This window comes from Shewanella sp. VB17 (assembly GCF_013248905.1).
GTDB lineage: Bacteria > Pseudomonadota > Gammaproteobacteria > Enterobacterales > Shewanellaceae > Shewanella.
Window position 1 is genome coordinate 5014879 of record NZ_JABRVS010000001.1, and the last position, 57671, is coordinate 5072549.

48 protein-coding genes, 4 tRNA genes and 1 pseudogene (2 of these 53 only partly in view) are annotated in these 57671 nt (G+C 41.5%); 29 read left to right on the forward strand and 24 right to left on the reverse strand.

What is annotated here, in order from left to right; translation table 11 throughout:
* Nucleotides 1–32 carry the final stretch of a transglutaminase-like cysteine peptidase gene (locus HQQ94_RS21550; RefSeq protein WP_173296338.1) on the forward strand. Its footprint begins 676 nt before the window's first position, so 32 of the gene's 708 nt are visible here — the last part of the coding sequence; its start codon lies off the left edge, out of view; it ends in the stop codon at nt 30–32.
* Between the two features lie 8 nt (nt 33–40).
* Entirely contained in the window at nt 41–1963 is a 1923-nt protein-coding gene (locus HQQ94_RS21555) for an EAL domain-containing protein (RefSeq protein ID WP_173296339.1), read from the forward strand.
* 108 nt (nt 1964–2071) lie between these two features.
* On the opposite strand, the gene HQQ94_RS21560 is transcribed toward HQQ94_RS21555, so the two are convergent.
* The 4 genes from HQQ94_RS21560 to HQQ94_RS21575 form a co-directional block, all read right to left on the reverse strand.
* A tRNA-Pro gene (locus HQQ94_RS21560) sits at nt 2072–2148 on the reverse strand.
* 107 nt (nt 2149–2255) lie between these two features.
* A tRNA-Pro gene (locus HQQ94_RS21565) sits at nt 2256–2332 on the reverse strand.
* A gap of 53 nt (nt 2333–2385) precedes the next feature.
* Nucleotides 2386–2461 (reverse strand) — tRNA-His (locus HQQ94_RS21570).
* 50 nt (nt 2462–2511) lie between these two features.
* A tRNA-Arg gene (locus HQQ94_RS21575) sits at nt 2512–2588 on the reverse strand.
* Between the two features lie 250 nt (nt 2589–2838).
* Here HQQ94_RS21575 and HQQ94_RS21580 point away from each other — a divergent pair.
* Entirely contained in the window at nt 2839–5463 is a 2625-nt protein-coding gene (locus tag HQQ94_RS21580; protein ID WP_173296340.1) for a diguanylate cyclase domain-containing protein, read from the forward strand.
* A gap of 27 nt (nt 5464–5490) precedes the next feature.
* Here the strand turns inward: HQQ94_RS21580 and rep are convergent, their stop codons facing one another.
* Nucleotides 5491–7503 (reverse strand): DNA helicase Rep, encoded by a 2013-nt coding sequence (rep, locus tag HQQ94_RS21585; RefSeq protein ID WP_173296341.1) that lies wholly within the window; start codon nt 7501–7503, stop codon nt 5491–5493.
* 217 nt (nt 7504–7720) lie between these two features.
* Here rep and HQQ94_RS21590 point away from each other — a divergent pair, with 217 nt between their 5' ends.
* The 8 genes from HQQ94_RS21590 (at nt 7721) to HQQ94_RS21625 (ending at nt 17688) form a co-directional block, all read left to right on the forward strand.
* Nucleotides 7721–8296 (forward strand): TetR/AcrR family transcriptional regulator, encoded by a 576-nt coding sequence (locus HQQ94_RS21590; RefSeq protein ID WP_173296342.1) that lies wholly within the window; start codon nt 7721–7723, stop codon nt 8294–8296.
* Between the two features lie 22 nt (nt 8297–8318).
* Nucleotides 8319–9437: an efflux RND transporter periplasmic adaptor subunit gene (locus tag HQQ94_RS21595; protein WP_173296343.1), complete on the forward strand. Its 1119-nt coding sequence runs from the start codon at nt 8319–8321 to the stop codon at nt 9435–9437.
* Between the two features lie 12 nt (nt 9438–9449).
* A complete protein-coding gene (locus HQQ94_RS21600) occupies nt 9450–12530 on the forward strand; it encodes a multidrug efflux RND transporter permease subunit (RefSeq protein ID WP_173296344.1) in 3081 nt (1026 codons plus the stop codon).
* 162 nt (nt 12531–12692) lie between these two features.
* Entirely contained in the window at nt 12693–12959 is a 267-nt protein-coding gene (locus tag HQQ94_RS21605) for an accessory factor UbiK family protein (RefSeq protein WP_173296345.1), read from the forward strand.
* A 197-nt stretch (nt 12960–13156) separates the two neighbouring features.
* On the forward strand, nt 13157–14503 hold the full coding sequence (gene creD / locus HQQ94_RS21610) for a cell envelope integrity protein CreD (RefSeq protein ID WP_173296346.1): 1347 nt from the start codon (nt 13157–13159) through the stop codon (nt 14501–14503).
* Nucleotides 14504–14695: 192 nt separating this feature from the next.
* On the forward strand, nt 14696–15460 hold the full coding sequence (locus HQQ94_RS21615) for a phosphatase PAP2 family protein (RefSeq protein ID WP_173296766.1): 765 nt from the start codon (nt 14696–14698) through the stop codon (nt 15458–15460).
* Between the two features lie 79 nt (nt 15461–15539).
* Entirely contained in the window at nt 15540–16016 is a 477-nt protein-coding gene (locus HQQ94_RS21620; RefSeq protein ID WP_173296347.1) for an Lrp/AsnC family transcriptional regulator, read from the forward strand.
* 313 nt (nt 16017–16329) lie between these two features.
* Complete coding sequence (locus HQQ94_RS21625; protein ID WP_173296348.1) at nt 16330–17688, forward strand: sodium-dependent transporter; 1359 nt, start codon at nt 16330–16332, stop codon at nt 17686–17688.
* A 74-nt stretch (nt 17689–17762) separates the two neighbouring features.
* Here HQQ94_RS21625 and HQQ94_RS21630 read toward each other — a convergent pair whose 3' ends face one another.
* From HQQ94_RS21630 to ilvC, 8 genes are all read right to left on the reverse strand, one after another.
* A complete protein-coding gene (locus HQQ94_RS21630; protein ID WP_254304122.1) occupies nt 17763–18386 on the reverse strand; it encodes a 2OG-Fe(II) oxygenase in 624 nt (207 codons plus the stop codon).
* 309 nt (nt 18387–18695) lie between these two features.
* Nucleotides 18696–19838: an alanine--glyoxylate aminotransferase family protein gene (locus HQQ94_RS21635; protein WP_173296350.1), complete on the reverse strand. Its 1143-nt coding sequence runs from the start codon at nt 19836–19838 to the stop codon at nt 18696–18698.
* Between the two features lie 140 nt (nt 19839–19978).
* The gene (gene ilvA, locus HQQ94_RS21640) at nt 19979–21529 is read right to left on the reverse strand and encodes a threonine ammonia-lyase, biosynthetic (RefSeq protein WP_173296351.1); all 1551 of its coding nucleotides are present in this window, start codon (nt 21527–21529) and stop codon (nt 19979–19981) included.
* A 1-nt stretch (nt 21530) separates the two neighbouring features.
* On the reverse strand, nt 21531–23381 hold the full coding sequence (gene ilvD, locus HQQ94_RS21645) for a dihydroxy-acid dehydratase (protein WP_173296352.1): 1851 nt from the start codon (nt 23379–23381) through the stop codon (nt 21531–21533).
* 160 nt (nt 23382–23541) lie between these two features.
* Nucleotides 23542–24465: a branched-chain amino acid transaminase gene (locus HQQ94_RS21650; RefSeq protein ID WP_173296353.1), complete on the reverse strand. Its 924-nt coding sequence runs from the start codon at nt 24463–24465 to the stop codon at nt 23542–23544.
* A 62-nt stretch (nt 24466–24527) separates the two neighbouring features.
* A complete protein-coding gene (gene ilvM / locus HQQ94_RS21655; RefSeq protein ID WP_173296354.1) occupies nt 24528–24758 on the reverse strand; it encodes an acetolactate synthase 2 small subunit in 231 nt (76 codons plus the stop codon).
* Between the two features lie 50 nt (nt 24759–24808).
* Nucleotides 24809–26464: an acetolactate synthase 2 catalytic subunit gene (gene ilvG / locus HQQ94_RS21660; RefSeq protein ID WP_217274242.1), complete on the reverse strand. Its 1656-nt coding sequence runs from the start codon at nt 26462–26464 to the stop codon at nt 24809–24811.
* Between the two features lie 530 nt (nt 26465–26994).
* A complete protein-coding gene (gene ilvC, locus HQQ94_RS21665; RefSeq protein WP_173296356.1) occupies nt 26995–28476 on the reverse strand; it encodes a ketol-acid reductoisomerase in 1482 nt (493 codons plus the stop codon).
* A 177-nt stretch (nt 28477–28653) separates the two neighbouring features.
* Here ilvC and ilvY point away from each other — a divergent pair, with 177 nt between their 5' ends.
* The 3 genes from ilvY to HQQ94_RS21680 all read left to right on the forward strand — a co-directional run bounded on the left by ilvY (nt 28654) and on the right by HQQ94_RS21680 (nt 30715).
* Nucleotides 28654–29526, forward strand: a complete 873-nt coding sequence (gene ilvY / locus HQQ94_RS21670; RefSeq protein ID WP_173296357.1) for an HTH-type transcriptional activator IlvY — start codon at nt 28654–28656, stop codon at nt 29524–29526.
* Between the two features lie 311 nt (nt 29527–29837).
* Nucleotides 29838–30167: a DUF3332 family protein gene (locus HQQ94_RS21675; protein ID WP_173296358.1), complete on the forward strand. Its 330-nt coding sequence runs from the start codon at nt 29838–29840 to the stop codon at nt 30165–30167.
* A gap of 143 nt (nt 30168–30310) precedes the next feature.
* Nucleotides 30311–30715: a Spy/CpxP family protein refolding chaperone gene (locus HQQ94_RS21680; RefSeq protein ID WP_173296359.1), complete on the forward strand. Its 405-nt coding sequence runs from the start codon at nt 30311–30313 to the stop codon at nt 30713–30715.
* Nucleotides 30716–30845: 130 nt separating this feature from the next.
* Here HQQ94_RS21680 and cysE read toward each other — a convergent pair whose 3' ends face one another.
* The 3 genes from cysE to HQQ94_RS21695 form a co-directional block, all read right to left on the reverse strand.
* On the reverse strand, nt 30846–31622 hold the full coding sequence (gene cysE / locus HQQ94_RS21685) for a serine O-acetyltransferase (RefSeq protein WP_173296360.1): 777 nt from the start codon (nt 31620–31622) through the stop codon (nt 30846–30848).
* 262 nt (nt 31623–31884) lie between these two features.
* Nucleotides 31885–32139 carry a DUF2024 family protein gene (locus HQQ94_RS21690; RefSeq protein WP_173296361.1) on the reverse strand — a complete coding sequence of 85 codons (255 nt, stop codon included), beginning with the start codon at nt 32137–32139 and terminating at the stop codon, nt 31885–31887.
* 87 nt (nt 32140–32226) lie between these two features.
* The gene (locus HQQ94_RS21695; RefSeq protein ID WP_173296362.1) at nt 32227–32763 is read right to left on the reverse strand and encodes a carboxymuconolactone decarboxylase family protein; all 537 of its coding nucleotides are present in this window, start codon (nt 32761–32763) and stop codon (nt 32227–32229) included.
* A gap of 477 nt (nt 32764–33240) precedes the next feature.
* Here HQQ94_RS21695 and HQQ94_RS21700 point away from each other — a divergent pair, with 477 nt between their 5' ends.
* The 6 genes from HQQ94_RS21700 to cyoE all read left to right on the forward strand — a co-directional run bounded on the left by HQQ94_RS21700 (nt 33241) and on the right by cyoE (nt 38540).
* The gene (locus HQQ94_RS21700) at nt 33241–33498 is read left to right on the forward strand and encodes a hypothetical protein (RefSeq protein WP_254304123.1); all 258 of its coding nucleotides are present in this window, start codon (nt 33241–33243) and stop codon (nt 33496–33498) included.
* A gap of 193 nt (nt 33499–33691) precedes the next feature.
* On the forward strand, nt 33692–34648 hold the full coding sequence (cyoA, locus tag HQQ94_RS21705; RefSeq protein WP_173296363.1) for a ubiquinol oxidase subunit II: 957 nt from the start codon (nt 33692–33694) through the stop codon (nt 34646–34648).
* Between the two features lie 2 nt (nt 34649–34650).
* Entirely contained in the window at nt 34651–36636 is a 1986-nt protein-coding gene (gene cyoB / locus HQQ94_RS21710) for a cytochrome o ubiquinol oxidase subunit I (protein ID WP_173296364.1), read from the forward strand.
* Complete coding sequence (gene cyoC, locus HQQ94_RS21715; RefSeq protein ID WP_173296365.1) at nt 36633–37256, forward strand: cytochrome o ubiquinol oxidase subunit III; 624 nt, start codon at nt 36633–36635, stop codon at nt 37254–37256. The genes cyoB and cyoC overlap by 4 nt, the downstream gene beginning before the upstream one ends.
* The gene (gene cyoD, locus HQQ94_RS21720) at nt 37256–37591 is read left to right on the forward strand and encodes a cytochrome o ubiquinol oxidase subunit IV (RefSeq protein ID WP_173296366.1); all 336 of its coding nucleotides are present in this window, start codon (nt 37256–37258) and stop codon (nt 37589–37591) included. Before cyoC ends, cyoD begins: the two co-directional genes overlap by 1 nt.
* A 13-nt stretch (nt 37592–37604) precedes the next feature.
* Nucleotides 37605–38540: a heme o synthase gene (gene cyoE / locus HQQ94_RS21725; protein ID WP_173296367.1), complete on the forward strand. Its 936-nt coding sequence runs from the start codon at nt 37605–37607 to the stop codon at nt 38538–38540.
* Nucleotides 38541–38620: 80 nt separating this feature from the next.
* Here the strand turns inward: cyoE and HQQ94_RS21730 are convergent, their stop codons facing one another.
* A complete protein-coding gene (locus tag HQQ94_RS21730; RefSeq protein ID WP_173296368.1) occupies nt 38621–39673 on the reverse strand; it encodes an AraC family transcriptional regulator in 1053 nt (350 codons plus the stop codon).
* A 249-nt stretch (nt 39674–39922) separates the two neighbouring features.
* On the opposite strand from HQQ94_RS21730, the gene HQQ94_RS21735 reads away from it, so the two are divergent.
* Together HQQ94_RS21735 and HQQ94_RS21740 are read left to right on the forward strand one after the other, a co-directional pair.
* Entirely contained in the window at nt 39923–41590 is a 1668-nt protein-coding gene (locus HQQ94_RS21735) for a PPC domain-containing protein (RefSeq protein ID WP_173296369.1), read from the forward strand.
* A gap of 76 nt (nt 41591–41666) precedes the next feature.
* On the forward strand, nt 41667–43178 hold the full coding sequence (locus HQQ94_RS21740) for a thioredoxin domain-containing protein (RefSeq protein ID WP_173296370.1): 1512 nt from the start codon (nt 41667–41669) through the stop codon (nt 43176–43178).
* A 462-nt stretch (nt 43179–43640) separates the two neighbouring features.
* On the opposite strand, the gene HQQ94_RS21745 is transcribed toward HQQ94_RS21740, so the two are convergent.
* The 3 genes from HQQ94_RS21745 to HQQ94_RS21755 all read right to left on the reverse strand — a co-directional run bounded on the left by HQQ94_RS21745 (nt 43641) and on the right by HQQ94_RS21755 (nt 47959).
* On the reverse strand, nt 43641–44663 hold the full coding sequence (locus HQQ94_RS21745) for a transposase (RefSeq protein ID WP_173295199.1): 1023 nt from the start codon (nt 44661–44663) through the stop codon (nt 43641–43643).
* Between the two features lie 571 nt (nt 44664–45234).
* Nucleotides 45235–45729, reverse strand: a complete 495-nt coding sequence (locus HQQ94_RS21750) for a GNAT family N-acetyltransferase (RefSeq protein WP_173296371.1) — start codon at nt 45727–45729, stop codon at nt 45235–45237.
* Nucleotides 45730–46981: 1252 nt separating this feature from the next.
* Nucleotides 46982–47959: a transposase gene (locus HQQ94_RS21755; protein WP_173296372.1), complete on the reverse strand. Its 978-nt coding sequence runs from the start codon at nt 47957–47959 to the stop codon at nt 46982–46984.
* Nucleotides 47960–48077: 118 nt separating this feature from the next.
* Here HQQ94_RS21755 and HQQ94_RS21760 point away from each other — a divergent pair, with 118 nt between their 5' ends.
* The gene (locus HQQ94_RS21760; protein WP_173296373.1) at nt 48078–48239 is read left to right on the forward strand and encodes a hypothetical protein; all 162 of its coding nucleotides are present in this window, start codon (nt 48078–48080) and stop codon (nt 48237–48239) included.
* Here the strand turns inward: HQQ94_RS21760 and HQQ94_RS21765 are convergent.
* The gene (locus HQQ94_RS21765; RefSeq protein WP_173296374.1) at nt 48236–49123 is read right to left on the reverse strand and encodes a LysR family transcriptional regulator; all 888 of its coding nucleotides are present in this window, start codon (nt 49121–49123) and stop codon (nt 48236–48238) included. The two genes, HQQ94_RS21760 and HQQ94_RS21765, sit on opposite strands and share 4 nt — an antisense overlap.
* A gap of 215 nt (nt 49124–49338) precedes the next feature.
* Between HQQ94_RS21765 and HQQ94_RS21770 the strand changes: the two genes are divergently transcribed.
* The gene (locus tag HQQ94_RS21770; RefSeq protein ID WP_173296375.1) at nt 49339–50253 is read left to right on the forward strand and encodes an MBL fold metallo-hydrolase; all 915 of its coding nucleotides are present in this window, start codon (nt 49339–49341) and stop codon (nt 50251–50253) included.
* A gap of 577 nt (nt 50254–50830) precedes the next feature.
* Here HQQ94_RS21770 and HQQ94_RS21775 read toward each other — a convergent pair.
* Nucleotides 50831–51870: pseudogene (locus tag HQQ94_RS21775) on the reverse strand (IS110 family transposase).
* 211 nt (nt 51871–52081) lie between these two features.
* Here HQQ94_RS21775 and HQQ94_RS21780 point away from each other — a divergent pair.
* Entirely contained in the window at nt 52082–52822 is a 741-nt protein-coding gene (locus tag HQQ94_RS21780) for a hypothetical protein (RefSeq protein ID WP_173296376.1), read from the forward strand.
* A 31-nt stretch (nt 52823–52853) separates the two neighbouring features.
* Here the strand turns inward: HQQ94_RS21780 and HQQ94_RS21785 are convergent, their stop codons facing one another.
* Complete coding sequence (locus HQQ94_RS21785; RefSeq protein ID WP_173296377.1) at nt 52854–53249, reverse strand: DUF1090 domain-containing protein; 396 nt, start codon at nt 53247–53249, stop codon at nt 52854–52856.
* A 402-nt stretch (nt 53250–53651) separates the two neighbouring features.
* On the opposite strand from HQQ94_RS21785, the gene HQQ94_RS21790 reads away from it, so the two are divergent.
* Entirely contained in the window at nt 53652–53993 is a 342-nt protein-coding gene (locus tag HQQ94_RS21790) for a cupin domain-containing protein (protein ID WP_173296378.1), read from the forward strand.
* Between the two features lies 1 nt (nt 53994).
* Nucleotides 53995–55062 (forward strand): Gfo/Idh/MocA family oxidoreductase, encoded by a 1068-nt coding sequence (locus tag HQQ94_RS21795; RefSeq protein ID WP_173296379.1) that lies wholly within the window; start codon nt 53995–53997, stop codon nt 55060–55062.
* A gap of 96 nt (nt 55063–55158) precedes the next feature.
* On the opposite strand, the gene HQQ94_RS21800 is transcribed toward HQQ94_RS21795, so the two are convergent.
* A complete protein-coding gene (locus HQQ94_RS21800) occupies nt 55159–56064 on the reverse strand; it encodes a LysR family transcriptional regulator (RefSeq protein ID WP_254304124.1) in 906 nt (301 codons plus the stop codon).
* Between the two features lie 76 nt (nt 56065–56140).
* Between HQQ94_RS21800 and HQQ94_RS21805 the strand changes: the two genes are divergently transcribed.
* Nucleotides 56141–56830 carry a glutathione S-transferase family protein gene (locus HQQ94_RS21805; RefSeq protein WP_173296380.1) on the forward strand — a complete coding sequence of 230 codons (690 nt, stop codon included), beginning with the start codon at nt 56141–56143 and terminating at the stop codon, nt 56828–56830.
* Nucleotides 56831–57073: 243 nt separating this feature from the next.
* Nucleotides 57074–57671, forward strand: partial view of a transporter substrate-binding domain-containing protein gene (locus HQQ94_RS21810; protein WP_309247267.1) — the 5' portion only. The gene runs 131 nt beyond the window's last position; 598 of the gene's 729 nt are visible here — the first part of the coding sequence; it begins with the start codon at nt 57074–57076; its stop codon lies off the right edge, out of view.

Below are 57671 nucleotides of genomic sequence, written 5' to 3' on the forward strand. Positions count from 1 at the left end.
GACTCAGAAAGCCCAAATTAAAATTGGAGTAGTTAACAAGATGACACTGTTTCGACAGATATACTCACTACTGTTCGGCCTCTTCTTACTGGTGGTAGCTAGTTTAGGCTATATACAATTCATTGAAACCCAGAATTTCTTAACCAAGCAAATGGAATCTGATCTCAACAATACCAGTAATTCACTAGGGATCATGCTAGTTCCAGATCTTGAAGCGGGTGATATTGTCGCTGCCGAAACCCTGATTAATGTCATCTTCGAAGGTGGGTATTATCAACAAGTAAAATTAACCTGGCTCGTCGACGGTAATCAACAAACATGGGATAACCCCCTAAATATTCAAGGCGTACCTCAATGGTTTATCAATCTAGGGTTCTTCCAAACCATTAAAAAAGAGAGCACGATAACTTCAGGTTGGCTTCAGCTCGCTAAATTAGAAATCACCGCCCACCCAGGCTTTGGTTACCATGAGCTATGGCGCACCATGACGAATGCTATCATTGTTTTCTCTATTCTATTTCTTATTGCTATCGTACTGGCAAGAGTAGGATTAACATGGATACTAAAACCACTTAATGAAATAGCACTACACGCAAAAGAAATAGCTCAACGTAAGTTTGGCCCTAGTCTGCGAGTACCCAATACTGCAGAGCTCAAATCTGTCGTGCTAGCCTTTAATAGTATGTCGGAACAGTTGAAACAATTATTTAATTCTATTGATGAAGAAATCGGAGAACTGCGTAAAAAGAACTTAGTCGACCAAGTTTCAGGGTTGCCAAACCGCTTGTATATGATGGGGCGTTTAAATAGTTGGCTTCAGGAACCCGCCAATGGTGCGCTCATAATGGCTAAGTTTGACTGGTTAGAAGAGATCCATAGTAAGTATGGTTATCAAGTTAGGGACGAAACCATTAAATTACTCTCAGAAAAAATGACAGAACATTTAAATGAAGTGACTGGCTCTATCATCGCACGCATAGCAGCCTATGAATTTGCCTTTTTAATCACCAATTCTGAACATGATCAGACCAGTAAATATTTACAGACCTTAATACGAACCATCAATCAGGAAATGTCTAAAGCAGGATGTAAATCTAATGAAAACTTTGCTATTGGTGTCGCAGAACGCATAGGACAAATGTCAGTTTCTGACATATTAGCCCAAACAGACAACGCTCTCCAAAAAGCGGTTAATGAAAATAAAGTCTTCCATTGGTTTGAAACCAATCAAAAGCAATTATTCACACGAGAACAATGGCGTGAACATTTAAGTGTTGCGATTAAAAAACGTCAATTTAATTTTAAGTGGCAACCAGTGCAGCTAAATGACAGTGATCATATTTTACAAAGAGAACTTTATTGCCAACTCAATATGGGGGATAAAATAATACATGCAGGCCAATTTATGCCCTATGTTGAATTACTGTCTTTAGGTTCACTATTGGATCAATGCTTGATTGAAGATATACATGAAAAAAACCTACTCAATAGGCATAAAGAACCCATTGCAATCAACTTAACTTTCCAAAGCTTAAGTGATCCTAAATTCCATGAATGGCTAAATACCTTTTTACGCTCAACTCCACTGTCTGAGCGGATGTGTTTCGATATTCCAGAAGCTGGGATCAATAGTGATCCTGATTCCTGTCATTCCATTTGTAACATCATTCGAGAGAATGGAGCCCATTTTGGTATCGATCACTTCGGTCATCAATTTGGCTCTATGTCCTATTTACAGGAGCTTAGACCTAGTTATGTCAAGCTAGACCAGTCTTTTGCCTATTATGATGAAAGTGAGCATAGCGGTGAACTCTGCCGTGCAATCATCAATGTCGCACGAGGGTTAGACATTGACATTATTGTCACAGGTATTGAAGAAATACCTCAGCTAGAACGTTTTGTCCCAATGAAAACCAATGCCTTTATGGGGTATATTTTTCCTCCAACTGATATTGAAGATTAACGTCTAAGCCGTTTTGGTAAAAAACGGTTTATTAATCTAATAAGCAAATACTTGATTTAATTTTGCCACAAAAAAAGCCTTCTGATTTATCAGAAGGCTTTTAAAATTTGGTCGGTGATAGAGGATTCGAACCTCTGACCCTCTGGTCCCAAACCAGATGCGCTACCGGGCTGCGCTAATCACCGTAATTTTTGATTTATTTTTATGTCAAATCTGAATTCGCTATATCTCTCCGCTTATTACCCAGATTCTTTTCTGTAAAATACTGAATAAAATTCAATATTTTAATATTTGGTCGGTGATAGAGGATTCGAACCTCTGACCCTCTGGTCCCAAACCAGATGCGCTACCGGGCTGCGCTAATCACCGTAATTTGTTACATTAGAACTATATTATCAAAATAAATGCTATATCAATTGAAATGGGGTGACTGATGGGGTTCGAACCCACGACAACCGGAATCACAATCCGGGACTCTACCAACTGAGCTACAATCACCACTGACTATTTCAATAATACTTACTGCTAACTTAGTGTTCTACTCATTCTGGTGCACCCAGAAGGATTCGAACCCTCGGCCTCACCCTCCGGAGGGGTGCGCTCTATCCAGCTGAGCTATGGGTGCCTACCTTGTTAGCGAGGCACATAATATTGATTATTTGCTCCGCCGTCTATAGCTTTATACGAATAATGTGTCTGTTTGCTCAACTTTTAGCTCATTAGGTCAGTTTTCTTCACTGAATATGCTCTGTCCTCAAAATGTATCAAGCAAATGTCTTGGCTATGATTCTTTTTCATGCTATTTATATTTATTACATCAGAAATGAGTCCACATGCTAGATCCATCAAATAAAAAATAGCGATTGGCGAATACTATGTTTAGGGATAAATCAACTCAATATTCACAATATGAATTTGAGCTTCTGCACAAAAGGATGACACGTTTAAAGAATTTAGCTCTTAAATATACACGAACAGAAGTTACACCTAATAGACTGTTAGCATTATCAAAACTGGCGACAACTGCACATTCTTCTTCAGAATTTTATGCCGGGGTCCATCACTCAATCAAAGCATTACTACCTACTAATAATTTCTTTGTCGCTTTACTCAACCTGCAAAGTAACAGGCTTGCAATTCCCTTTTTTCTTGATGAAAAAGACACTAACCCTATTGAAATCGATCACCACAAGCATAGCGCTAAAAAACTCCTTAACGGCCTGACAGGTTATGTACTTAAGACGGGAGAAACTCTACTCTGTGACGAGGACCAATTTGATCAACTCATTTTCAATAAGCAAATAGAAAGTCTAGGAACTAAATGCCACCATTGGCTCGGAGTGCCAATCAAGAGAAATAATAAAACCCTAGGGGTCCTTGTTATTCAAAGCTACGCTAAAAATATTAATTTTACCTATAGGGAAATCGAATTACTCAACTTTGTTAGTCATCAAATTTCCAATGCAATGGAAAGGTTTCAACATCAAGAACAACTCGAACTGGCCATAGTACAACAAACTGAAAAATTGAGCTTAGCCCACCATCAACTCAAACACCAAGCATACGAAAGGCACCGAGCCGAACAGCTGCAAAAATCACTGTTTGAAATCGCAAATTTGGCAAATTCCAGCATTGAAACAACCACCTTATATTTAGAAATGCATCGGATTATTAGCCGTTTAATGCCTGCGAAAAATTGTTATATTGCGTTATTAAACGAACAGGGTTCAATGATCAACTTTCCATTTTATGTCAATCAAAATAACAGTTCATCACCTGCCTGCAGACAAATGGGGGATGGATTAACAGAGTACGCCATTAACAGTAGCAAGCCATTGCTTCTGCAAAATAGTGATATTCAATCCCTCATTGATTCGCATGAAATATACTCAACGATGCCAGAACTCAATAGCGCTAAAAAGATCAATCAATGGATTGGCATTCCTCTATTTATTCATAAAAAAGTGGGTGGTGTATTAACGATTTACAGCACCGACACCACACCACAATATCAGGAAAATGATCTTAATCTACTCACTTTCGTCTCACAACATATCGCCAGTGCTATTGAACGTAAATTATCTGATCTATCATTAATATCCAATGATGAACAACTCGAAGTTAAGGTCATTGAACGCACTCAGACACTGGCCTTACTCAACCAAGATTTAGAACAAGAAATAACTAAAAGACGACAAATAGAACAGCAATTAGTTCATGATGCCAACCATGACACGCTAACAGGTCTGCCTAATCGCGCCATGTTTATGGAAAAGCTATCTCAAGCCGTTAAACATACTCGCAGGCATAAGCACGATCGTTTTGCCCTCATGTTTATCGATTTAGACCGCTTTAAATTAATTAATGATACGTTAGGTCATCTTGAAGGTGATCGATTTCTTATCGAAACCTCAAAACGACTCAAATTATGTATTAGAGAAAATGATACATTAGGTCGAATTGGGGGTGATGAATTTGTCATCTTACTCGACAGAGTAAATGAAATTCAAGACGCTAAAGAAGTCGCAAAACGTGTACTCATCGGTTTAGCTGAACCTTACAAGCTCGCCAATCAACAGTTTAAATCTGGCGCAAGTATTGGCATAGCATTTAGCCATTACAAAGCGGATACTAGCGAATCTTTATTGCGTGATGCAGATGCTGCAATGTATCAGGCTAAATCGAACGGCAAAGGATGCTATGTGATTTTCGATGATAAATCTCATAAGCAATTTAATCATGATATCCAACTAGAACAGGAACTTCGCAATGCGATCTCCAGTCGCTCTTTGTTGATTAGCTATTTGCCCATTCAAGATCTACGCACAGGAAAAACATTAGCGTTAGAACCCCGCATCTACTGGAACCACCCTTACTTAGGTAAAATTAAACAAGTAAAATTGTCGAATATTGCCGAACATTACGGCTTAACCGCTGATCTTGATATATTTTTACTCGAAAGCCTAAATCATGAATATTCTCGATTACAAGAAATATCACTCAATCGCTTACCTATTCATCTTAATATCTCTGGTCAACATTTAAAGCATAAGCACGCATTAAGATTACTCAAAAATAAACTGAAGCAAAGCCGTTTTAAAAGTGAGCAACTCTGGCTTTTTTTCAATGAACAGGATTATATCTTGGATACCGATAATCACATTTATGCTTTTGAACAACTCACTAAATTAAATGTTAATTTAGCACTCAGTGGCTATGGCAGTGCCCATAGCGCATTGAGCAGCCTAACCTTCTTACCTCTACAAGGGTTAAAACTCGATCCAAGTTATGCTACTCACCTTGACAGTGAGCAACATACTAAATTACTCAACGCATATTTTTTAACAGCTCAAGCACTTGAACTAAATGTCTTTGTCGACGGGATCAGTTCAGAGGATCAACAAAAAACTTTTGAAAAGATTGGGTTCAAGCAGGGGCAAGGAAAATATTTGGGCAAAGTACTGCGCCTTAACGAAGCATCTTCACTCATTGATGCATGAAAAGTCAGATCAGCTAAGCTAACTTAGCTACTTCTTAAACATGTCTCTTAAATTTGCAATGTTAGACTTTCCAGTATGTTGGCGTTGTTCCTCACTTTGAACCTGCTTACGATTCTCCCAGATTAAATCATCTTGAGGTAATTCCATCAAGAAGCGACTAGGCTCACAACGCATGGTCTCACCAAACTGCCGCCGTTCACGACACAAAACAAACCACAGCTCTCTTTGAGCTCGAGTGATCCCCACATACGCTAAACGACGCTCTTCTTCCACATTACCTTCATCAATACTACTTTGATGAGGGAGTATTCGTTCTTCAGTACCAACAATAAATACGTATGGAAACTCCAATCCTTTAGAAGCATGCAAGGTCATCAACTGTACTTGATCTCCACCTTCATCTTCGTTATTACGCTCCATCATATCCCGCAATGTCAAACGTGTAACCACTTCCGCTAAGGTCATTCCCTCATCTAACTCATCACCTTGCAGCATCTCTGTTACCCAACGATACAGTTCCGAGATATTTTTCATTCTCATTTCTGCCGCTTTAGCACTCGTGCTGGTCTCATACAAATAATCTTCATAATTAATGCTACGAATAAGGTGCTTAACGGCATCAACGGGATCGCCACGGGTCGCCTTCTCACTGGTATCGATAACGAACTGACCAAATTGATACAAAGCCCCCATCGCCGCAGGGGTTAGATGGTGATTAAGTTCAGCCTCAAAAATCGCTTCAAACATTGAAATATGACGCTCATTGGCATAACTGCCTAAACGCTCAAGTGTAGAGGGACCTATCCCACGTTTTGGTAAATTCACCACACGTAAAAAAGCATTATCATCATCGGGATTCACCACTAGCCTTAAGTAAGCCATAATATCTTTAATCTCGGCTCGCCCGAAAAATGAAGTTCCACCACTTAACTTATAAGGAATACGGTTAGTCATTAATGCACGCTCAAGCAAGCGAGACTGATGATTACCACGATAAAGTATGGCGTAATCACCAAATTGAGTTTTACCCATAAATTTATGACGGATCATTTCGGCAATCACACGCTCAGCCTCCTGACCCTCGTTGGCCGCTATCAATACTCTTAACGGCTCACCATAGGCAAGCTCACTGTATAATGTCTTATCATAAACATGTGGATTGTTAGCAATAAGTATGTTAGCAGCGCGTAAAATTCGTTGGCTGGAACGATAATTCTGTTCCAATTTAATCAATTTAAGCTTAGGAAAATCAGTACCAAGTAACACCAAATTCTGAGGTTTAGCCCCACGCCAGGAATAAATAGATTGGTCATCGTCTCCTACCACAGTAAATCGTGCTCGCTCTCCCACAAGTAACTTAACTAATTCATATTGACTCGTGTTAGTGTCTTGATATTCATCCACCAGCATATATTGAATACGTTGCTGCCACCTATCCCTGACCTCTTTATTGTGCCTAAGCAATAAAGTGGGGATCAAAATAAGATCATCAAAATCTAACGCATTATACGCCTTCAGATGCTTAGCATAGCGTTGATATAAAATAGCAAAATCTTGTGATTGCTTATCTTTCGCTATCTTTAACGCTTTATCTGGCACCACCAAATCGCCTTTCCAATTAGAAATTGCTGACATGAGATTTTTAAGCAAATCTTTGTCACCATCAAATTCATCTTCGGTAAGCTCTTTAAGTAAAGCCAGAGAATCTTGATCGTCGAATAATGAAAAGCCTGGCTTTAACCCTATGACTTTATGCTCACGCTTAATGATTTCCAGTCCTAAAGTATGAAAAGTCGATATCCATAATCCACGCGCCTCTTGACGACCCATAGACTTAGCCACACGCTCCTTCATCTCACGAGCGGCTTTATTGGTAAAAGTCACCGCGGCAATTGTCCGCGCCTGATAGCCACATTTCTGTACTAAATAGGCTATCTTATTAATGATCACCCGTGTTTTGCCACTACCTGCCCCAGCAAGTACTAGGCAAGGACCTGATACATAGTGAACAGCGTCATTTTGTCCGGTGTTTAGCTTCATTGTTTTACTTTTACCAAGTCACTTATGCTCAAAAAAATTTCAACACGAACATGTAAAGTCATGTTAAGGATCACGATATGAATAACTGGCGATCATACCAGAAATTCTCCCTACATCCTCTATATCGAATATCAGTGACCCATTGCTAACGTGTTTTAGGTAGTTTAAAATAATGAATGAACGTTCATTCATTTTCATGGTCCTATAAAAAGACGATATGGATAATAAGCGAGAACGCATATTTAGCGCCACCGAAAAAATCATTGCTGCAGAAGGATTGCAAGGGCTTTCTATGCAAAAAATAGCCACTGAAGCAGAGATTTCTGCTGGGACTATTTACCGTTATTTCACAGACAAAGAAGCACTCATCTTTGAATTAAGAAAAAACGTGCTCTGCAAAGTATCCAGATACATTTTAGCCGATTGCCAGAATGGGGATTTAAAACAAAAATTTCAACGTATCTGGTTCAACATGGTCGACTTTGCGAGTCAACGGACCCCGACAACCCTGAGTTATGAACAATATATTCATCTCCCAGGGATAGATTCAGATCCACACCAAACCTTTGAAAAAACAATTTTTGGAGGGTTACATCAGTTTTTCGAAACAGGAAAAGCTCAGGATAAATTTCATCGTTTATCCAACAAGATCCTGTTTTCTATATCTATGGAGCCAGCAATGGCATTGGCGAGAAGTATACGCCGTGGACAAATAAAATACGATGAAAATGAACTGGAAATTGCCTGCGAAATATGCTGGAAAACCTTACTAAAATCAACACCATCAACCTAATATTAAAGGAGCGTTCAGGACAATGAAAAAATGGACCCTGATAATGCTAATCATTGCACTACTCGTCTTTGGCTCAGTTATTGGTTTTAACCTCATGGTAAAAAACAAAATTGCCGATGCTATTGCCAATATGCCAGAAAAAGAATCACCTGTTACAGTCATGACACTTGCCACTGAAAAATGGCAACCCACGATCAATGCCATCGGTTTTGTAGAGCCTAACCAAGGCGTGACTATCGCCAATGAGCTGGCTGGGACTATCTCTAATATCAACTTCGAAAATGGCACGGAAGTCCAACTTGGACAAAACCTTATCTTGCTCGATTCTGCAGTTGAAAAGGCCAACTTAAAAAGTAAACGAGTACAGCTACCCGCAGCTAAAGCTGACTACAAACGACTCTCTTTGCTCTACAAACAGAACTCAGTGTCAAAACAAGATTTGGATAATAGCGAATCAAAGTACCTCACTTTACAAGCCGATATTGAAAGCCTTGCAGCCACCATAGACCGTAGAGCAATAGATGCACCTTTTGCAGGTTTAGTTGGCATACGCAGTGTCAACTTAGGTGAATATCTTCAAGTCGGTACCGACATTGTGCGCCTTGAAGACATTAGCACCATGAAAATCCGCTTCACAGTGCCACAAAATCAATTACCACGCATCTCAAAAGGGCAAACAATCTACGTCTATGTCGATGCCTACCCTGAGCATCCTTTTGAAGGTCAAATTTCAGCAATCGAACCTGCTGTTTTTTACCAAAGTGGTCTCATTCAGATCCAAGCCACAATCCCTAATATTGACACCAAATTACGCAGTGGCATGTTTGCCCGAGTCGCAGTGCAATTACCTGAAATGACAGAACAATTTATCCTACCTCAGACCGCAATTAACTTCACTCTCTATGGTAATTCCATCTACCGGCTCTATGAAACAGAAGAAAAAGGCGAAACCATAAAACGGGTGCAACAATTGAATATCGAAGTGCTAGAGCGTAATGGTAATAACGCCTTAGTCAGTGGCAAGTTAGCCGCTAATGATATTATTGTAACTTCAGGTCAAATACGACTCAATAACAACAGCAAAGTCAAAGTGACCGAGGATAACGCCATAACTCCTCCAACCACTATGCCACAACTATAACAGGAGTTGGCAATGCGCTTTACAGACATTTTTATTCGTAGGCCGGTTCTCGCCGCCTCGATAAGCTTCTTATTGTTACTTTTAGGTTTCAATTCCCTAAATAGCATGCAGGTACGTGAGTACCCTGAAATGACCAACACGGTTGTCACTGTGACAACCGGTTATTACGGGGCTGATGCAGATTTAATCCAAGGTTTTATCACTCAACCTTTAGAACAAGCACTAGCTCAAGCAGACAATGTTGATTTCATGACATCAGAAAGCTACTTAGGTAGTTCAAAGATCACCGTTTACATGAAGCTTAATACCGATCCTAACGGTGCCTTAGCAGACATACTTGCCAAAGTAAATTCGGTTCGTTCTCAGTTACCAAAAGAAGCCGAAGACTCTACCGTTGATATGTCAACAGGCTCACAGACATCGGTACTTTATATCGCTTTTTCAAGTGATAAAGTTAACTCAAGTCAGATAACTGATTATCTTGAACGAGTGGTTAAACCTCAACTATTTACCATTGATGGTGTGGCTAAAGTCAATCTCTATGGCGGTATCCAATACGCCATGAGAATATGGCTAGACCCAGCTAGAATGGGAGCATTTGGCCTCTCTGCATCAGAGGTAACACAAGTACTACAAGCCAATAACTTCCAATCGGCTGTAGGTCAAGCCAATGGAACATTTACCCTTTTCAATGGCACTGCTGACACCCAAGTTGCCACAGTCAAAGAGCTAGAACGACTGATCATCACCAGTAAAGAAGGACTAGTGGTTCGTCTCGGCGATATTGCTAAAGTCAGTCTAGAGAAAAGTCACGACACCTACCGTGCCCTGGCTGATGGTAAAGAGGCTGTCGTCGTGGCGCTTGATGTCACACCGACCGCAAATCCATTAATAGTCGCAGCCGATGCTCGCGCAATGATGCCTGACATAGAACGTAGCTTACCTGTTTCAATGAAGAGCCATATTTTATATGACTCTTCACTGGCCATTGATGAGTCAATTAATGAGGTCATCCACACCATAGGTGAAGCCGCATTAATTGTGATTATTGTGATCACGCTGTTTCTCGGTTCGCTACGCGCCGTTGTTATTCCTATCGTGACAATTCCCCTTTCTTTGATAGGGGTCGCCGTCATCATGCAGGTATTCGGTTTTAGTTTAAACTTGATGACACTGCTCGCCATGGTGCTCGCTATCGGCTTAGTGGTCGATGATGCGATTGTGGTGGTAGAAAACGTTGACCGCCATATAAAATTAGGTGAGCCTCCTTTTAGAGCGGCCATTATTGCCACTCGTGAAATAGCGGTTCCAGTTATTTCTATGACCATCACTTTGGCCGCCGTTTATGCACCCATAGCACTCATGGGCGGGATCACCGGTTCACTGTTTAAAGAGTTCGCACTAACCCTAGCTGGAGCAGTATTCATCTCTGGGATTGTGGCGTTAACCTTGTCACCAATGATGTGTTCCAAAATCTTAAAACCACACACAAAACCTAACCGTTTTGAACACGGTGTTGAGACGGTGCTTAATGCCGTCACCAATCGCTATCAAAGCATGCTCAATGCAGTGATGAATCACCGTCCTGTTGTCATCGCTTTCGCCGCCATTGTCTTCGCGACCCTGCCTGTGATGTTCTATTTCATTCCATCTGAGTTAGCACCCAATGAAGATAAAAGTGTCGTCATGATGATGGGAACTGCGCCATCAACCGCTAACTTAGATTACATTCAAGCCAATATGGCATTAGTGACTGACATTGTTAGTGCACAGCCAGAATCGGCTGCTTCATTGGCCCTTGTGGGGATCCCAAACTCAAATCAAGCCTTCGGTATTGCGCCCTTGGTGCCTTGGAGTGAACGAGATAAAAGCCAGAAAGAGGTACAAAAGTTACTGGGAACTGAAGTCAAAGCAATCCCGGGTATGGCGGTTACAACCTTTCAAATGCCTGAACTTCCTGGCGCATCTAGTGGCTTGCCAATTCAGTTTGTTATCACCACTTCACATACGTTTGAGAATCTATTCCAGATAGGCAGTAGTATCCTGGATAAAGTACAAAAAAGTCCTTTATTTGTCTATTCTGAAATCAACCTCAAGTTCGACTCCGCCACAATGAAAATCCATATTAAGCGTGATCTTGCTGGGAGTTATGGCATTACGATGCAAGATATTGGCGAGACGCTATCAGCCATGATGAGTGATGGCTATGTCAATCGAATTAACATGGATGGTCGATCTTATGAGGTGATCCCTCAGGTCGTACGCCAATACCGCGCCAATCCTGAATCCCTCAACGGCTTTTACGTAAAAGCCGCCGATGGCCGCTCTATTCCACTATCAAGTCTAGTGGATGTTGACATGATCGCTGAGCCTCGCTCTCAGCCTCATTTTAATCAAATGAATGCGCTGACTGTTGGGGCGGTAGCCACTCCAGGGGTAGCCATGGGAGATGCTATCGACTTTTTAACCAACATAGGTGATAACGATCTTCCTAAAGGTTATGACTATGACTTCTTAGGTGAAGCCCGTCAGTATGTCACCGAAGGGTCGGCGCTATTTGCCACCTTTGCTTTAGCACTGGCCATTATCTTCTTAGTCTTAGCAAGTCAGTTTGAAAGTCTTAGAGATCCTCTGGTTATCTTAGTCTCGGTCCCTCTGGCAATCAGTGGCGCATTAATCGCACTGAGTTGGACCCATATCTTTGGTCTGTCATCAATGAACATCTACACCCAGGTTGGCCTCATCACCTTAGTGGGATTGATCACTAAACACGGGATCTTAATGTGTGAAGTGGCCAAAGAGGAACAACTGCATAATGGCCTCAGTAAAATCGATGCTATTACACTTGCTGCTACGGTTCGTTTACGTCCAATATTAATGACCACCGCGGCCATGATAGCAGGCCTTATTCCTCTGTTATTTGCCGCTGGAGCAGGTGCCATCGCTCGATTCAATATCGGTCTCGTGATCGTATCAGGTTTGGCGATTGGTACTGTGTTTACTCTGTTTGTGCTACCGGTGATATATTCATACCTAGCAGAAAGGCATATACCTCTTGAAGAATTTGATGAGAAAATAGCATCCACCTCATAACATAGCGTCGCAAGCCACTAAAAAGACCCTGCTCAGGTTAACTGAACTGGGTCTTTTTTATTGCTCGCATTCAAATTAATATCTTTGCAGGTTTCTTAAAATTATACGCTCAGGTACAATCTCAATTACATTAAATTATCTACGCTATGGTGGAAATAGACCATGTTCAATCCAAAGAAAATCGAAGACGTTGCCAAGCAACTAAGCGAAAACCTACCAAGTGGCTTGAAACAATTCGCAGGTGATTTTGAAGAGAAAACCAAACAAATTCTGCAAAATCAACTAATGAAATTAGATGTTGTTTCTCACGAAGAATTTGAAGTCCAACAACACGTATTATTAAAAACCCGCGAAAAACTAGAAACCCTTCAGGCACAAGTCGATGCCCTTGAAAAAAAGCTAAGCGAACAAGAAGAGTCCGCAGAATAACCTTCTTAACCTAAATTGGAAGATGAATCTGCTAGTCAGCAACATAAAGAGCCACTCCCGGCTCTTTTGCTTTACTCTCACCCAACATTGCCTCTTTTTTGCCACAATTGATCATCAGCCTGCCTCCCTTTCATCGCTAAATTTTGTTTCAATACCCACTAGAAAATACGCTAGCTCAAAGGAAATAAAATACACTCATGTTTAGCTTATTCACCACAGCAACCAGTAATATCACCCATAAAATAATCATTTTGGTTGGCATGTCACTACTATCAGCTATTCCATTGGGGATCGTGATGAATATGACATCTGAACGTCAAGATCTCTATCATGATGTTGTCAATGAAATAGGTCAATCATGGGGGCCTCAGCAGCGCATATCTGGACCTGCACTTGTCATCCCTTACCGCTATCTAGTGATACAGGAAAAAATCAATGATGCCGGTGAGCCAGTACAATTAAAATCCGAATATCAAAATGAGCTAGTCGTTCTTCCTAAACACTTATCACTTAATATGGATCTTAAACACGACTTCCGCTCAAGAGGAATATATCAATCTCTTGTTTACAATGCTGCCGTAACAGGCACAGCTAAATTCGTCCTACCTAAATTCGATATACCTAATCTCCTTGAACTACAAGCTGATAAAGCACGCCTTGTATTTGGCGTCTCAGCCAATCAGGCTATTGAAAAAATACAACAATTAACCACTCTAAATGACAACGGTGATATATTACTCACTAAAAATGAAGCTGGGATAATGTCCGGCACAGGTTTAGAGCATCAACAAGGTTTAGAACGGGGCTTTAACCAACCTATCTTAATCGATCTCAAACAAGAAAAGTTTGCCGTTGAATTTTCGATCACACTACGCGGCTCTCAATCGATCAGCGCACTGCCTCTAGGTGAACATACTGATATACACATCACCACAGATTGGCCCCATCCGAGTTTCAATGGTATTTTGCCCACAAATAGAAACATATCTGATACTGGATTCAGTGCCAACTGGGAAATAAGCCACCTAACACGCAACTACCCACAGGTCTTTAGTCGCGATCAAGATATCGATCTCACTGAAGTACAGGCTAATAGCCAACTTTTTGAACCTGTCACTCACTATGGAAAAGTTGAACGTTCAGTCAAATACGGTATGTTATTTATTGTACTGACTTTTATCATACTGCTGATATTTGAACTGGGTCAACACACTCGCTTTAATCTGGTCCAATATCTATTGAGTGGTTGTGCGATTGCCTTATTTTATTTGCTACTTCTCGCACTCTCGGAGCACTTGAACTTCAACTATGCCTATGCAATTGCGGCCAGTATTGCACTTATTGCGATATCTGCCTATGTCGCAAGTGTCACAGCAAGTATCCAAAAAGGCGGGATAATTGCCTTAATGTTAGCGAGCCTTTATGCAATACTTTACTCAATCCTCAAACTTGAAGATTATGCACTCTTAATGGGAACAGGTTTACTACTGACCGTCCTGTTAATATTGATGTTTATCACACGGCATAAAAATATCGCAGAGTAAGATAACACTCAATACCCCGTTATTAGGTAGTGGATCTATGTGACTAACAGCTTGGCAATAACATGATGCCCGTTAACCTATAAATCACACTAACATCATCACGCGACATCATAGTCGCGTGATTTATCAACGCACTAAAAGGTCTTATTCTTGAAATTAACTTCAACACCCATTCGCTCTCCTATTGCCCCCATGATTTTTGGCTGGGCAATTTTAGCTATTATCCCAGCCATTTTATTGCTGCTCAATACCTCACTATTTCCACTCATACCTCTGGATTCAATGATGGCTAACCTACTGTTTTGGTTAACCTCAACAGGTACTGCTCCCTATGGTGTTGCAACCGTATTATTTATATTACTTTTAAGCTACAAAAGCTTATCTAAACCGCAGTTTGCACGTTTGTTTCTCGCTATCTCACTGGGCATGTGTGCAACCCTAAGCATAAACAACTATCTCAAGCCTTACTTTTATGAACCTAGGCCCAATACCACCTGGTTAGCATCGCAATATCTACTCAATACAGACCACTTTTACTCACTCCCTAAAACACAGCGAAAAGCAGAGATAACTAGCGCCCTCGATAAACTCGAAGGAACTTATTCTGAGTTAACTCTCTCGCCTCTTATTAAGCAACACTGGCAACATGAAGTTGGCTTTGCTTTTCCATCGGGACATACACTATTCGCGCTAACCTTAACCATGATCACCAGTTATTACTTCTTATTAGCTGGTTTATTTGCCCTACCCTGTTTGTTGGTGATTTGGAGTGTTGGTATGGGCTTTAGCCGTATGTTACTGGGCATGCATTGGCCTCAAGATGTGTTGGCTTCAACAATACTTGGCGGCACAATTGGTTTATTGTCACTATTCGTGATACATATTAGTTTTCCTTACCTCACAATGATCCACGCTAAGCTGATGAGCAAGAGAAAACAACAAACCGACACTCAGTGACAAGAATGCAGCCTCTTCATGTTGACAGATAACCAGTATACTTAACTTAAAATTAAGATAAATAAGAGATATAATACCTATGGCAGAGCTACAACTCGATAAGATCGATCTAGCCATTTTACAACTACTTCAAAGGCAAGGTAAGCTGTCTAATCAGGAGTTAGCCGAACAAGTTGGCCTATCCGCCTCCCCTTGCTCTAGGCGCGTAAAACAGTTAGAAGAAACAGGCTATATTGCTGGATACGCAACCTTGCTTTCCCCTGAGCATTTTAATTTGTCACTCACAGCCTATGTGCACATTAGATTAGAAAAACACTCCAAAGCCATATTGGAAGCCTTTGAAGAAAAAGTATCTCACTACGATGAAGTACAAGAATGCAGTCTTCTCACGGGAAGTGATGCCGATTACCAGCTAAAAGTGCTGGTTGCCGATATGAAACAATTTAAACTCTTCTTGCTTGATAAGCTCACCACAAACCAGCATATTTCAGGTGTTAAATCCAGTTTTGTACTCAAACATGTCAAAAATCAAACCAGTATTCCATTGCCCTCATAAAACACAAAAGTAGGCTTAACACACCTTGAGTTTGTCAAATGAACTCAGTTTCTGGCCATAAGAGGTCAAAAAAAACACACTTAAACACGTATTGTAAACGCAATAATGTTGCGTTCACCCACACCATCAAATCAATTAAGCAATTAATCATCAAATAAAGATAAATTAACGAGATTAAAAGTTAATAATTTTAATAAAAATACAATATTTTATTAATCATGTCGGTTTTTACGCCACAAATCTTCATTGAACTATCAGTGTAAACCTCTATGATGCGCCCTTTTAAAGTAAAGAGTGTAAGCGAGTAATCAACATGAGCAGTGCAGAGTCCACCCATTTTAGTTCCAGACTAGGCTTCATTATGGCAGCAGCGGGATCAGCTGTTGGCGTCGGTAATATCTGGGGCTTTCCCACTCAAGCCGCAACCCATGGCGGTGGTGCCTTCCTCCTTGTGTATCTTGTGCTTATCTTGATACTCGGGTATCCCATGCTAGTGGCTGAATTAATGATTGGCCGCCACGGACAGACTAACCCAGCCGATGCCATGAAAAAAATAGGCTCGGGGGCTATTAGCAAAAAAATAGGCCAAGTTATCGGCTTTACTTCCATTGTCACCGCCACCTTAATTTGCACCTTTTACACCATACTTTCTGGCTGGTTTGTGAGTTTCGCCTTAGCGCCAATAGCAAAACTATTGGGCTTCACACAAGCATCTGCTTGGTTGATGGACTTCTCCGTGTCACGCAACTTAGTGTTCACCACCATTTTCATTTTAATGGTCATTTTAGTGATCAAAAAAGGCATACAAAAAGGCATTGAATTATGGTCGAAACGACTCATGCCTTTACTGCTACTTATTTTAGTGATGGGCGTGGTTTACATATTAACTCAGCCTGGAGCTATGACAGGGTTAGCGGTATTATTACGACCCGATTTCTCTCAAATCTGGGATCCAGATGTACTCGTTGGTGCGTTAGGTCAAACTTTCTTCTCCTTGACCATAGGCACAGGGGCGATGATGGTATATGGCGCGTATCTCAGTAAAAAAGAACACCTAGGTAAGCTAACCGCATATGTGGTGCTCACCGACACCAGTGTGGCCTTCCTAGCCGCCTTGATGATCATTCCTGCCATGTATGTCGCTCAATATAACGGCGTACAAATATTTGCAGAAGATGGCAGCTTACTCAACTCTGACACCTTAGTATTTACTGTCTTGCCAGCGTTATTTGATACCTTTGGCGGGAGCATTCAATACCTATTAGCTTTTGTCTTTTTCGTCTTGATGACCATAGCAGGACTCACATCCGCCATCTCGATTGTCGAGGTACCAACCAGCTACTTAATGGAAAAGAAATCCATCAAGCGCGATCACGCCTCCTATTTGATCGGGGCACTATTGATCACCCTATCACTGACCCTAGTCTTGAATTTTGAGCAACTATTTGGCTTTATGATCACCTTGACCACAGAAAGAGCTCAACCTCTTATCGCACTCGGTATTGCTGTCTATCTAGGGTGGGTATGGCAACGTAACGATTTACTTAACGACATTCAAGCTCAAGAAGGGGTAAACACTAACAGTCTTTTCTGGAAGATCTGGCCTGTGTATGTAAAATTTGTGTGCCCAGCACTAATCCTCATCATCATAGTGCAACTATTTAATCATTAAAGTGCAGTAATCACTTCATTATCAGTGGTTAGACAATCAATAAAAAGCCCCAAGTTGGGCCTTTTTATTGTTAATCAACTGATGTTAGTTTGTCTAAACCAGGTCGCAATGGAATAGCGATCGCATTTAGCAGGCAAGACTTCATGGGGAAACTCTTCACTCAAAAAAAGAACGATGGTACCCCAACTTGGGGTAACCTTCGTCAGTATATGATCCGAATCATCGCTGTAGATAAGTAGTTCCCCTCCATCCACCTCACGCCAATCTGGATTAAGATAGGTCACCATAGATAACACACGATTAGCCTGTCCGTGAAACGCATCTTTATGCTTTTGATAAAAATCCCCTTGTCGATAATGCGCAAAGTGGCTCTCAACTTCACCCAAGCCTAAAAAAAGACGTCGATTCAAATGCAGTTTTAGTGCCTCCACCCACTTAAACCAAGCGATACCATAGTTACAATCATCGGCGATCCAGCAAATATTGTCGGAGCGGATCTGATGATTAACAACCAAGCCCGCATCTCGACCCACGCCAGCGGCTTTAAAATGGGTACCAGCCAGTAAACGAGCAGCCTCACTTAACTCCGTCACTAAGTTAATCGGTAAGGCATTCTCATGAATACTGTAACCTTTGCCAACGATGTCATCGACAATCAATTCAAAAATGTGAGTATTATTTTGGGATTCAAAATCCATCACTAGCCTTACCGATATTGACATATATTATTGATATAAAAGAGCAGTAAAATCGCTCATATTCACTATTCATGGAACCTCATCAAGTCATTATTTTTCATCACAACTCTTTTTAACACATAGATCCTCAGCTTAACTGAAGACTTATCATTTAAAAACAATCAAAATCTGTAATGCCAAGCTATTTAAGAAGCTATTTCGAGAAGGAGGAATAGCCAAGCGACCTAAAGGTACAGGTATCTGCACAAGCGACTTAACTATTCAGGATAAGGTAAACTGCCCAATTAACAATATAAAAATGTGCTATCTCTACTTTAATACATCTTCTAAGGCTCTAAGGCACAAGGCGACATTTTCACGTCGAGCACTAAAGCCCATGAGACCAATACGCCATGCCTTGCCAGCAAGCACACCAAGTCCGGCGCCAATTTCCAAATTATAAATCTCTAAAAGCTGGGCACGCACGGCTGCATCATCGACACCTTCTGGAATATAAACGGTATTGAGCTGAGGCAGACGCGAGGCTTCATCAACCACAAATTTAAGCCCTAAGCCTTCTAAACCTTGGCGCAATACTTGATGCATATCATCATGGCGCTGCCAAGAGGACTCTAAGCCTTCATTAGCCAATAAACGCAAGGACTCATGCAGTGCGTAAAGTGCATTGACTGGTGCTGTATGATGGTAACTACGCTTGCCACCTGTGGCTAAGTTACCACTCCAATACCCCATCACTAAGGTTTGATCTAAGAACCAGCTTTGAACAGGCGTTGTGCGGGCTTTAATTTTATCAACCGCGGCGGGAGAAAACGACACAGGCGACAGACCCGGTACACAAGACAAACACTTTTGACTGCCTGCATAAATGGCATCTATGCCCCACTCATCGACCTTTAGTTCAACACCGCCAACTGATGTCACCGCATCAACAATCGACAAGCATTGATGCTGTTTGGCAAGGGCACATAAACGTTTAGCATCTGACAGCGCCCCGGTAGAGGTTTCAGCATGGACAAAAGCCAAAAACTTAGTATCAGGATGCGCGATAAGTGCGGCTTCAACATCAGCAACACTGACAGGCTCTCCCCATTCATTATCGACCACAACAGCAATGCCACCGACGCGCTCGACATTTTGACGCATACGCTCACCAAAGACACCATTGCGGCAAACAATCACCTTTTCGCCAGCCTCAACTAAGTTGACAAAACACGTCTCCATGCCGGCAGAGCCTGGCGCAGAAACGGCTAAAGTCATCTCATTAGTGGTCTGAAAGGCATACTGAATAAGTGATTTCAGCTCATCCATCATGCCTATAAATTGGGGGTCAAGGTGGCCAATCGTTGGACGCGCCTGCGCGGCTAGTACTTCAGGATAAACATCAGAAGGGCCTGGGCCCATTAAGATCCTACGGGGGGGATTAAACGCGTCAACATAGGGTGCTACTAGCATTTTATTGCCTCATTTCTAAGAAATAACAGGGTTAACGATTGTTTAAAACTTAAGATAACATAAAAAAGGACGCCACTGCGCCCTTTAATATCTATTGATATAAGCTTATGCTTACCCGCTATTTATCAAGGATAAAAAAACTAATCTTGATGACCCAAGAAGAGTTTATAAGCGGGACTTTGAGTCTCTTCTTGATAGACAAAACCTAACTCAGTTAAAAACTGTTGAAATGCCACGTCATCGCTTTCAGGCACTTCAAATCCGGCTAATACCCGACCATAGGCCGCACCATGATTGCGATAATGGAACAAGCTAATATTCCATTTACTCTGCAGGGTCGTTAAAAACTTAAACAGAGCACCAGGATGTTCAGGAAACTCAAAACTAAACAAACGCTCCTCAAGTTTCTCTGGTGGATGCCCTCCCACCATATAGCGCACATGCAACTTAGCCGTTTCATCATGTGAAAGATCTTGCACTTCAAAACCATCACTCTCGAGTCGAGCGATAATCTCATCTAACTCTGCTTGACCTTGAGACAGACGAATACCGGCAAAAACCACTGCCTTATCACGGCTACTGAAACGGTAGTTAAACTCCGTCATCACCCGCTTTTCGAGTAACTCACAAAAACGCAGGAAGATACCAGGCCTTTCCGGTACTTTAACCGCCAGAATCGCCTCTTTCTGCTCACCAAGTTCACAGCGCTCAGAAACATAACGCAAGCTATGAAAATTCACATTAGCACCACTTAAAATAGCGGCGACTTTTTCGCCTTTGCCCTGAGTGCCCATATACTTCTTAAGCCCTGCAAGCGCTAATGCTCCAGCAGGCTCGGCAATCGCGCGAGTGTCTTCGAAGATATCTTTCACCGCAGCACAGATCTCATCAGAGTTTACCGTGATCACACCATCCACATATTGACGTGCCACTTTAAATGGCTCCGCGCCAATCTGCTTAACGGCAACACCATCGGCAAACAAGCCGACTTGCGCTAATATCACCCGCTCATCAGCCTCAAGGGCCGCCTTTAAACACGCTGAATCTTCTGGTTCAACACCGATAATTTTGACTTGCGGCATCACCGCTTTATAAAATGCGGCCATGCCAGCTATCAATCCACCGCCACCCACAGGCACAAACACCACTTCAAGATCGCGCTGTTGCTGCAACATCTCTTGTGCAACCGTGCCTTGACCGGCAATCACAGCTTCATCATCAAAAGGGGCGACATACACGCGCCCTTGTGTGCTAGCAAGCTCTTGGGCATGCACATTGGCCTGATCGAACGCTTGCCCATGCAGTACCACTTCACCCCCTAGGCGACGAACCGCATCGACTTTAATCTCTGGGGTTGTCTCTGGCATCACAATAACTGCACTAATTCCCAGAGCCGCTGCCGACATCGCCACACCTTGAGCATGGTTTCCCGCTGAAGCGCACACCACACCACATTGACACTCATCAGCCGTCAATTCAGATATTTTGTTATAGGCGCCACGCAGCTTAAATGAATGCACAGGCTGCATATCTTCACGCTTAAGAAAAATCTGGCATCCAAGACGAGCAGAAAGCTTATTCAAGCTCGACAGTGGCGTCACTTTTGCCACATCATAGACAGAAGATAACAAGGTTTTCTGCAAATAATAATGCGCTAAATCCATGTTTGAGTTTGAGGCTAACTCAGTCATATTAATCCTCCAGCATACTGACATCTCTCACCGCACCTTTGTCGGCACTGGTCGCCAATAGTGCGTAAGCTTTAAGGGCTAATGACACTTCTCTTACACGAGCTACAGGTTTCCAAGCTTGCTTACCACGCTCTTCCATTGCACTGCGACGTGCCGCTAACTGAACATCACTAATGGCCAATTTAATTGAGCGGGCAGGAATATCAATCTCAATACGATCACCCGTTTCGACCAATCCAATCGTGCCACCAGCGGCCGCTTCGGGGGAAACGTGACCGATTGATAAACCCGATGTCCCACCAGAAAAACGGCCATCTGTAATTAATGCACATGCCTTACCTAGGCCGCGAGATTTAAGGTAACTGGTTGGATAAAGCATCTCTTGCATACCTGGGCCACCTTTAGGGCCTTCATAACGGATCACCACCACATCACCAGCAACCACTTCGCCCCCTAAAATAGCGGCAACAGCATCATCTTGGCTTTCATAAACACGAGCAGAGCCGATAAAGGTATGATTGTCTTCATCTACACCTGCTGTCTTAACAATACAGCCATCCAGAGCGATATTACCAGACAGTACCGCCAAGCCTCCTTCTTGGCTAAAGGCAAATTCTCGCTTACGAATACAACCGCCTTCACGGTCATCATCGACACTTTCCCAGCGACAATTTTGGCTAAAAGCTTTGGTGGTTGGAATGCCAGCAGGGCCAGCTGAAAAGAACTTACGTACTGCTTCATCTTGGGTCTGAGCAATATCCCATTTGGCTAATACTTCTTTTAGATTTTTACCCGCAACATGATACGCGTCGTTATGAATCAACCCCGCTCTATCAAGCTCACCCAATATCCCCATGACACCGCCAGCGCGATGCACATCTTCCATATGATATTCTGGCGTCGCTGGGGCGACCTTGCACAAATGTGGCACCAGGCGAGACAAACGATCGATATCGGCCATCGTAAAGTCAACCTTGGCTTCATAGGCGCCTGCAAGTAAGTGTAAAACCGTATTACTTGACCCGCCCATGGCGATATCGAGTGTCATGGCATTTTCAAAAGCATTAAAGTTAGCGATATTACGTGGTAAAGCCGACTCATCGTCATGCTTATAATAGCGTGTAGCAAGATCCATAATACGGCGGCCAGCTTCGAGGAATAGCTCTCGTCTGTCAGCATGAGTGGCTAACATAGAGCCATTGCCCGGCAAAGAGAGTCCTAGCGCTTCGGTTAAGCAGTTCATCGAATTAGCGGTAAACATACCTGAACATGATCCACAAGTTGGGCACGCACTGCGCTCAATTTTGGCACTGTCTTCATCTGATACTCGCTCATCTGCACCTGCCACCATCGCATCGACCAGATCTAGCTTAATGATTTTATCTGATAACTTGGTCTTACCAGCTTCCATCGGACCGCCGGAAACAAAAATCACCGGAATATTTAGCCGCAGTGCCGCCATCATCATACCTGGCGTTATTTTGTCACAGTTTGAGATACACACTAACGCATCAGCGCAGTGTGCATTAACCATGTATTCAACACTATCTGCAATAAGCTCACGCGATGGTAAGCTGTATAGCATGCCACCATGACCCATGGCGATGCCATCATCGACAGCTATTGTATTGAATTCTTTAGCAATACCACCAGCCTCCTCAATCGCACCAGCCACTAATGACCCCATATCTTTAAGGTGTACGTGACCTGGAACAAACTGAGTAAATGAGTTGGAAATGGCAATGATCGGCTTGCCGAAATCATTATCTTTAACCCCAGTGGCACGCCATAAAGCGCGTGCGCCAGCCATATTGCGGCCTTCGGTACTGGTAGCTGAACGTAGTTTTGGCATTGCGATGATCCTTTTAAACAGAAGGCGCGAGGTGTTAGAACTTAGGCTCTAGGAAACGTTCGCTACTAACCTTCTAGTGAAATTTTGTAAATCTAAAAGCAAATGCTTTTAGATATTTTTATGCGGTACTTATTATCAAGCCTAGTCGTTATCGCACGCTTTATAACACTTCCAACCAACCCCACTTATCTTCAGTCTCACCATTAAACAAGCCAAAGAAGCTCTCTTGCACCTGCTTAGTCACCGCGCCACGCTTACCCACACCTATGTCTATTCTATCGACGCTGCGCACAGGCACGATTTCTGCGGCTGTGCCTGTCATAAATATTTCATCAGCAAGATAGAGGAACTCTCGTGACATCGCTTCCTCTACCACTTCGTAACCTAAATCACGAGCTAACACTATGATGGAATCACGTGTCAAACCCATTAAAATCGCTGCCGTGGCAGGAGGTGTGTAGATTTTGCCTTTTTTAACCACAAATAAGTTAGCCCCTGCACCTTCGCTGACAAGCCCATTAACATCTAGCGCGATCCCTTCATCAAAACCATTTCGTTTAGCTTCAGTTGAGATCTGAATTGAGGATAAATAGTTCCCCCCCGCTTTGGCACCTGTAGGGATGGTATTAGGTGCCAAGCGGTTCCAAGAACTCACTGCCACATCGACCCCCGCTTCCATGCTGTCTTCCCCTAAGTAAGCTCCCCAAGGAAAAGCAGCAACCATCACATCACATACAGCATCTTTAGGTGGACATATTCCCATCCCCACATCACCATAAAAAGCCAAGGGACGGATATAAGCACTGTTTAAATCGTTCTTTTTGACTATATCGCGGCAAGATGTCATCAGCTCTGTGACAGTATAAGGAATGGGCATCCGATAAATTTTGGCTGAATCAAATAACCGTTCGATATGAGGCGTAATACGAAACCCTGCAGGCCCAAGATGAGTATCGTAGACACGGATCCCTTCAAAAACAGATGAACCGTAATGTAAACCATGGGACATCACATGTACCTTGGCATCGCCCCAAGGCATGATCTCACCATTAAACCATATAAATTCTGCTTTCTTCGCGGTCATATCTCTTCCTCACTCTCTTATGTGCTTACTGCTACAGGCCAATATCTATACCCAACGGACACTTAATGCGCTAAGGCACTGCACTCGATAACATCAATAAGCTTACTTAACTGCTTAGTGAGCAGTTCTATAGTCCGCTCACTCTCGACTGTCATCGCTAAACTCACGTGTTTAGCGCCCTCTAATTGCATATTCATCTTGGTGATATTAAACCCACGATGGCGTATTACTCTTAATACTCGTTCCAACACCTCTGGGCGTTGATCTAACAATAAATTAACCGTGTATATCATCTGTGCTTCTCCAGCATACTTCTCTGACCCTGATATCTGTTATCCAGCCATCAAGTTGATTTGTCCATCTCTTCCATCATGTCGCGATTCGATGCGCCAGGGGGAACCAATGGCCAGACGTTATGAGCCTCATCAATTCTGACATGTAACAAATAAGGGCCTTCACACTGAATTAAATGATTTAAGGCTGCTTCGACTTCTTCTGTCTTAGTGATGGTGCGACCAGGGATATCAAATGCTGATGCCAAGGTGACAAAATCTGGGTTATCAGACAGATCCGTTTCACTGTATCGCTCTTCAAAAAATAACTGTTGCCATTGCTTAACCATGCCCAATTTTTGGTTATCAATAAGCAGTATTTTAACGGCTAATTTACGCCGCTTAATGGTGGTTAACTCCTGAACATTCATCATAAAGGAACCATCACCCGAAACCGCGACAACGGTGGCATCGGGTCGAGAGACTTTGGCACCGATTGCTGCAGGTAAACCAAAGCCCATAGTACCTAATCCAGCACTGGATAGATGATCTTCCGGTTTACGGAACCACATATGCTGAGCCACCCACATCTGATGTTGGCCAACATCACAACACACCACACTGTCTTCAGGCAGCTTATCGGCTAACATTTTGAGCATAGAGGGAGCAAATATTAGCTCTCCGGGTCTGTCATATTGCCATTGATGTTTATGTTTAAGCTGCGTCACCTCTTCTTGCCATGAAGTGATCTCTAGGGGGATTGATAAAGCAGGTAATATGTGATTTAGATCGCCGTCAATAGCCACTTCTGGCAAACGAAGCTTACCGAGTTCAGCAGCATCTATGTCTAGGTGGATAACCTTAGCATGTTCGGCAAATGACGCTAAACGTCCTGTGACTCTGTCATCGAAACGCGCACCGACAACGATCAGTAAATCGCACTCTTGCACTGCGATATTAGCTGCCTTTGAACCATGCATGCCTAACATACCAAGATACCCAGCAGTATCATTTTCAATCGAACCTAACGCTTTTAATGTAGCCACTGATGGTACACCAGTGATCTTAATAAATTGGCGTAATGGCTCCACAGCGCTCGCCATACCGACACCACCACCAACATATAACATGGGTTGCTTAGCTTGTGCTAATAAGGTTAACGCAGCATCAAGCTTACTGGTATCCAATATTGGCGTTTCTACAGGCGGCTGCACGGGTATTTTATATTCAAGTAATCCGATTTGAATATCTTTAGGAATGTCGACAAGCACCGGACCTGGACGCCCTGAAGCTGCGATCTCAAATGCTTTATACAGCGTTGGTACGAGTTCATCCATGTTAGTGACCATAAAACTGTGCTTCGTACAGGATAGGGACATGCCTAGCATATCAATCTCTTGAAAAGCATCAGTACCGATAACAGCTGTTGACACTTGGCCTGTTATGGCGACTACTGGGACAGAATCAAGTAAAGCATCGGCCAAAGAGGTCACTAGATTTGTCGCACCAGGGCCTGAAGTGGCAAAGCAAACACCGGTCTTACCACTTGCTCTGGCATAACCAACGGCTGCAAAAGCGGCACCTTGTTCGTGACGGCTGAGTAAATGTTCGACAGGAGCACCATAAAGGGCATCATAGATGGGCATAATTGCCCCACCAGGATAACCAAAAATATTCGTGACACCGTGGGCGGTTAATACCTTGATCACGGCATCAGCACCGCGCATCATCTGACCTTCTTTGTTCTGCCCTTGTTCCATCTGCATTTCTCACTTTATATGAACTCATATCGAACTCAGTAATTTGTAGGGTAAAGCCTTTTTAGCTGGGCTTTAAACGAAAAAACCCCCGATCCTTTCGGAGCGAGGGTTGGTTGCAATCTTGACCTTATTAGGTTTGTCGATATGCCATGCCGTCCCCCCGCTGTGATCTAATCATCACGACGGTAATAATCTCAATAATGAGTCGGACTGCCTGGTTAACCATACTTGACCTGTTCCCTAATTAGTTTGCTTAAATTCACCTCTTCTAATGAAGAGTCAACAATAAATAACACAAAGCCAATAAAAAACACAACAAAAACCTTTTACCTCGATAAGAAAATACACATATTAATCTCAATATTTTGCATTTTTACCTAAAGTAACGTCCTAGACTATTTTTGAAATTACTATTTACTTCAATGACTCACTAAATACTTATTGCGTATTTTACCATCAGATCCGACATGACTATCGGATCTGAATTTTTTGGTTAATTATTTTTCTTCGACAATACGTTGCATCGCTGTCATATAGCCACGAAGTTCAGCACCGATTTTCTCAACCCCTGTTCCACGTATCGCTGCATTCACTTCAATCAAACGCTGATTATCGACACCGTTACAACGACTACTTAGCCCACGCCCTAATAGCTCAGGAGACATCTTTTGTACGTATTCACGTAACATAGGCACTGCAGCATGGTTAAACAAGTAACAACCATATTCTGCAGTATCGGAGATAACAACGTTCATTTCGTACAGGCGCTTACGTGCAATGGTATTAGCAATAAGCGGGGTTTCATGCAGCGACTCATAGTAAGCTGATTCTTCAATAATCCCCGCAGAAACCATAGTATCGAACGCCAACTCCACACCCGCTTTAATCATAGCGACCAGAAAAATACCTTTATCGAAATACGTTTGCTCGTCAATGCTTTCATCACTTTGAGGCGCATTTTCAAATGCGGTTTCACCCGTGTCTTTGCGCCATTGAAGTAAATTTACATCGTCGTTAGCCCAATCTTCCATCATGGTTTTAGAGAACTTTCCACCGATAATATCATCCATATGCTTGGCAAATAATGGGGCCAAAATACCTTTCAGATCTTCGGCCATCTCGAATGCTTTGATCTTGGCAGGGTTAGACAAGCGATCCATCATGTTGGTAATACCGCCATGCTTAAGCGCCTCAGTCGTTGTCTCCCAACCTTGCTGAATCAATTTAGCCGCATAACCAGGCTCTACACCGTCAGCAACCATTTTCTCGTAACCAAGAATAGCGCCAGTCTGTAACATGCCACAAAGAATGGTCTGCTCACCCATAAGGTCAGATTTAACTTCGGCGATAAATGATGAATGCAGTACACCTGCGCGATCACCACCTGTTGCACTGGCATAAGCCTTAGCAATATCAAAACCTTGACCCTTAGGATCATTTTCAGGGTGAACTGCGATTAGCGTCGGCACACCAAACCCACGCTTATATTCTTCACGGACCTCTGTACCTGGGCACTTAGGTGCAACCATCACAACCGTAATGTCTTCACGAACCTGCATACCTTCTTCAACGATATTAAAACCGTGTGAATAAGCCAGTGTTGCACCTTGCTTCATTAACGGCATGATCCGGGTGACAGCATCAGTGTGTTGTTTATCAGGCGTTAGGTTAAGCACCAGATCCGCATCAGGAATAAGCTCTTCAATGGTACCTACACGGAAACCATTACCTGTGGCTTTCTGATATGAAGCACGTTTTTCTTCAATGGCTTCAGCGCGAAGGGCATAGGCAATGTTTAAGCCTGAGTCGCGCATGTTCAAACCTTGGTTCAGCCCTTGAGCGCCACAACCTAAGATAACGATATTCCAGCCCTTAATGAAGTCACAGCCTTGACTAAATTCATTACGATCCATAAAGCGGCACTGGGCGAGCTGTTCTAATTGTTGACGCAAGTTCAGAGAGTTAAAATAGTTAGCCATCTGATGTACCACCTTTTGATTCGAATTTGGGAGAGTTGCTCAAATCTGTTTGTTCGAGCAGCGATTGAGTTCACTATAGACTATGCTTACCATTGCTTAAAATGATATATTTGGGACATAGTATTGCGTTTTTCGCAACGATAAAGCATCAGCCCCTTTCACTCAAGTGAGCCAAGCATGGATATAAAAACAATCAAGCTCTACTTACACCTATCTGAGAGTCTACACTTCTCACGTACGGCTCAGGCTATGCATGTCAGTCCATCGGCACTCAGTCGGGCCATGCAGAGGCTGGAAGATGAAGTCGATACTAAATTATTTCAAAGAGATAATCGCAGTGTATCCTTAACCAATGCTGGGGTTGAATACCGTCACTTTGCTGAACTAACATTAGATAACTGGAGCAAACTAAAAACTAAAATAGGCCCTAAACAAGATCAATTAAGAGGCAAGCTCAACCTTTACTGCTCAGTCACAGCCGCTTACAGTCATTTACCGGGTTTACTAGATAAATTTAGACGTGAACACCCCTTAGTAGAGATAGCCCTCACAACGGGAGATGCCGCCAATGCCGTTAATGAAGTAAAAAATAATCGTGTCGATATTGCCATTGCTGCCCTTCCCGATCCCTTTCCAGATAGCCTTCACTTCGCCAAGATAGATGATATACCCTTGGTCATTATCGCGCCAACCTACCGCTGTAAAGTGCAAGAGCTACTAACAGAGTCTTACATTCCTTGGGATCGTCTGCCCTTTATTGTTCCAGAACATGGGCCTGGTAGACGCAGAACCGATAATTGGTTTAAACAACTCGGTCTTACCCCTAATATTTATGCTCAAGTTTCAGGTCAAGAAGCGATCGCCTCTATGGTGGCATTAGGCTGTGGAGTGAGTATCACACCTGAGGTGGTGATCACCAACAGCCCTATTCGAGACCGTATACAGATCCTCCGCTCTCCGATTGACATTCCTCCATTTGAACTAGGCTGCTGCTGTAAAACGAGAAGCCAAGATGATCCCATCATTTCCGCTTTCCTGAAGATAATGTAGACACATAGGCCCTATAGTCCAATGCTCAAATGGTCATTTCAACGGCTATCGTACTAACGTAAAAAATCGAGCCTAAAATGAAATAAACATCATCGTAAAGCTCATTTGCGTATAAAAAATGTTAAGAAGTTAGTGCTTATTCTTCTCATGAAGCAGAGCGACTCATATAGGCAATAGACATTTTATACGAAAAGAACCATTTTACGCTTTCAGGTAATTAACCTGTATCTATTTTATGACTCTAAAAATATAAATAACAAACGTGTTATTTTGCTGACCGCTTCCACCAGAAGCACTATTAGGAATCGTTAATGTTAAATAAAGTATTGCCTGCCATTATCTTAGCTGTGCTGTTATCCGGCTGCGCAGGTCAAATGGCTACAACCAGTTCAGCCATGAAATTCAACATGGATGTCGTCGATAATCGTTATGCTAGAGGTGGCGTAACCATCCTTATGGCACCAGTATATGCCATTACGACTATCGCAGACTATGGTGTCTTTAACCCAATTGAATTTTGGACCGGAACAAATGTGTTGACTAAAAAGTCCTCTATCTATGATGCGAAAGGTAAAAACTACATAGAAATAAATGATGATTTACACGACTCATTAAAAAAAGCACCGATAACACTCGATTAATACTTACTCACTTACCTTAAGTTATTAGCCTATATTAAATCATATGTAGCAGTATTATCGGTAATAGTTAACAAAAAATGACCGTTTTATTTGCTGCAATGTGATTTTTATCAATAGTTAATTTCAGATTAATTGGATAAAAAATGATTAAACAAACTCTGCTAGCGTTCGCTTTAACGACCTCGATTGTTGCTCCAGCCATTGCTACTGAACAACCTACATCTAAGCTTGAAGTTATTCTTAAAAAACTTAATTTTACTGATAGCCAAAAAGCCCAAGCTGACAATTTGATTCAAGGTTTTGTGAATAATTTACCCAGTATCAATATTGATAAAATCAAAGAAACCAAGAAACAACAACTGTTAATCATCAGCAATGAATCATTTAATGAAAATGAAGCGAGTGCTTTAATTGACCAAATACAATCCAAAAAGAAGCTGTTACTTCTTTCAAAAACCAAACTTAAACACGACCTATATCAAATTCTGACTCCTGAGCAGAAAGAGACGTTTAAACAAGAGCTAAAGAAAGAAATTGGCAGTGAATAAATACTAACAACAAGTAAAATCCTATGGACGTAGGAATACCCTGCTTGCGGTCAGTATTCCTAACTTCACCTATTACCACTGAAATGTTCGATTGATTAAAGCGACATTTTATTGCTAAGCAATCTTCTTTCTATTCAAAAAATGTCTGTTCCATGGTTGCTGCTGGGCAATCAGATATTGGTTTACCCACAGCTTTCGCAGGCACTCCTACGACTGTAGTATGGGCATCCACATTAGTTAATACCACAGAACCAGCACCCACTTTAGCACCTTCACCCACTTCGATATTGCCTAACACCTTAGCACCAGCACCTATCATCACTCCTGCGCGGATCTTAGGATGACGATCTCCTTGCTGGTTGCCTGTTCCCCCTAAAGTGACCCCCTGAAGAAGTGATACATTATTTTCGATGATCGCTGTTTCACCGATAACAATACCAGTCGCATGATCGAACATGATCCCAGTACCCATCGTGCACGCCGGATGAATATCAACACCGAACACCTCTGAGTTTCGACTCTGAATAAATTGCGCTAACTCAGTTCGACCTTGATGCCACAAGCAATTCGCCAAACGATGTACTTGAATAGCCTGAAACCCTTTCAGGTTAAGTAGAACAGTCAAATAACTCACCACGGCAGGATCCCTCTCTTTGACGGCTTTCATATCAGTCGCAACATTAGTTAACATTTGCTCGCAATGGATAAAAGCCTTGTCAAAAAGCTCACGAAACGTAAAGGGTGATACCACGCCATCAGAGAGTTTATTTGCCACAATAAAACTGAGCGCAGAGCCCAAACATTCATGATTGAGCACAGAGGAATACACATGACTGGCCAATAATGGCTCTTTTTGAACCAAAGCGTCAGCCTCAATTCTCAACTGTTCCCAAACTTCATAGCGCATAGTATTGACTCTAATTTAATGACGACATTATTAGCAGAATACAGATCCTAAACTAATTCACAAATAATGCATCCGCTTATAAGAGCAATTAGCTATATGGCATAACTTAAATTCCCACCCACAATTCAAAAGTAGCAGCACCGAAGTGACTCATTAATGGTTAGCAAATATTAAGAGTGGTAAAGTAAGGGTTCAACTGCAACGCTGTCATCTTATTGATTGTTTCTAATACTACAGGCCGTACTTTATCATCCCTGACTCCTCAATTAACATTCAAAGGAATGATGTAATAACCATTGCGCTCAATGGCTAATATTACCTCTGGATTAGCCATTTCTGAATGACAAAAATCACATCGAGATTGGCTGATAGTTTCCACTTTAATATCTAATGAAGATAAATAAATATTGGCATATTCTTCCACTCTGCCCTTATTACTATCATCAACTAATACATCGAAATGAACATATTGCCCAGTTGAAGTGTTTACATGAGTATCAAATACATGAACTTGCATCGCAATTCCTTATTTTATTTGTAACCTTGCCAACGAAGGCAAGGTATGTGGATCATCATTAACCTTGAATAAAAAACGATGTTGATATCAGCTTAAGTTCATTTTTGGGAAATCAACCTCAACATCAAACGCTACATTGGTGTAATTAGTGAAAATATTCAGTGCCACATGAGCCAGTATTTCTGTTATTTCTGCATCAGAAAACCCTGCTTGTTTCACCAACTCAATATCATCTCGACTAACTTGACCAAGTTGAGTGACCAGTTTTCTCGCGAAATCTAATGCCACTTGTACCTTAAGATCAGATGAGATACCACGCTGAGCCGAGGCCATATCCTCGGCACTCACACCGGCATTCTTACCTAAAACGGTATGTGCAGACAGGCAATATTCACAACGATTGATGTCGGCAACAAGCACAGCAATCAGCTCACCTAACGCAGTAGAAATACTGCCTTTTCCTAACGCACCAAAAGAGGTCCACATACTCTCAAGCGCCGCTGGTGAGTGACCTATTGCTTTAAACATATTAGGCACAACACCAAATGCTCCCTCTATCTTTTTAAACAACAACTTCTGTGCATCTGATGCGTGTTCTATTTCAACTAGATTTACATTCGCCATGTTAATACCCCTTAATTTGTCATTTCAAAATAAGACTCAAACAAGTTTCGAGTCGATACAGATAACTTATCGGTAATTTATACCCATGTCAAATATGTTTCGAGTCGATACCATTTGGCGCGAGACAAACAATACAATAAACCAATAAAGGTTGCCGTTAAGATAATAAAGTGAGCTTAAGGTTTAAATTTAGTTTTAATTAAGATTTATTTAATGAAAAAGACCGTTTACTCGGCCCTGTAGCTTTCATTTGATAGCATCTTCTTGCTATTGTCCTGCGGCACAATGCTACCTGAATATTTTATTCGATTAATTTAACTTCTTTAGCTCAGTCGGACACGTTCATTGATATTAACTCTTTGCCAACGCTTTATTGAAAAATTACACTCAGTTGTAAAATTTTCCAATTTTGGTAAAAAAAATATAATCCTGTTTACAGGAGGCTTGCTGACGTTGTCTTTATATGACGGTGTGTATATGCCCCTAGGAAACTATTTCGATATCAGCGAGTTAATGATATTGAGTGATAGTTTCTTGGCTGAATATCTAGGCGCAAGTCTATTTGCCTTACTCTGTGTCCATCCATTTGTTATCGCACAGCTATGGCGTTTAATTCATCTTCTTTTCAAGCATTTCAATAACTTAGGCTTAAGCAACACCTTACCAACACTCTCTCTTTCAAGACTTAAGTTTCTCGAACACTCAGCACATGGCTGTCGTGCCCCACCGTTTTAAGCTTATATTTTTACATTCTAAATTTAGCTATTTGCACATTAAAACAGTTCCTTATATTTGTATTATCTAAGGTAATTATTCGATGACACCATATGATCATCGATCTGATTTAATCTGCGGTACGCCATTATTGTGCAGCCACCAATACTTATTGGCGGAGCTGTAAGCTATTTAAGGTTAGAGGAATCTTCCTTTGTTAATTCGAAATTTAAGTAAAGCAGCCCTAGGAATGTGTGCCATATTACTAGCAGGTTGCACAGGCGGCGTGCTAGATCCTAAGGGACAAATAGGCATTGATGAGAAACATCTCATTATTATCGCAACCCTGTTAATGCTGATTGTTGTCATCCCGGTTATTTTCATGACGTTATACTTCGCGTGGAAATACCGCGATGGGCGTGAACATGAAATTTATGCCCCTAAATGGGCTCACTCGAAAACGATTGAAATCGTGGTTTGGGTAGTCCCTATTGTGATTGTGATTATTTTAGGCGCCATCACTTGGGGTTCAACACACGATCTTGATCCTTATAAACCATTAGACCATGACGCAAAACCGATCAAGGTTGAGGTCGTCTCTCTCAATTGGAAATGGCTCTTTATCTATCCAGAATTAGGTATTGCTTCAGTCAATGAATTAGCTTTTCCTGCTAACGTGCCAGTCAATTTTAAAATAACGTCAGATACGGCAATGAACTCTTTCTTCATTCCGCAGCTCGGCAGTCAAATTTATTCTATGGCAGGCATGGCAACTAAACTGCATTTGATCGCCAATGAACCAGGGACTTTTGACGGTATTTCATCAAATTACAGCGGTGCTGGATTTGCTGGTATGAAATTTAAAGCCATAGCCACCGCAAGCAATGATGATTTCACAGCTTGGGTGAACAAGGTAAAACAACAAAACCATAGACTCGATCCTCTGAGTTATAAAGCGCTAGCCAAAGAGAGTGAGAATAATCCTGTCGAATATTACGGCTCAGTCAGTAACGGGATGTTTAACCATATCGTCATGCAGTATATGCATATGGACGCAGACATGAACATGGATGCCGACATGGACATGGACATGGATATGGACATGGACATGGATATGGACATGCCACACCATTCAGGACTTTCATCACCTCAACATGGGGAGGCAGAATAATCATGTCTTTTTTTGGAAAACTAACATTAGAATCAATTCCGTACCACGAGCCAATTATTATGGTGACCTTAGCGGCCGTCGCAGTAATAGGAGTGATACTTGTTGCATTGATCACTAAATATAAAAAATGGGGCATATTATGGAACGACTGGTTTACGTCTGTCGATCATAAACGTCTCGGCATTATGTATATTATATTAGCTTTCGTCATGCTCATTCGTGGCTTCTCTGATGCTATTATGATGCGAACCCAGCAAGCATTAGCCACTAATGGTGCCGCCGGTTATTTACCACCTGAGCACTACGACCAAATCTTCACCGCTCACGGCGTGATTATGATTATCTTCATGGCGATGCCATTTATGATTGGTCTAATGAATCTGGTGCTGCCATTACAAATTGGTGCGCGTGATGTTGCCTTCCCATTTTTGAACAACTTAAGCTTCTGGCTCACCACGTCAGGCGCGGTGTTGATTAATATCTCATTGGGTTTAGGTGAATTCGCTAAAACAGGTTGGGTTGCCTACCCACCATTATCTGAATTGTCATTTAGTCCGGGGGTGGGCGTCGATTATTATATCTGGGCCTTGCAGATATCCGGTATAGGGACAACATTAACCGGAGTAAACTTCCTCGCCACAGTGCTTAAAATGCGTGCTCCTGGCATGAAGCTGATGCAAATGCCTATCTTTACTTGGACCTGTACCTGGGCCAATATTTTGATCGTCGCATCTTTCCCGATCTTAACAGCCGTACTCGGGATGTTAACGCTTGACCGTTACATGGATTTCCATTTCTTCACCAACGATGGTGGCGGTAACGCCATGATGTACATCAATCTATTTTGGGCTTGGGGACATCCAGAAGTATATATTTTAATCTTACCTGCGTTTGGTATTTTCTCAGAAATCATATCAACCTTTACCTCAAAGCGTCTATTTGGTTATACATCAATGGTTTGGGCTAGTGGTGCAATTTCTATTTTAGGTTTTATTGTTTGGCTGCATCACTTTTTCACCATGGGGTCCAGTGCCAATGTCAACGCCTTCTTTGGCGTGATGACCATGGTGATTGCCGTGCCTACCGGAGTAAAATTATTCAACTGGTTGTTTACCATTTATCGCGGTCGTTTACGCTTAACGGTACCGGTATTGTGGACCTTAGGCTTTATGGTGACCTTCACTATAGGTGGCATGACTGGCGTATTGTTGGCGGTACCTGGCGTCGATTATGTGTTACATAACAGCTTATTCTTAATTGCCCACTTCCATAACACCATCATAGGTGGGGCCGTATTTGGTTATTTGGCTGGTTTCTCTTATTGGTTCCCTAAAGCGATGGGCTTCCACCTCAATGAACGCTTAGGTAAAGCCTCATTCTGGTGTTGGCAGATAGGTTTCTACGTGGCATTTATGCCGCTGTATGTGCTTGGTTTCTTAGGCATGACACGCCGTATCAGCCACACTGATAATCCCGCGTGGAATATTTGGATCTATTTTGCCGGTGTAGGCGCATTTATCATTTTTGTTGGTATCATATTACAATTTGTACAACTGTACGTGAGCTTCCGTGATAGGGAACAAAACTTAGATACCACAGGCGATCCATGGAATGGTCACACATTAGAATGGTCAACCGCTTCTCCACCTCAGTTCTATAACTTTGCTAAGTCTCCTCATGTATCCGATATCGATGCTTTTACTGATATGAAAGAACAAGGCTTGGCTTATCAACGTCCTAATAGTTATCAGCCAATCCATATGCCAAAGAATACTGCTAGCGGTATTTTAATGGCTTTAGGGATAACCGCTGCAGGTTTTGCTGCTATTTGGCACATTTTATGGTTAGCAATTGTTGGCATGCTAGGTGCTTTCGTGGTGTTCCTATTCCGCGCTTATGACAATGAACAGGATTATTATGTGCAACCAGATGAAGTTGCCCTTATTGAAAATGCACACTTAGACAGTGTCGCTAAGGGGAGAATATGAGTATTACAATCCCAGAAACCCTCGAACTTGCTCACTCAGATGAGCATCACGAAGAGCATCATGATGCCAGTGAGAGTACCCTACTCGGTTTTTGGCTCTATTTAATGACCGATTGCATATTATTTGCCTCTGTTTTCGCAACCTACGCGGTACTCTATATGAATACCGATGGTGGCGTTGCAGGGAAAGATATTTTCGAATTAAACTTCGTGTTATTTGAAACTGCCGCCCTACTGGTCAGTAGTATCACCTTTGGTTTCGCCTTAATTTGCGCAAAACACCACATGCGTAGAGCGACAGTGATCTGGTTACTGATCACATTCGCCTTAGGATGTATGTTTATCGGCATGGAAATTTATGAATTCCATCATCTGATTGAACATGGCAATGGTCCAGATCGCAGCGCCTTTCTATCAGCTTTCTTTGCGTTAGTCGGCATGCATGGTTTGCACGTCACAGCAGGATTGATATGGATGGCAATCATGATGGTTGAAGTGCTAAAAACAGGGTTAAATACTCGCAGTATCACCCGCCTAGGTTGCTTAAGCTTATTCTGGCATTTTCTTGATATTGTTTGGATCTGTGTATTTACCGTCGTTTATTTACTGGGAGCCTTGTGATGAGTCAAGCACATACGACTGAAAGTCATACTTCAGAGGATCTTATCACTAGCGTTAAATCCTACCTTGTGGGTTTTATGCTTTCAGTGATCTTAACGGGCATTCCATTTTGGGCAGTAATGACCCATTACTTTGAACAACCCATAACATTAGCGCTAGTGCTGACTACAGCGATTGTGCAAATTGTGGTGCATTTAAAATACTTCCTGCATTTGGACTTCTCTAAAGAGGGCAAGATAAACACATTTTCATTCTTGTTCACCGCCTTGATCATCGTCATGGTAGTGGGTTTATCGGTGTGGATTATTTACGCCGCCAACGATTTGATGATGTAACGGGTAACCAATCATGAATAATCGAGGCCAGTTTATGTCAACACAATTGAAATCACGTCTACAAGGTTATGTCCAGGTCACTAAGCCCGGCATCATCATGGGAAATCTGATTTCCGTCGCCGGTGGTTTTTTATTGGCTGCCAAAGGCAACGTCGATTGGACCTTGATGATCATGACTATGATTGGATTATCTCTGGTGATAGCATCGGGCTGCGCAATCAATAATTGTATCGATCGTGACATCGATGCCAAAATGCAACGCACTCGAAATAGAGTCACAGTAACAGGTGAAATATCAATACGATCCGTGCTGATATTTGGCCTGTGCTTAGGCATTATCGGCTTTACCATGTTAGCGGTATTTACCAATGCTATCGCACTGCTTTTTGGTGCTATTGGTTACTTGGTATATGTGGGCATTTATAGTCTATATATGAAACGAAATTCAGTGTATGGCACTTTAATCGGTAGTTTCTCCGGTGCAGTGCCACCTGTGGTTGGCTACTGCGCCGTCACCGGTGAGCTAGATATTGGCGCTTGCATTTTATTGTTAATGTTTAGTTTGTGGCAAATGCCGCACTCCTACGCCATTGCCATTTATCGCTTTAATGATTATTCCGCAGCCAACATACCAGTATTACCGGTAGCAGAAGGGATCACCAAAGCGAAGCTGCATATTGTGCTCTATATCGCTGTATTTGCGCTAGTCAGTGCTTTGCTACCACTAGCAGGTTACACAGGGATCGCCTTTATGGCTGTCACCTGTGCGACGAGTTTATGGTGGCTTGCCATGGCACTTAGAGGTTATCGCCATGGCGTTAATCTTCAAAGCTGGGCGCGCCAAGTATTTGGATTTTCTATCATCACCATTACTGCATTGAGCATCACTATGGCGCTGGATTTCCAACTAACAGCACAAACATCACTGCTAACATTAGTTAACCTATAACCCGGTTAACTACGTCAATTTAAGATAGCTTAACAGCCCACCACGGTTAATGTGGTGGGCTTTTTTATTACTATTACAGGTTAAATATACTGATTAAGAAGGAGCTGTTCCCCTTGAATCGCTCTTTGGCGATACTCTGTAGGCGTCATGGAAGTCCAACGTTTAAAAGCGCGATTAAATGCACTAGAGCTAGAAAAATTCAAAAATGAATAGACCGCTTTAATTTGTGTTTTGGGCTGCGCAACCATTTCAATGGCAATACTCTTTCTTACTGAATCACAAATTTCTGAATAATTTCTCTCTTCAAGCATTAAGTGTTTCTTAAGGGTACTGACACTAACATTAAAATAACTCGCTGCTTGTGTGACATTTGGCATCTCTTGTTTGTGCTTAGAAACATAATTTATCACTTTATGACTAAATACTTGCCCTAATGCATAAGATGCTACCGACTGTTCTATTTTGTTTATTAGCATATCCAATATCGCCGAATTAGCCGAACGAACCGGTAATGCCAGAACTTGATTAGCTATAATGATCTCATTTTTTGCTTGGTAAAATTGAACTGGACATTTAAACACTCTTTGGTAATGACAAGGAGTACTAAGGGGAGCATGCTGAAAATTAACTTGCAGTAAGGCCACTTGTGCTATATCAGGCTTATCAACTAATAGCTTAGCCAGCTGAATAGCGGAAGCAAAATCTAGTTCGATTAATAAGGCAAGCCTCCTATCATCGAGCTTAGCTTGGAGCTGATAGCTTGAATCGACCTCCCCTTTAACAAAACAAGAGTCGAACGCCTGATTCATCATTGGTTTATATTTTGCTGATAAACTTAAGGCCATACTTAAATCGAGGCAGTTCATTAAAGCATAACCCACCAACCCATAATCAGAAGGATGAATATTCTCCCCAAGCGTTAAACCAAAAGACATGCCATCAGATATTTGGGTAATTTTCTCAATAAGACAGATCACATCTTCGATAACATAAATCGGTTCTAAATCAGGTAGCAGCGCCCCTACGCAGACTTTATCTGCTAGCGTATTTAAATTTACATTTTGCCGTGCAACTTTATTAAAGTAACCAGATATTAGGGCAAAGTAATTATGAGAAACGATTAGGTTTTTCATATGACACCTCTAGTCTAATATTCGTTGAATGTTACGACTCATTGTTAACCACCAACCAATATCACAGAACTTTTTATTTAATGCAAGACTCAAGAGTTGATACACTCCAGAGATATTTTTGTCGCCCTTTGAGCCATTTATCCTCCAATTTATATTGTTAATCATTTATTCTTGCTAGGTTAATCACTGTTAAATAAATCAACATTAATAATAAAACTTATAACTTTGATAGATAACAGATGAGGCCTTATGAATAAAGTAATTAAGAATCAATGGTTAAATTATATATTACCCCTTAATATTCTAATACTAATATCCACAAATACTTTAGCAGCAACAGAATTAAGCAACACTATCCCAACAAGTGAATTAAGCGGGCTGGCGGCAAGTAAGACTTACTTCACTTTCACAGTACCTGAAACTGCGACCAATTTAACCTTTAATACTCTTGGAGGTAGTGGAGATGCAGATCTTTATGTTAAATTTGGTGAAGATCCCACTGAGTCAAATTATGATTGCCGCCCACACCACAGTGGTAATAGTGAATCTTGCGCTATAACAAAAGTACAATCAGGTGACTATCATGTCATGTTAAAGGGCTATTCAAACTATTCAAATTTAACACTGACAGCAAATTACACTGTAGCCAGCTCATTGCCACAACGAATGTCAAATGGCTCAATATTAGACAACTCGATAGCCATTGATAACCTTACAGGCAATAGCGAAGAGCAGCTGGCTTTCACATTTGAAGTCCCCGCTGACGCACAAGGCCTCACAATTGGTATGTCAGGAGGTGAAGGAGATGCCGACCTCTATGTTAGACACGGCTCAATGCCAAATCCCGGTACTTATGATTGCCGCCCGTATACCATGGGCAATGATGAAACCTGTCATATTCAAGAGGTACAGGCAGGTACATACCATATTCTAATCAGTAGCTATGCTGACTTTAGCGGTATTAAGCTCATTGGAAGCTATACCGACGCGGGCGATCTGCCTCCCACGCCAGAACCCGGAACTAGCTCATTAAATATCGCCGTTGCTGGTGACAGCATTACTCGCGCATTTGGTGCAAGCTGTACTACCAATGCTAGCTGGTGGTCACTGCTATGCCTAGCGGGTGGAGATCAACCGCAGCATTCTTGGTTTAATGGGGCAAGCTCATTAGTCAATAGTGTTCATGACCGTTATAAGGTACTCGATAACACCATTAACGCCACTAATAACGCGGCAACAGGCGCTGAACTCACGGGGATCCGTGAAAGTGGTTCTGAGCCCAGTTTTGCCGCTCAAGCTCACAATATCATCTCGCAAACACCGACACCTGAGCATGTGGAGTTTATCTTAGGCGGTAACGATCTTTGCAGCCGTAACTGCATCGATCCCGCCAACTGCGACGACCCTATTTATACTGATGATGAATGGCGCCAGGCGGTACAAACTGGCTTAAACACCTTGGTATCAGGGATGCCTCAAGGTTCGAGTATCTTAATAGGTAGTGTCCCTCGTGTGCAAGATATACGTCAAGCAGGTTTGGATAAGCAAGCCAGCAATAATAATATTAACTGTGAATCTATCTGGAGTACTTTCAATGTCTGTAAAATTGTGACTCAAACAGCTAACCTCAACGGGGAGCCAATAGCGTCAAGGCTTGCAGCTGTCGCAGCGGCTCAACAACGCTACAATGCGATTCTTGCGGAAGAAGCTAATGCTTATAATACTAATGCTAATGGGCAAAACCCAAATGGCATAGAACTTGTCGCTGAATATGTCGATGAAAGTACGCCCTCTGGCGGTACCTTTCAATTTGGTCCCTCAGAAATTAATGGCGGCGATTGCTTCCACCCTAATATTGCCACTCAAAGCCTCATCGCCGACTTAATGTGGAATTCAAATACCGACAAGTCTCAATAAGCCGTGCTAATGTGGGCTCTCATTGGGCCCACTCTGTTTTACTTAACACTTTTTGAGTCGTCATCAGGTCTACACAATGAAAAAACATATTTTCTATTTCAGCTTATTACTATCTTTTATGATGATCGGCTGTCATCGCCCAGAACAGGCTCACGTTAATACCGAACCTGCTCCCAAACCAGTCAGCATCGCCGGAGAGGAGCAGGAAAACATTGTCGCTAAAATCGATAACCAAGTGATTTTAATGACCGAAATAGATGCCCCTATTGCACTCAAACTGTTCGATCTTGAGTGGCATAAATACCAATTAAGAAAAGCTGCCCTTAATACCCTTATTGCCGCTAAAGCCAATAATAAACAATCCAGTACTAGCAAACAGATGGCCGCTGAAGTCGAGGTATTACTCACTCCGCCACCCGCACCCAGAATCACCCTGCCACAAACCGACAAACCCATCAAAGGCAACCCAACAGCCGAGATCAAATTGTCGCTATTTTGTAGCTATCAATCTTCTCATTGTGCACGACTACAGCCAGAATTAAGGTTATTAGAGTCTCGTTACGGCAAGCTGATTAATATGACTTTTTATGATTTACCGCAACCGTTTCACCGTTACGGCAAAGCCGCCGCAAATGCCAGTCTTTGCGCAGCAGAATTTAACGCACAATGGCAATATCAAGCCGCTTTATATAGTGATATAAATCAGTTAAACCGAGACAGATACCTGATCATTGCCAATCAACTAGGTTTAAACGAAACCAGTTTTACTCACTGTATCGACTTCAGGCAATATCAAGATAAATTGGATGCCGATCTCGAACTTGCCCACCAGCTAGGGCTCGGTAATGTGCCTGTACTCTTCACCAATGGCCTATACACCAAAGGCCCTAATACCGCCGATGGATACAGTTACTATATCAATCAAGAATTGATACGTTTAGGTCTTCCTATCCCATCAAAACTACCGCTCACGCTCGTTTCAACATCAATCAAAACACCACACAATGACTCAAGCGCAAGCTTAAAAACGATTAATGATCAAAAAATTATCGAATATGCTTATGGTGACATGATTGACAAGAATGTCACGTTAACGACCATTGAACCGCAGCGGATTTTATTAAACAATCACGGCCAAATGGAGTTTTTATTACTCACCCCTCTTGCTGAGCAACGAGTGACTGCACGTACATTCAATACTGACGATAATCATTTAAGCACCAATAAGATTCCAGCAACCGAAACTCAAACACAAGTCCTACAACAACTACCAACTACTGCCAAGATGCTATTATCCAAGCACTGGCTATCCCAGCAGCTGACGAATAAAAAAGAGTTGGCTAAGCATTTTCATGCCACGGCACACCAAATAGAAGGCGTTCATTTACTTAAATTAACCGAAATAGACAGAAGTGAATTCTATAAAACCTTAGGCCTAAAATCAGAAGATGTGATATTACAAGTTAACAACCAATGGGTGCACGAAGAAGCAAATCCCCTGTGGGATGCACTCAGCGAAGAAAATATCACTCTGTTAGTGATGAGAGAAGGGTTTCCCATGAGATTTGATTATAGAACCCAGCAGTAAGGGCTGCCTCTAAACTTAACGTGTCTTTGACATTGGTTTCATTGGGCAGGTTTGATGTTTGGTCGCTTGCTCATGACCATCATTATATGGTGTTAATTGCTTGCAGCAGGTGCCATACAGGGATTGTATCAATGTCGTGAAGGCAGGATGCCTAAGAACGACCTGATGTGCAGATACTTCTGCGGCGCGCTGGCTCTTGATTTCATAAGAGTCTTCCATGTAAGCTCGACGATGGCATCCATGCCATCAACGGCCGCAGCTTCATCTACACCTTTATCAAAAGCAAAGCATGGTTTCTTCGATTGAACTTTGGTAGCTGCTAGCACGGTTTTGGATAGAAGTGTGCTAGAGCTTATGCTCTGATTAGGGCGATTCAGATTAGAAAAAGTATCTTGGTTTATTCGAAACCCCTAATTATTTCCAAGCATTTGTAGATGATTGCTCGATCTCAGTGATATACGACTAAGGCGAGGGGTGAAGTGCATCGCTACTGGCCTTACCTTTGCACCATTGACCACTGTGATGCTGTCTTTTGAAGGCACACATGGCATCCCAGCGACCACTAATACCACTGTATTGGCGGCGAAACTCTTTTGCTGAGGTGATCCAGGCATCGGATGATATACCAAGTTCATCAAGTAATTTAGGACGACTGGCGTCGATGAACCCTCTTTTGTCTGGCCTAATTGCTCTGCCAGTCCAATCGATAAGTTGTAAATAATCACAGAAATGAAATGGGATCCCTGATTGAGGTGCTAAATGAGCTGCACCATCAAATTTGGCAAGGGGGTTGAGTCGCTCACTCGGGATGAGTGTTGATTCATCATTATTTGGTTTATCAGGTGTATTTAGCGCGTTAATGCGCTCCTGAATCGACGTATAATCAGAAGCTTGCAGTGTGTCGGCTATTCCTGCTCTGATAGGGTTTAAATCAACATACATCATGCAGGCGAGTAGTGCTTGCTCATCAAGTAGAGCTTGTGACTTAAAGCGCCCTTCCCAGAAAGCCCCTTTACACTCATCTTCACGGTTGGACCTACGGGCAATCTCTTCGTTTAGGCAGCGCATAAACCAGGATATGCTAGATAAACGCTCGTGCCACTCAGTCAGTAAACCATCAAGAAGTATCCGCTCTCCTTCAATCAAAGCGTCACCATTCATGTATTTAGTGGCTACATCATGGCCCTTGGTAATCTGGCACCATCGGGTAATTATTTCACGGTGGCTCAAAGACTTGGCTTTATCCATGTCAATGTTAAGCACTAAATGGTAGTGATTGTTCATTACCGCATAAGCGCATATATCAATACAAAATATGTTCGAAAGCGCTTTGATTTTATCGACAATCCAGCCGCGACGATGCTCATAACTTTTCCCAGTGAGCTTATCTTCCCCACATAGGTAGGCCCTTCTTACACAACGATTTATTATGTGATAAAACGGCGTTGATTCTGCATCAATGAGGGTTCTTCTAGCTGACGTCATAATCGTTATCCTGAACAATACGTAGTTGAGGTAACTTAAAGGCTAGTAGAGGATGTGCTAAAGCACAAAAGATATGGCTGTCCTGACTTTACTGACTTTATCAATTTAGCAGATAAAAAAGATGCATAGGTGTTTACGAGGTCTGCATAGCACTTTTATATATATTACAAACTATTGATAATAATGAGTTAACGACAAATCCATAGGCAGCCATTGTTAATTCTCAGGGTCCATACTCGACTGACAAGCTTTATTAGCCAACATTTAATGCAACCTAACGCCTCTGTTTAAGCGGAAGGTTTATAAAACTAAGATTTAAAATACAGAGCAAAAAAAATATGAGGAGGCGATCCCCTTCTAGTGGTTAAGGTATTGATATTTAATGTAAAATAATTAGCTGGCGATCCTAATGGATCGCTATGAGTTACAAAAAGTACTACTGCTCAGCACATACCTAAAAAGCGTAAGATCTTACGCTAATATTTACTATATAAGGCATCACTTCCAACATGCTCGGGCTTGTTCAACGCTTGGGATAAGGACGCGGCTGCGCGCTGCCTATCCTAATCTGTTATATGCATTTTTCAAAGTATTGAACTGGCATATTTTGATAGTAACCGTCACCACATGCCTGGAACCCAAGCTTAAGTAGTATATGTTGAGATGGCATGTTCTCGGGCTCTGTTAGAGCAAGAATTTTCGTATAACCAATTTGACTGGCAAAAGAGAGAACAGCAGAGCTTGCTTCGAATGCATATCCCTTACCTCGAGCTGAAACCTTAAGCCGATACCCAAGTTCAACTACACTTTCGCCTTTATAATTAAATGATTCTATCCCACAATAGCCGACTAGCTCGCCAGTCGTACGTTCCACAACACAAAACTTTCCAATACCTTTGTTTTGAAATGCACTAACAAGCTCTTCAAAACGCACATCTGCTTGTTCAGGAGTCATTGCGCCAGTTGGAGAAAACGCCATAAAATCGGCATTTCCTAGTAATTTCATTACTTCACTACGATCTTGCTGAGCAAACTTTCTAAGCTCTAAACGTTCCGTTTTAATCACTGGATGCCTCCATGCATATAACAGCTTATTGATTAGCAGCAGGATAACCTCCTGCTTTCTTGTAAGTTTCTTCGCCAAAATATCACTTGTAAGTGTTTGTTGTAAATATATTATTTAACAAAACATGGTATGGTAAACCAAGCCATAGTTAAAATAAGATAAATTTACCCTTTATAACCTACAATACCCCCGAGCAAGGTTACATTTAAGCTATTGATTTTAAAGTATATTTTTATCTTTATCACTTAGTCGCTGTAATTGCACTAAGTGGACACCCATAATATTTTTAACATATCCTTGTGGTTAGAATATGTCCATCAGTCTTATGGGCTGTCTTGAGCATTCTGCTAGATAAATCACCAATAAAGCTCAATCGAAGAAACACGTTTGCTTGAAATAACAAGTGTAGATACGGCTGTGAGCTTCCAAAACAGGGATGTTTTGGCAGAGCCCACACGGAAGTGCTTGCGGCGTCTCACAGAAGCATCTACACATACCCCGCTGGAGGCGATTAATAAAAGCGAAGGTATGGCCTTCAACATTCTACCCAACACCTAATAAATCTAATCCAGAAGAATAAAAATAAAATCAGCCTTCATTCGAAAACTGAATGATTTTGGGGCATAAATAAGCCAGAAAACTAACTAACAAAATCAAATCGAAGAGACACACTTGCTTGAAATAACGGGTGTAGATACGGCTGTGAGCTTCCAAAACAGGGATGTTTTGGCAGAGCCCACATGGCCTATTCAGTTCCATACTGAATTAGGCATTTCCACCGTCCGTAGCGGTCAGAAGTGCTTGCGGCGTCTCGCAGAAGTGTCTGCACATACCCTGCTGGAGGCGATAAATAAAAGTGAAGGTTCGACCTTAAACCACCTACCATATCCCAATATAACCTCGACCCAACAATAAATGTACTATTTTGAAAATATGGCCTTCATTCAAAGGTTAGCCAACTTTGCGGCACAAACGATTTAGAAAACGTACAGCCAATAAAAAAAAATCAAAGCCAGCCATTGTTAATCAATAACATATCGACATTCCCGCGAACCTTCAACGTTCTATAACTGTCAATTTATGGGAGGTAGGAATGTTAAGCTCATATAACCTAGTGCTCTTAACAAAATGAGGTTTTTTGTCGTAAAAAGTTGATTTTCAGGCAAGGAATATCTGCTCTGTTGATAAACTGAGGAAGATGCTATTACAGGTATATTAGAGTTCTGTTGCTCTTATTACTTGAATCCAGCGGCTAGCCTACTTTAAGATACTCGCAACTATTGGAAAAGTGCCGTCGTCTTTTATTTAAGTGTTCACAGTAGCGACTTAGCTCTTGCAGTGTCCCTACTGGTCCATGAAATAGTTGCCCAAAATCTGTGGTAATTTTGAGCCAATTGTCAGCAGGAATGTTTAACCTCATTAATATCTTATCTGCATTGGCTGAGATGGCTCCGCGTTTATCATCTCGAATAATACGACCTGTTTCATCAATTAATTCAAGATAGTCTTTCAGCGCGAAGTTTATGCCTTTGGGTTGATTAAGTCGTTCATCCCCAATAAAGGGCAGTAATCTGGCGGGTTGCTTTCCATTGATTGCCGCGTTGACTCGCAATTGAAGGCTGGTGTAGTCTGAATTCTCTGGCGTATTGGCCATTTTAGCCCGAATCGGATTAAGTTCAACGTAGGCCATACAAGCCAGCACTGCCGCTTCATCCAAAAGCGCTTGAGATTTAAACCGTCCTTCCCAGAAATGCCCCGTACAGTTATCTTCAAAGTTGGCTTGCCTAGCAATGGGCTCATTAAGACATCGCATAAACCAGCTAATATCACTCAGCCGTGAGCGGTAAGTCGCAATAAGATGTTTTAACTGACTCACTTGGTGCTCATCAATCACTTCACCTCGAGCAAATTTTTGTGTGAGTGCTGTGCCGTTAAAGCATTGATGCCATTGTTCTACCACCTCCCTATCTGACCAGACATTGGCTTTATCTAAATCGATATATAACACAATATGCAAATGATTACTCATCACCGCATAGGCAGCCACATCAATCGCAAAAACGTCAGATAATTTAAGCATTTGCGCCTCAACCCAACCGCGTCGATGGTCATAGTTTTTACCTGTGTACTTATCGTCACCACAGAGATATGCGCGGCGCACGACACGGCTACAACAATGATAATAAGGCGTATCTTCGATACTGATTAGCGTTCTTCTAGGCTGTGGCATAACTCACTCCAATGACATCACCATGATTAAATTTTAGTCACAGCGACAGAGAAGTGCAATTAACGATGGCTGTCTATGGATTATTACAGTCTATGGATTATTACAACGATGGCTGTCTATGGATTATTATCGTCAACATATCTTGAGTTATCGCAGTGAAGACATGATAACTTTTATTACCATCATTGAGCAAGATCAGAGTTATCAATCCATGGTCAATGCCTATCAGAATACAGATAACAATGAAGTGCCTTTTATTCGGCATTCATTCTTGAGTTAAACAGTGATATCACTAATTTTTTTGGTTAACTGTTCAATAAATTCCTTGGTTTTCTTCGGTAGAAACCTTCTTTCGGTATAAACGGCATTAACCATAAATCCTTTGACAGGATGAGAAGGTAATAATCTAATGAGTTTGCCTTTTTTTAAATCATCCTCATATAACCACGCAGGTCCTAGGTTGACTCCTGATCCGTTTATCACCAAATATCGAATTGCATTCAGGCTATTTACCGCCATATTACTTGACATATTTGAGTGACGAAAGACGCTACCATCTTTGAATTCAATACTGCTCCGGCCCTGGGCTGCAGAGTACAGTACAAAATTATGATTAACTAAGTCACTAGGTGATTGAGGCAGACCGTACTGATTAACATACTCAGGATTAGCAACAAGAACACGCGAAATCTCACCGACTTTTTTTACAATTAAATTAGAATCAGGTAAGGGACCGATTCGAATTGCTACATCTAAATTTTTCTCCGCTAGATTATCGATATCACTGCTTAAGATCAGTTCAACTTTTAATTCTGGCGCCTCTCTTTGCATATCTAGGACAACCGGAGTTATCAATTTTTCTGCAAGATCAAAAGTCGAACCGATACGAAGTTTACCTTTAATGGTCGTTACACCACTGAGGATTTCTTCTTCTAGAGCCATCTGTTCATCAATGATTCTCTTTAAGCCTATATAGTAAGCCTGCCCAAGTTCCGTGGGGTGAGTTCTTGATGTTGAACGATGTAACAGTTTGATTTTCAGCCGTTCTTCAAGCGCCGCAATTTTCCTGCTTAAAGATGAAGGCTCCATGTTTAAGAGCTTGGCAGCTTGCTTGAAGCTACCCGTTTCAACGACATGTAGAAAGGCTTGTTCTGAAGTGCTCATAATAGTTAATTGCAAATATGACAATTAGTGAATGCATATTATCATCTTCATAACTTAATTAACAATATGCTAGTCTCACAATACAAACAGCACAGCTAACAAATGAGTATTTAATCACAGATAAACAATAACTTAATTAGTTTCAGTCATTCGTTAAACCTTGTGTGACTAACTGTCAGGTATGTTATTCAAATTGACATCATAATGGAGTAAATATGTATAGATTAATATCAAGTTTAAAAGTAAGTTTACTGATCGCCATGTTAATCGTGACTCAATTCGCTGTCGCGCAAAGTAACCGTCAAACCACATTAGCAGTAGCTGACAATATCTATTCCTTTAGCGTAAACGGTGAGTACATTTCTTTGTTTATCGTGACCGATGACGGTGTCATGGTATTTGACCCTATCAATACCCCACATGCAGAAGCAATGGTTAAGGAGATCAAGAAGATCACCAATAAACCAATAAAGTATGTTTTACATAGCCACAACCACTGGGATCATGCTGGCGGGGGGCAAGTGTTTATCAATGAAGGGGCAATGACACTAGCCCATGAAGAAGCAACGGCTTGGATGAAGGCAAATCCAAACAGAGATATGATCCCCCCCACAAAGTCGTGGACTGGCAGCAGAGCAGATATTCAACTCGGTGGAACAACAGTAGAATTACATTACTTGGGCATGAACCATGGCTTGGGTATGACAGTGTTTGTCTTGCCACAATCTAGAGTGGCATATATTGCAGACATTGTGACACCTAATCGAGTTATCTTCTCTGTCGTACCAGATTTCAACATTAGAGAATGGGAGAGAAGTTTATCTGAAATTCTTGAATTAGAATTCGATACCGCAGTGTTTTCTCACAATGAAGCTGATACACCTTTAGCGGGGGGAACAAAGGAAGATGTCGTACAGCAATTGGAATACATTCAAGATTTACGCGATGGTTTCTATGCGGAATTACAAAAGGGGACCAACCCATTCATGATCCCAACAATGTTAACCTTGCCAAAATATAAGCACTGGGTTGGTTATGATGATTGGTTAGAGATGAATGTTTGGCGCATTCTGACAGATGAGTTTATGGGGCCTTACCCTTGGCGAGCAGAACCTGCAAATAACCAGTAATAAGAGTACAACGACCTTGCCATACACAAGTCATTGATGGCTTTGTTCTGTATTGCAGGTAAAACAACTCAGTGTTCAAAAATTGGATCATCCTAGTGAACAGCTACCATAGAGTTCACTTTCCAGCTCTGATCAAACGATTTATGGAGCCTCATTGGTTGCAATCCCCTCATGACATATATGGACGCTCCCGGTTAGTCAAGGTAATACTCATCTAACCAAGGTATTTTTGACCTTAGTTTCTTTGTTAACTATTACCTCTCGTTACGTGTTTATTGACTGACTCTTTTCGCTTTAAGCGATAGTGCTGACATATATACGGGCTTAACACGTTCTCTTTTTAGAGAAAATGCGCCCCTGATGAATTCCGTACCTACACACCCAAAAATAAAATACACCCAGTCGGGTTATTTACCCTTGTCTCTAACGGGTTTATGCAGGATGAACTGAGTCTTTTGTCATCAATTTAACCACTTCTCTAAGAGGTGACTATCAAGTGCTCACTACACCCAGTCGGGCTCAGTATCGGCTCTTGTCTTGAACGAGCTTTGCTTGATAGTCGATACCATTAACATTATCAGACGCATGATATTATCTCTGCCGTTTGGCCGCTTTGTGCTTGATAACGTGTTTGTTTTTTTAATAATATCCACATCAGCCTTGCCAGTTTATGTGCTGTCGCTACCGTGGCCTTATTAAAACCTATTCGCGCTTTTAATTGAGTTACCCATTGGTTGAGTGCGTCATCTTTTTGTGTGCATGACTAACAACGGTTCTCGCCCCATGGATGAGTTGTTTTCTTAAATAGCTGTCACCACGCTTAGTAATACCATAAAGCTGGCTTTTATTTCCTGAGGCATATTGCCTCGGTGTTAGCCCAAGCCAGACAGCGAGTTCTTTAGGGGTATTAAAAGCCTGGCCTTTGTCGATACAAGCTTCAAAAGCGGAGGCTATTACATGACCAATACCCGGTATACTGAGCAGTATCTGTCCTGTTTCGGTTTGCTCTACTTTCTGTTTTATCAACTTATTGAGGTCTTTGAGTTGCTTAGTTATTTGCAAGTATTCATCATAAACTTGGTTGAGGAGATATCTGAGTAAAGGTCTCTGCTCACTGTCATTGATGATATCCCAGATGTTTTGTTCAAAAGCGGTAAAACCTTGTGGGAAAACAAAGCCAAAATCAACCAATAATCCTCGAATTTGATTGGTGCAAGCAATGCGCTGCTTGATTAACCGGTCTCTTATTCTATGCATCATCAAGACCTCTTGCTGAGCCTCTGACTTAATTGGCACAAAACGAATATTAGGTCTTGAACTTGCTTCAAAGATAGCTAATGCATCGTTACTGTCATTTTTATTGCCGCGAACAAATGGGGTAACATGTTGAGCGGGTATCAACTTAACGTTATGGCCAAATTGTAAACCGACACGCCCCCAATAGTGTGATGAATAACAGGCCTCCATAACCACAGTGCAAGCAGGCGTGTTGCATAACAGCTCTTTAAGCTGATTTCTGTTCAGCCGTTTGTTATAGACTTTCTTAGCATCTGCAGTCATTCCAAGTACTTGGAATACATTCTTTGCAAGATCGATAGCAATAGTGGTAACTTTCATAGTGGACGCTCCTTAATGTAACTGAATGGTCAACATCAGTTTGGCGCATTGACGCCGAATTAGGGGGCGTCCATCTCATCACCCATTCGATACTGATAAAAATAGCAAAGCATGGAAATAGGCGGCACAAGCACAATTTCTTCTATACTGCAGTTATTGTATTTCTTGTCGCTGCGAGTATTGAAACATGCATCAACGATTCCTGCGGATAATGTGTAGCATCATACTCGCCACCATCAGTATCACAGCACACACAGCAGATAAGCAACACATCAAGCTTGCTTTTATTGCTGATCCCAGTACCAACCTCTATATGAAATTTTCAGAACTCGTGTATATCGACGCTTTTAATCGCTTAAATATCGACGTTTCTTTTATTGTGCTCCCTCCGCTCAGAGCCAGTAATATGGCAGATTTAGGTAAAATAGATGGAGAAATAGCAAGACATAAAAAATATAGCGATGCACACCCTAATCTAATTCGTATCAATGAGCCTCTTTTCAATAGTGCGCTAAGTGCTTTTACTATCAATCCAGCCATTAAGATAAAATCATGGGGCGACATTAAAAATAGCCAATATAAAGTTGAGTATTATCGCGGCGTAGAAGTAGCTCAACAGCGACTCTCTCAGCTCGTTCCTGCTAGTGATCTTACTGACTCATCCTACCCTATTAATTCACTACGTAGATTACTTCGTGGCAGAATTGATATTTACATAGATGCACCTACAATCGTCAATGCATTACTAGTAACACCTGAGTTTACCGACAAAAACATCCAACTTATTGCAACATTAGAAGAAGGTGAAGTATATAGTTATCTACATAAGCAACATGCTGAAGTTGCTATAAAATTAGCGCAAACGTTCAAAGTAATGAAATCAGAGGGTGTATTTGCTGCCTACTTAGAGCAAGCTAAACAATTTATGTTGGCAAAAAACGACATTAAATAAAACCCAACTGTACAATACCTAGCCATCTCGTTTATTCTAACTCTGCAGACTCAACTTTCAATCGTGATATTTGCTCACGTTTTTCTGCCATTTTTCTTTGATACTTTTCAATCTTGTCCTTTTTATTATCGGCTTTGGCTTCATCTAGATCTGATTGATATTCTTCTATATCATCGCTAGCATCATCAATTTTATTTTGTATCTCATCACGTAACCCTTGTGTTGAACAATTATTTTTAGCATAGGCTAAAGCTTTATTTAAGCCATTAACCTTAGATTCATTGTTGTTAGATTTAGCGATTGATAATTGATCATTTATCTCACAAAACTTTCTTTCACAAGCTTTAACCTTGTTACAATCAGCAGCATAAACATGACTTGCTGCACCCAAAAAAACACATAAGCCTACCGTATAGAGAGTTTTCACTTAATCACCTTTTAAATTTGCATCTATTCTTATCTCACCATTTTAGCAAGTCGAAATCAAAATGTGAATCATCCTACCAATACCTGCCTACTAGTCAGACCGAATAAACCCTCCGACATATTGACAATATTAACTGATCTCCCAGATGAAAATACTGTTCAAAAAAATCGGTAAAACCAGCCAATTGAATTAGGTTAGAAGAGGTAAAATAGAGCAACTGGAGCTATTTAAACGTTAGTCACTTGCTGCCAATTTTTGAGTATGACAGCATCATCAAGTTACTTAGACTTTTAGCCTATCATCACCACTTTTCAGTACCGCTGTTGGCCACCAAACTCACTGCTGACCCCTAATCAATTTGAACCCTGTTAAAACCAACATATTGTCGTCATGGAGATAAAAATGAGCACAGTAAAGATCCTTAATATTCAAGATGTAGAACAAAAAAAAGCCCATTGTGGACACATTCGACGCATGACAGAAGACGACACAGCAAGATTTCATCATTTAATTGTCGATAATTCTGAGCGTCATTATCATAAAACAACGACTGAATATTATTTAGTGCTTAATGGCAAGGGGCAAGTATATTTGGACGGCGAAATTTACAATATTAAAAAAGGCGATTTAATCACTATCCCACCCGGTATCACCCATAACGCCATAGAACAAAATGGCCCTTTAGAGATCATGGTAATAGAAGTTCCGCCTGCCAATGGAGACGTTGTTAAGGTCAGTAAATAACATGCAATACATCCAGATAGGATATGGCAACATAGCCCCATTACATATCAAAAAACTTCAAAAGCTAGGCGCTACTGTCATAGGTGTCATTGAAACAAACACAATAAACCAACAACGTGCCATACAAGATGGTTTTCAAATTATCCCTTCTTATTTTAAGGCTGCTGAATACAAACCTGATTTTTGGGATATCTGTACTCCAACAGACAACCATCTTGATGCATTAAAAAGTATTATTTTAACTCAGCCTAATGCAGCCATAATCATAGAAAAACCAGTCTGTCATTACACACAACTGGATGAACTCAAGTTGATTCTGTCTACATATTCAGGAAAATTAGTTGTGAATGAAAATTACTTTTCGTCACGAATATCCAGCATGATAAAAGCAATAGTATGTAAACAAGGAATTAGCATAAAGAACATCAGTATTGAAATGTCAAAAAATCGCTTGAATGATTTTAAGCGAGGTCGATTTATTGATACTGAGTTTGGTGCAATCGGCTACGAAGGGCCACATATGCTGGCGCTTTGTTATCAATTAGGCCGCGAGTTTTTACCAAAAAACATACTCAACATTGAAGATGTCGACCTTTACATCCCTTTTACTGCTAATGGTTGCTTTCTTGCTGGGCAAAGCTCTTCTCTCATACATTATCAAGCACATAATGATGTTTCTGTTGAACTATATACCTCGCTTGAAGGTCATGTACGGAATCATTTGCCTATTATTTACGGGCTGCCTCAACTACCAAAGCAGTTGCATGGACAACAAAGACACAGAATCATGTCTATCAAAGGCATCAATACGGCAGGCGATAACATTAATATCATCGGACTTCATGAACCTATATTAGGCTGCAAACGTGCTCAAGGAATTGTTGCAGTAGAGAAAAATGGTATATGTCAGGTCATTCATCGGCCCCTTTTCGATGACTCCATGTATCTGCATTTACATCGCACATTAAAGTATTTTCAAGGACAAGGTAAAAATCCAACCTCGATTCAAGTTGCAGTCGATATAGTCAAAAGCTTAGGGGAATTTTGCCATGCTAAGGAGCTTGCCTGATCAGAATTAAATTCTGAAACAATATCTTGCACCGCTTCATCGCAAGAGCTGCTGGTATTATCAAAAAGGTCTCAGGTGGCAACAAGTCTGGCGGAGCTAGCCTATGTAGTCCTCAATACGACTCGGCTTCTTATCTGTAAACCCCTTTACCACTTGTTGTGCCAGCTCAGCAGAAAAAGATGATCGCGCACCAGAGGAGATAACCAGCGCGATCCCTATGCTGGGTAATTTAGGCAAAGCATCAGACTCAAGGATAAAGCTATCTTTTCCTGCGCTTAATTTAGCCATTGCACCCAACCCAAGACCTTGTTTAACCATACCTTTGATTGCTGTAGCACTACTGCTACAAGCCATCAAACGATAGGGTTGTCCCAATTTAATTAACCCATCTATGGCGGCAAGATGAAACTTACAATCTTTTTGAAATAAGACTATAGGTAATGGGTCTTGTGTCATTAAGTCTGTCTCTTCGGTCCCAATCCACACACCCATGTCGGTCGTTAGTAGGTAGCCTTCATCGGAATCTGGCAAGCGCGTCACAATGGCAGCATCCAGCTCACCATTGTCGAGCATCACACGAATAAGGTAACTGGATGTACACGTCACTTGCAGATCAAGTTGAGGTAGGTACTGGTGTAATAAAGATACAATTGGTGGCAAAATAGAATCTGCATAATCATCCGGACACCCTAGATGTATGCTATGCCTTACATTAGTAGCCTTTAGTGCAACCACAGCTTCATCATGTAGCTGTAATAATGACTTAGCGTACAGAGCTAAACGCCGCCCTTCAACAGAGAGGATTAAATGCCTGCCATGCTTCTCAAATAAATCTCGACCTAATTCATCTTCTAAGCGTTTCATCTGCATACTCACTGCAGATTGGGTTTTATGGGTTTGTTTTGCCGCTCGAGTGAAACTCCCTGTTTCCACAAAAGCAATGAAACCTCTTAATGCATCAATATCCATCTCTTTCAACCATTCCATTTCTTGATAGATCATATCAAATCTATTCGTTAGTCAACATACTAAAAAGTTCATATAGTAGTCACATAATGATAAAACTAAAGGCAATATGATGGAACTATATATAGGAAATAAAAATTACTCCAGCTGGTCACTAAGAGCCTGGTTAATGCTTGAAAAATCAGAGATTAAATTTGACGAGATCAAGTTAAGACTTTTTACTACTGACTTTTATCATCAACTAGAAAAGATTTCACCAAGCTTAAGAGTCCCTGTTATCGTCGACGGCAACATTACCGTATGGGATTCCTTAGCAATCTGCGAATACATCAATGATACTTATATATCTGGTACTGCTTGGCCCAAAGATCCGGCACAAAAAGCAACTGCACGCTCTCTTGCCTGCGAAATGCATTCCGGCTTTAATGCACTGCGCAATGAGCTACCAATGAATATTCGTGCCACACGTAGTATCGAACTAAGCAAGGCCGCGAAACAAGATATTAAACGAATTGATGAGCTCTGGTCCCAGCAAATGGCTGAATTTGATTTACAACATTCAGGTAGCTGGCTATTCGGTGAATGGTCTATCGCCGATATGATGTTTGCACCAGTCGTTATGCGCTTTAACACCTATGACATAAAAATTTCTAATGCTTCACACCGCTACATGAAACATGTGATAGAATCACCAGAGATGCAGCGCTGGATCGCTGCCGCACTAAAAGAAACTGATATCGTCGATGAAGATGAAGCCGGAATTGAACTTCATACTACGCCAACAGCCATACACTCCACCTAATCTATGTTCTTAACAGCCTACCTAATATAAACACGAATCTCAGTTCCTGAGCTAAACTCAATATATTATATAATTTAACTCACACCTCTAGGCACTATGTTATAGGTGAATAGTGCCTATTTTAACTTTTCTAGCACTCTGGGTGCTGAGTCAACTGGGACTTTTATGAAGCATATACAGCTAAAAGCCTGTATTTTATTATTTTTATCTCTTTCTCCGTTACTCTCAGCAACAGAGGTGAAAGTGAATATTTATGCCGATGACTCCTACCCACCTTATTCCTATAGTGAAGATGGTGCATTAAAGGGGATTTATATTGATATTCTCAAAAAAATTTTTGCAAAAATGAATAATTATAAAATTACAATCAATCCAATTGCTTGGAAGCTAGGCTTATCTTATATGGAAAGTGGGAAAGGATTTGCCCTTTCCCCGCCATACCATAGAACCAAAGAAAGGCCTTATATCTGGCCATACTCAATTCCAATCTTAGATGAAAGAATCATTGTCGTGTGTCGTGCTAAAGTACTCTCTCGTACGATTAGAACAATTTGGCCAGATGATTACTATGGCTTAATTATTGGCCTAAACTCAGGGTTTACCTTGGGTGGAGCGAAATTTTGGCAAGCGGTAAAAGATAAAAAAATAACTATAAGTGAAGCCGACGGCAGTGAAAAGAGCATCATGATGCTGGGTAACAAAAAAACTGATTGCTATATGAATGATAGAATTTCAACTTTCTGGACACTTAAGCAATTAAAAGCTGCAGGTCAATATGATGAAGGTGGAAAACATGAGCAATTGGTGGAAGGAACAACCATCAGTATTGAGCAAGGGTTTT

Coding starts and splice junctions, on each gene's coding strand:
- HQQ94_RS21580 (WP_173296340.1), top strand. CDS start 2,839: ATGTTTAGGGATAAATCAACTCAATATTCACAATATGAATTTGAGCTT.
- HQQ94_RS21675 (WP_173296358.1), top strand. CDS start 29,838: ATGTTAAATAAAGTATTGCCTGCCATTATCTTAGCTGTGCTGTTATCC.
- cyoC (WP_173296365.1), top strand. CDS start 36,633: ATGAGTATTACAATCCCAGAAACCCTCGAACTTGCTCACTCAGATGAG.
- HQQ94_RS21635 (WP_173296350.1), bottom strand. CDS start 19,838: ATGCTAGTAGCACCCTATGTTGACGCGTTTAATCCCCCCCGTAGGATC.
- HQQ94_RS21780 (WP_173296376.1), top strand. CDS start 52,082: ATGTGTAGCATCATACTCGCCACCATCAGTATCACAGCACACACAGCA.
- HQQ94_RS21770 (WP_173296375.1), top strand. CDS start 49,339: ATGTATAGATTAATATCAAGTTTAAAAGTAAGTTTACTGATCGCCATG.
- HQQ94_RS21590 (WP_173296342.1), top strand. CDS start 7,721: ATGGATAATAAGCGAGAACGCATATTTAGCGCCACCGAAAAAATCATT.
- HQQ94_RS21790 (WP_173296378.1), top strand. CDS start 53,652: ATGAGCACAGTAAAGATCCTTAATATTCAAGATGTAGAACAAAAAAAA.
- HQQ94_RS21605 (WP_173296345.1), top strand. CDS start 12,693: ATGTTCAATCCAAAGAAAATCGAAGACGTTGCCAAGCAACTAAGCGAA.
- HQQ94_RS21650 (WP_173296353.1), bottom strand. CDS start 24,465: ATGACCGCGAAGAAAGCAGAATTTATATGGTTTAATGGTGAGATCATG.
- HQQ94_RS21690 (WP_173296361.1), bottom strand. CDS start 32,139: ATGCAAGTTCATGTATTTGATACTCATGTAAACACTTCAACTGGGCAA.
- HQQ94_RS21555 (WP_173296339.1), top strand. CDS start 41: ATGACACTGTTTCGACAGATATACTCACTACTGTTCGGCCTCTTCTTA.
- ilvY (WP_173296357.1), top strand. CDS start 28,654: ATGGATATAAAAACAATCAAGCTCTACTTACACCTATCTGAGAGTCTA.
- HQQ94_RS21600 (WP_173296344.1), top strand. CDS start 9,450: ATGCGCTTTACAGACATTTTTATTCGTAGGCCGGTTCTCGCCGCCTCG.
- ilvC (WP_173296356.1), bottom strand. CDS start 28,476: ATGGCTAACTATTTTAACTCTCTGAACTTGCGTCAACAATTAGAACAG.
- cysE (WP_173296360.1), bottom strand. CDS start 31,622: ATGCGCTATGAAGTTTGGGAACAGTTGAGAATTGAGGCTGACGCTTTG.
- HQQ94_RS21760 (WP_173296373.1), top strand. CDS start 48,078: ATGGATTATTATCGTCAACATATCTTGAGTTATCGCAGTGAAGACATG.
- HQQ94_RS21765 (WP_173296374.1), bottom strand. CDS start 49,123: ATGAGCACTTCAGAACAAGCCTTTCTACATGTCGTTGAAACGGGTAGC.
- HQQ94_RS21730 (WP_173296368.1), bottom strand. CDS start 39,673: ATGAAAAACCTAATCGTTTCTCATAATTACTTTGCCCTAATATCTGGT.
- HQQ94_RS21680 (WP_173296359.1), top strand. CDS start 30,311: ATGATTAAACAAACTCTGCTAGCGTTCGCTTTAACGACCTCGATTGTT.
- HQQ94_RS21795 (WP_173296379.1), top strand. CDS start 53,995: ATGCAATACATCCAGATAGGATATGGCAACATAGCCCCATTACATATC.
- cyoE (WP_173296367.1), top strand. CDS start 37,605: ATGAATAATCGAGGCCAGTTTATGTCAACACAATTGAAATCACGTCTA.
- HQQ94_RS21625 (WP_173296348.1), top strand. CDS start 16,330: ATGAGCAGTGCAGAGTCCACCCATTTTAGTTCCAGACTAGGCTTCATT.
- creD (WP_173296346.1), top strand. CDS start 13,157: ATGTTTAGCTTATTCACCACAGCAACCAGTAATATCACCCATAAAATA.
- HQQ94_RS21735 (WP_173296369.1), top strand. CDS start 39,923: ATGAATAAAGTAATTAAGAATCAATGGTTAAATTATATATTACCCCTT.
- ilvG (WP_217274242.1), bottom strand. CDS start 26,464: ATGCGCGGTGCTGATGCCGTGATCAAGGTATTAACCGCCCACGGTGTC.
- HQQ94_RS21695 (WP_173296362.1), bottom strand. CDS start 32,763: ATGGCGAATGTAAATCTAGTTGAAATAGAACACGCATCAGATGCACAG.
- HQQ94_RS21700 (WP_254304123.1), top strand. CDS start 33,241: ATGCCCCTAGGAAACTATTTCGATATCAGCGAGTTAATGATATTGAGT.
- HQQ94_RS21755 (WP_173296372.1), bottom strand. CDS start 47,959: ATGCCACAGCCTAGAAGAACGCTAATCAGTATCGAAGATACGCCTTAT.
- cyoD (WP_173296366.1), top strand. CDS start 37,256: ATGAGTCAAGCACATACGACTGAAAGTCATACTTCAGAGGATCTTATC.
- rep (WP_173296341.1), bottom strand. CDS start 7,503: ATGAAGCTAAACACCGGACAAAATGACGCTGTTCACTATGTATCAGGT.
- ilvM (WP_173296354.1), bottom strand. CDS start 24,758: ATGATATACACGGTTAATTTATTGTTAGATCAACGCCCAGAGGTGTTG.
- HQQ94_RS21805 (WP_173296380.1), top strand. CDS start 56,141: ATGGAACTATATATAGGAAATAAAAATTACTCCAGCTGGTCACTAAGA.
- HQQ94_RS21620 (WP_173296347.1), top strand. CDS start 15,540: ATGGCAGAGCTACAACTCGATAAGATCGATCTAGCCATTTTACAACTA.
- HQQ94_RS21630 (WP_254304122.1), bottom strand. CDS start 18,386: ATGGATTTTGAATCCCAAAATAATACTCACATTTTTGAATTGATTGTC.
- ilvA (WP_173296351.1), bottom strand. CDS start 21,529: ATGACTGAGTTAGCCTCAAACTCAAACATGGATTTAGCGCATTATTAT.
- HQQ94_RS21800 (WP_254304124.1), bottom strand. CDS start 56,064: ATGATCTATCAAGAAATGGAATGGTTGAAAGAGATGGATATTGATGCA.
- HQQ94_RS21740 (WP_173296370.1), top strand. CDS start 41,667: ATGAAAAAACATATTTTCTATTTCAGCTTATTACTATCTTTTATGATG.
- HQQ94_RS21745 (WP_173295199.1), bottom strand. CDS start 44,663: ATGACGTCAGCTAGAAGAACCCTCATTGATGCAGAATCAACGCCGTTT.
- ilvD (WP_173296352.1), bottom strand. CDS start 23,381: ATGCCAAAACTACGTTCAGCTACCAGTACCGAAGGCCGCAATATGGCT.
- HQQ94_RS21615 (WP_173296766.1), top strand. CDS start 14,696: ATGATTTTTGGCTGGGCAATTTTAGCTATTATCCCAGCCATTTTATTG.
- cyoB (WP_173296364.1), top strand. CDS start 34,651: ATGTCTTTTTTTGGAAAACTAACATTAGAATCAATTCCGTACCACGAG.
- HQQ94_RS21595 (WP_173296343.1), top strand. CDS start 8,319: ATGAAAAAATGGACCCTGATAATGCTAATCATTGCACTACTCGTCTTT.